General features: G+C 62.0%; 45 protein-coding genes and 1 riboswitch (2 of these 46 cut by a window edge). Of the genes, 31 read left to right on the top strand and 14 right to left on the bottom strand.

Going from position 1 to position 57,671, the window contains the following annotated elements:
* Positions 1-2,445, bottom strand: partial view of a trifunctional transcriptional regulator/proline dehydrogenase/L-glutamate gamma-semialdehyde dehydrogenase gene (gene putA, locus HBO19_RS19490; RefSeq protein ID WP_169952318.1) — the 5' portion only. The gene continues 1,509 nt to the left of window position 1, outside the view; only the first 2,445 of its 3,954 coding nucleotides appear in the window; it begins with the start codon at positions 2,443-2,445; its stop codon lies beyond the left edge, outside the window.
* 29 nt (positions 2,446-2,474) lie between these two features.
* Between putA and HBO19_RS19485 the strand changes: the two genes are divergently transcribed.
* Positions 2,475-2,729: a hypothetical protein gene (locus HBO19_RS19485; RefSeq protein ID WP_169951992.1), complete on the top strand. Its 255-nt coding sequence runs from the start codon at positions 2,475-2,477 to the stop codon at positions 2,727-2,729.
* A gap of 157 nt (positions 2,730-2,886) precedes the next feature.
* A complete protein-coding gene (putP, locus tag HBO19_RS19480) occupies positions 2,887-4,371 on the top strand; it encodes a sodium/proline symporter PutP (protein WP_170058113.1) in 1,485 nt (494 codons plus the stop codon).
* Between the two features lie 146 nt (positions 4,372-4,517).
* Here putP and HBO19_RS19475 read toward each other — a convergent pair whose 3' ends face one another.
* Positions 4,518-5,786, bottom strand: a complete 1,269-nt coding sequence (locus HBO19_RS19475) for an aminotransferase class V-fold PLP-dependent enzyme (protein ID WP_170058112.1) — start codon at positions 5,784-5,786, stop codon at positions 4,518-4,520.
* A gap of 251 nt (positions 5,787-6,037) precedes the next feature.
* Between HBO19_RS19475 and rlmJ the strand changes: the two genes are divergently transcribed.
* Positions 6,038-6,874, top strand: coding sequence for a 23S rRNA (adenine(2030)-N(6))-methyltransferase RlmJ (gene rlmJ / locus HBO19_RS19470; protein ID WP_170058111.1), 837 nt, complete (start codon positions 6,038-6,040; stop codon positions 6,872-6,874).
* Between the two features lie 96 nt (positions 6,875-6,970).
* Here the strand turns inward: rlmJ and msrA are convergent, their stop codons facing one another.
* From msrA to aceE, 4 genes are all read right to left on the bottom strand, one after another.
* Positions 6,971-7,618, bottom strand: coding sequence for a peptide-methionine (S)-S-oxide reductase MsrA (msrA, locus tag HBO19_RS19465; protein ID WP_169952312.1), 648 nt, complete (start codon positions 7,616-7,618; stop codon positions 6,971-6,973).
* 67 nt (positions 7,619-7,685) lie between these two features.
* Positions 7,686-10,376, bottom strand: coding sequence for a GGDEF and EAL domain-containing protein (locus HBO19_RS19460; RefSeq protein WP_170058110.1), 2,691 nt, complete (start codon positions 10,374-10,376; stop codon positions 7,686-7,688).
* A gap of 311 nt (positions 10,377-10,687) precedes the next feature.
* Positions 10,688-12,331, bottom strand: coding sequence for a dihydrolipoyllysine-residue acetyltransferase (aceF, locus tag HBO19_RS19455; protein ID WP_170058109.1), 1,644 nt, complete (start codon positions 12,329-12,331; stop codon positions 10,688-10,690).
* Positions 12,332-12,342: 11 nt separating this feature from the next.
* Positions 12,343-14,988, bottom strand: a complete 2,646-nt coding sequence (aceE, locus tag HBO19_RS19450) for a pyruvate dehydrogenase (acetyl-transferring), homodimeric type (RefSeq protein WP_169952306.1) — start codon at positions 14,986-14,988, stop codon at positions 12,343-12,345.
* 383 nt (positions 14,989-15,371) lie between these two features.
* Here aceE and glnE point away from each other — a divergent pair, with 383 nt between their 5' ends.
* From glnE to HBO19_RS19405, 9 genes are all read left to right on the top strand, one after another.
* Positions 15,372-18,311 carry a bifunctional [glutamate--ammonia ligase]-adenylyl-L-tyrosine phosphorylase/[glutamate--ammonia-ligase] adenylyltransferase gene (gene glnE / locus HBO19_RS19445; protein ID WP_170058108.1) on the top strand — a complete coding sequence of 980 codons (2,940 nt, stop codon included), beginning with the start codon at positions 15,372-15,374 and terminating at the stop codon, positions 18,309-18,311.
* Between the two features lie 198 nt (positions 18,312-18,509).
* Positions 18,510-19,544: a lipopolysaccharide heptosyltransferase II gene (waaF, locus tag HBO19_RS19440; RefSeq protein WP_169952302.1), complete on the top strand. Its 1,035-nt coding sequence runs from the start codon at positions 18,510-18,512 to the stop codon at positions 19,542-19,544.
* A gap of 1 nt (position 19,545) precedes the next feature.
* Positions 19,546-20,607, top strand: a complete 1,062-nt coding sequence (waaC, locus tag HBO19_RS19435; RefSeq protein ID WP_170058107.1) for a lipopolysaccharide heptosyltransferase I — start codon at positions 19,546-19,548, stop codon at positions 20,605-20,607.
* A complete protein-coding gene (locus tag HBO19_RS19430) occupies positions 20,607-21,728 on the top strand; it encodes a glycosyltransferase family 4 protein (RefSeq protein WP_170058106.1) in 1,122 nt (373 codons plus the stop codon). The genes waaC and HBO19_RS19430 overlap by 1 nt, the downstream gene beginning before the upstream one ends.
* Positions 21,728-22,534 carry a lipopolysaccharide core heptose(I) kinase RfaP gene (gene rfaP / locus HBO19_RS19425; RefSeq protein ID WP_169952297.1) on the top strand — a complete coding sequence of 269 codons (807 nt, stop codon included), beginning with the start codon at positions 21,728-21,730 and terminating at the stop codon, positions 22,532-22,534. The genes HBO19_RS19430 and rfaP overlap by 1 nt, the downstream gene beginning before the upstream one ends.
* Positions 22,534-23,268: a lipopolysaccharide kinase InaA family protein gene (locus HBO19_RS19420; RefSeq protein WP_170042419.1), complete on the top strand. Its 735-nt coding sequence runs from the start codon at positions 22,534-22,536 to the stop codon at positions 23,266-23,268. The genes rfaP and HBO19_RS19420 overlap by 1 nt, the downstream gene beginning before the upstream one ends.
* Entirely contained in the window at positions 23,265-24,017 is a 753-nt protein-coding gene (locus HBO19_RS19415; protein ID WP_169952293.1) for a lipopolysaccharide kinase InaA family protein, read from the top strand. Before HBO19_RS19420 ends, HBO19_RS19415 begins: the two co-directional genes overlap by 4 nt.
* Entirely contained in the window at positions 24,017-25,468 is a 1,452-nt protein-coding gene (locus tag HBO19_RS19410; protein WP_170042421.1) for a lipopolysaccharide kinase InaA family protein, read from the top strand. The genes HBO19_RS19415 and HBO19_RS19410 overlap by 1 nt, the downstream gene beginning before the upstream one ends.
* 209 nt (positions 25,469-25,677) lie before the next feature.
* Positions 25,678-25,989, top strand: coding sequence for a hypothetical protein (locus HBO19_RS19405; protein ID WP_170058105.1), 312 nt, complete (start codon positions 25,678-25,680; stop codon positions 25,987-25,989).
* A gap of 151 nt (positions 25,990-26,140) precedes the next feature.
* On the opposite strand, the gene HBO19_RS19400 is transcribed toward HBO19_RS19405, so the two are convergent.
* A complete protein-coding gene (locus HBO19_RS19400) occupies positions 26,141-28,237 on the bottom strand; it encodes a TonB-dependent receptor (protein WP_170058104.1) in 2,097 nt (698 codons plus the stop codon).
* A 163-nt stretch (positions 28,238-28,400) separates the two neighbouring features.
* On the opposite strand from HBO19_RS19400, the gene HBO19_RS19395 reads away from it, so the two are divergent.
* From HBO19_RS19395 to HBO19_RS19380, 4 genes are all read left to right on the top strand, one after another.
* Complete coding sequence (locus HBO19_RS19395; RefSeq protein ID WP_346266505.1) at positions 28,401-28,742, top strand: YceK/YidQ family lipoprotein; 342 nt, start codon at positions 28,401-28,403, stop codon at positions 28,740-28,742.
* Positions 28,743-28,893: 151 nt separating this feature from the next.
* Positions 28,894-30,648 (top strand): carbamoyltransferase, encoded by a 1,755-nt coding sequence (locus HBO19_RS19390; protein WP_169952285.1) that lies wholly within the window; start codon positions 28,894-28,896, stop codon positions 30,646-30,648.
* Positions 30,641-31,546 carry a glycosyltransferase family A protein gene (locus tag HBO19_RS19385; protein WP_169952283.1) on the top strand — a complete coding sequence of 302 codons (906 nt, stop codon included), beginning with the start codon at positions 30,641-30,643 and terminating at the stop codon, positions 31,544-31,546. Before HBO19_RS19390 ends, HBO19_RS19385 begins: the two co-directional genes overlap by 8 nt.
* A 161-nt stretch (positions 31,547-31,707) precedes the next feature.
* Entirely contained in the window at positions 31,708-33,180 is a 1,473-nt protein-coding gene (locus HBO19_RS19380) for a hypothetical protein (RefSeq protein WP_169952281.1), read from the top strand.
* 2 nt (positions 33,181-33,182) lie between these two features.
* On the opposite strand, the gene HBO19_RS19375 is transcribed toward HBO19_RS19380, so the two are convergent.
* Complete coding sequence (locus HBO19_RS19375) at positions 33,183-33,839, bottom strand: phosphotransferase (RefSeq protein WP_169952279.1); 657 nt, start codon at positions 33,837-33,839, stop codon at positions 33,183-33,185.
* 124 nt (positions 33,840-33,963) lie between these two features.
* Here HBO19_RS19375 and msbA point away from each other — a divergent pair, with 124 nt between their 5' ends.
* From msbA to HBO19_RS19360, 3 genes are all read left to right on the top strand, one after another.
* Positions 33,964-35,784 carry a lipid A export permease/ATP-binding protein MsbA gene (msbA, locus tag HBO19_RS19370; RefSeq protein WP_169992172.1) on the top strand — a complete coding sequence of 607 codons (1,821 nt, stop codon included), beginning with the start codon at positions 33,964-33,966 and terminating at the stop codon, positions 35,782-35,784.
* A gap of 105 nt (positions 35,785-35,889) precedes the next feature.
* Positions 35,890-37,326: a bifunctional D-glycero-beta-D-manno-heptose-7-phosphate kinase/D-glycero-beta-D-manno-heptose 1-phosphate adenylyltransferase HldE gene (hldE, locus tag HBO19_RS19365; protein WP_169952276.1), complete on the top strand. Its 1,437-nt coding sequence runs from the start codon at positions 35,890-35,892 to the stop codon at positions 37,324-37,326.
* Positions 37,327-37,337: 11 nt separating this feature from the next.
* A complete protein-coding gene (locus HBO19_RS19360) occupies positions 37,338-38,267 on the top strand; it encodes an NAD-dependent epimerase/dehydratase family protein (RefSeq protein ID WP_170058103.1) in 930 nt (309 codons plus the stop codon).
* A gap of 27 nt (positions 38,268-38,294) precedes the next feature.
* Here the strand turns inward: HBO19_RS19360 and HBO19_RS19355 are convergent, their stop codons facing one another.
* The 4 genes from HBO19_RS19355 to HBO19_RS19340 form a co-directional block, all read right to left on the bottom strand.
* The gene (locus HBO19_RS19355; RefSeq protein ID WP_169952272.1) at positions 38,295-39,260 is read right to left on the bottom strand and encodes a metal ABC transporter ATPase; all 966 of its coding nucleotides are present in this window, start codon (positions 39,258-39,260) and stop codon (positions 38,295-38,297) included.
* Positions 39,261-39,301: 41 nt separating this feature from the next.
* Entirely contained in the window at positions 39,302-40,114 is an 813-nt protein-coding gene (locus HBO19_RS19350) for an aldo/keto reductase (RefSeq protein WP_169952270.1), read from the bottom strand.
* Positions 40,111-41,286, bottom strand: a complete 1,176-nt coding sequence (locus HBO19_RS19345; RefSeq protein WP_170058102.1) for an FAD-dependent oxidoreductase — start codon at positions 41,284-41,286, stop codon at positions 40,111-40,113. Before HBO19_RS19345 ends, HBO19_RS19350 begins: the two co-directional genes overlap by 4 nt.
* An 85-nt stretch (positions 41,287-41,371) precedes the next feature.
* The gene (locus tag HBO19_RS19340; RefSeq protein ID WP_099170110.1) at positions 41,372-41,707 is read right to left on the bottom strand and encodes a multidrug efflux SMR transporter; all 336 of its coding nucleotides are present in this window, start codon (positions 41,705-41,707) and stop codon (positions 41,372-41,374) included.
* Between the two features lie 105 nt (positions 41,708-41,812).
* Between HBO19_RS19340 and HBO19_RS19335 the strand changes: the two genes are divergently transcribed.
* Positions 41,813-42,703, top strand: coding sequence for a LysR family transcriptional regulator (locus tag HBO19_RS19335; protein WP_169952266.1), 891 nt, complete (start codon positions 41,813-41,815; stop codon positions 42,701-42,703).
* A 23-nt stretch (positions 42,704-42,726) separates the two neighbouring features.
* Positions 42,727-44,004, top strand: a complete 1,278-nt coding sequence (waaA, locus tag HBO19_RS19330) for a lipid IV(A) 3-deoxy-D-manno-octulosonic acid transferase (protein ID WP_170058101.1) — start codon at positions 42,727-42,729, stop codon at positions 44,002-44,004.
* Between the two features lie 569 nt (positions 44,005-44,573).
* Here the strand turns inward: waaA and HBO19_RS19325 are convergent.
* Complete coding sequence (locus tag HBO19_RS19325) at positions 44,574-46,013, bottom strand: TolC family outer membrane protein (RefSeq protein WP_170058100.1); 1,440 nt, start codon at positions 46,011-46,013, stop codon at positions 44,574-44,576.
* Positions 46,014-46,209: 196 nt separating this feature from the next.
* Positions 46,210-46,315, top strand: a riboswitch (TPP riboswitch).
* Positions 46,316-46,465: 150 nt separating this feature from the next.
* Between HBO19_RS19325 and thiC the strand changes: the two genes are divergently transcribed.
* Together thiC and cytX are read left to right on the top strand one after the other, a co-directional pair.
* On the top strand, positions 46,466-48,355 hold the full coding sequence (gene thiC / locus HBO19_RS19320) for a phosphomethylpyrimidine synthase ThiC (protein ID WP_170058099.1): 1,890 nt from the start codon (positions 46,466-46,468) through the stop codon (positions 48,353-48,355).
* A 130-nt stretch (positions 48,356-48,485) separates the two neighbouring features.
* Positions 48,486-49,775, top strand: a complete 1,290-nt coding sequence (gene cytX / locus HBO19_RS19315; RefSeq protein WP_170042438.1) for a putative hydroxymethylpyrimidine transporter CytX — start codon at positions 48,486-48,488, stop codon at positions 49,773-49,775.
* Here the strand turns inward: cytX and HBO19_RS19310 are convergent.
* Positions 49,744-50,490, bottom strand: a complete 747-nt coding sequence (locus HBO19_RS19310; RefSeq protein ID WP_169952256.1) for an RsiV family protein — start codon at positions 50,488-50,490, stop codon at positions 49,744-49,746. The genes cytX and HBO19_RS19310 overlap by 32 nt on opposite strands.
* A gap of 202 nt (positions 50,491-50,692) precedes the next feature.
* Here HBO19_RS19310 and HBO19_RS19305 point away from each other — a divergent pair, with 202 nt between their 5' ends.
* The 8 genes from HBO19_RS19305 to parC form a co-directional block, all read left to right on the top strand.
* On the top strand, positions 50,693-51,310 hold the full coding sequence (locus HBO19_RS19305; protein ID WP_169952254.1) for an NUDIX domain-containing protein: 618 nt from the start codon (positions 50,693-50,695) through the stop codon (positions 51,308-51,310).
* Complete coding sequence (locus HBO19_RS19300; RefSeq protein ID WP_169952252.1) at positions 51,301-51,750, top strand: DUF1249 domain-containing protein; 450 nt, start codon at positions 51,301-51,303, stop codon at positions 51,748-51,750. The genes HBO19_RS19305 and HBO19_RS19300 overlap by 10 nt, the downstream gene beginning before the upstream one ends.
* 97 nt (positions 51,751-51,847) lie before the next feature.
* Positions 51,848-52,663 (top strand): 3',5'-cyclic-AMP phosphodiesterase, encoded by an 816-nt coding sequence (gene cpdA, locus HBO19_RS19295; protein ID WP_170058098.1) that lies wholly within the window; start codon positions 51,848-51,850, stop codon positions 52,661-52,663.
* A 205-nt stretch (positions 52,664-52,868) separates the two neighbouring features.
* Positions 52,869-53,477: a YqiA/YcfP family alpha/beta fold hydrolase gene (locus HBO19_RS19290; protein ID WP_170058097.1), complete on the top strand. Its 609-nt coding sequence runs from the start codon at positions 52,869-52,871 to the stop codon at positions 53,475-53,477.
* Between the two features lie 44 nt (positions 53,478-53,521).
* Entirely contained in the window at positions 53,522-55,426 is a 1,905-nt protein-coding gene (gene parE / locus HBO19_RS19285; RefSeq protein WP_169952246.1) for a DNA topoisomerase IV subunit B, read from the top strand.
* Complete coding sequence (locus tag HBO19_RS19280) at positions 55,426-56,421, top strand: esterase-like activity of phytase family protein (RefSeq protein ID WP_169952244.1); 996 nt, start codon at positions 55,426-55,428, stop codon at positions 56,419-56,421. The genes parE and HBO19_RS19280 overlap by 1 nt, the downstream gene beginning before the upstream one ends.
* Positions 56,418-56,939, top strand: a complete 522-nt coding sequence (locus HBO19_RS19275) for a TIGR02281 family clan AA aspartic protease (protein WP_169952241.1) — start codon at positions 56,418-56,420, stop codon at positions 56,937-56,939. The genes HBO19_RS19280 and HBO19_RS19275 overlap by 4 nt, the downstream gene beginning before the upstream one ends.
* Before the next feature lie 10 nt (positions 56,940-56,949).
* Positions 56,950-57,671, top strand: partial view of a DNA topoisomerase IV subunit A gene (gene parC / locus HBO19_RS19270; RefSeq protein ID WP_169952239.1) — the start only. Its footprint extends 1,543 nt past the window's final position; the window shows 722 of its 2,265 coding nt (coding positions 1-722); it begins with the start codon at positions 56,950-56,952; its stop codon lies beyond the right edge, outside the window.

Genomic DNA, 57,671 nt, shown 5'->3' with positions numbered 1-57,671 from the left:
CAGGCGCACGGCTTGCGCGGCAACCAGCGGGGTTTGTTCGGCCGGCTTGGCCAGTACCGGGTTGCCGGCGGCGAGTGCGGCGGCGACTTGGCCGCTGAAGATCGCCAGCGGGAAGTTCCACGGGCTGATGCAGACTACCGGGCCCAGTGGGCGGTGGGCGTCGTTGGTGAAGTCGTTACGCGCCTGCACTGCGTAGTAGCGCAGGAAGTCCACGGCTTCACGCACTTCGGCGATGGCGTTGGCGAAGGTCTTGCCGGCTTCGCGGGCCAACAGGCCCATCAGCGGCTGGATCTCGCCTTCCATCAAGTCGGCGGCACGTTCCAGGATCGCGGCGCGTTCGGCCGGCGGGGTGGCCTGCCAGATCGGTGCGGCGTTGAGGGCGCACTGGATCGCGTTGTCCACGTCTTCGACCGTGGCTTCCTGGACATGGCCGACTACATCCCGCAGGTCGGACGGGTTCAGTACCGGCACAGCGGCTTCATTGCTCGAAGCACAGCCGAGCATCGGCGCGGCTTTCCAGTTGTTGTGCGCGGTGGCCAGCAAGGCGCAGGACAGCGACGCCAGGCGGTGTTCGTTGGCCAGGTCGATACCGGCCGAGTTGGCGCGCTCGCTGCCATACAGGTCGCGCGGCAGTGGGATACGCGGGTGCGGCAGGCCGAAGCCGCCTTCCAGCGTAGCCATCTGCTCGATGCTGGCCACTGGATCGGCCACCAGCTCCTGGATCGAGATGGATTGGTCGGCGATCCGGTTGACGAACGAGGTGTTGGCGCCGTTTTCCAGCAGGCGACGCACCAGGTAGGCCAGCAGTGTTTCGTGGGTGCCGACCGGAGCGTACACGCGGCACGGACGGTTCAGCTTTCCTTCGGAAACCTTGCCTACAACCTGTTCGTACAGCGGTTCACCCATGCCGTGCAGGCACTGGAACTCGTACTGGCCGGGGTAATAGTTCTGGCCGGCAATATGGTAGATGGCCGACAGGGTGTGGGCGTTGTGCGTGGCGAACTGCGGGTAGATGACTTCCGGTACCGACAGCAGCTTGCGTGCGCAGGCGATGTAGGAAACGTCGGTGTACACCTTGCGGGTGTAGACCGGGTAGCCTTCCAGGCCTTCGACCTGGGCGCGCTTGATCTCGCTGTCCCAGTACGCACCTTTTACCAGGCGGATCATCAGGCGGTGACGGCTGCGGCGTGCCAGGTCGATCACGTAGTCGATCACGTACGGGCAGCGCTTCTGGTAGGCCTGGATCACGAAACCGATACCGTTCCAGCCGGTCAGTTGCGGCTCGAAGCACAGGCGCTCGAGCAGGTCCAGGGACAGCTCCAGGCGGTCGGCTTCTTCGGCATCGATGTTCAGGCCGATGTCGTATTGCTTGGCCAGCAGGGTCAGGGACAGCAGGCGCGGGTACAGCTCGTCCATCACGCGCTCGTACTGGGCACGGCTGTAGCGCGGGTGCAGGGCCGACAGCTTGATGGAGATGCCCGGGCCTTCATAAATCCCACGGCCGTGAGAGGCTTTGCCGATGGAGTGAATGGCTTGTTCGTACGAGGCCAGGTACTTCTGTGCATCGTGTTCGGTCAGTGCAGCTTCACCGAGCATGTCGTAGGAATAGCGGAAGCCCTTGGCTTCGAACTTGCTCGCGTTGGCCAGGGCTTCGGCGATGGTTTCGCCGGTGACGAACTGCTCGCCCATCAGGCGCATGGCCATGTCGACGCCCTTGCGGATCATCGGCTCGCCGCTCTTGCCGATGATGCGGCTCAGGGAGGAGGTCAGGCCGGCCTCGTTGTGGGTGGCGACCAGTTTGCCGGTCAGCAGCAGGCCCCAGGTGGCGGCGTTGACGAACAGCGACGGGCTGTTGCCCAGGTGCGGCTGCCAGTTGCCGGTGCTGATCTTGTCGCGGATCAGCGCGTCACGGGTGCCTTTGTCAGGGATACGCAGCAGCGCTTCGGCCAGGCACATCAGCGCCACGCCTTCCTGGGACGACAGGGAAAATTCCTGCAGCAGGCCCTGGACGATACCGGCACGGCCGCCGGCGCTCTTCTGGTTACGCAGTTTTTCGGCAATCGAGGCGGCCAGCTTGTTGGTGGCTTCGGCCATCTGGGCCGGCAGGCGGGCCTGCTCGATCAGCATCGGCACCACTTCCGGCTCAGGGCGGCGGTAGGCGGCAGTGATCGAGGCGCGCAGCACCGATTGCGGCAGGATGCTTTCGGCAAATTCGAGGAAGCACTGGTGGGCGTGGTCGTTCTGCACCTCACCGGCGTCGTCCGCGTCCTTGAGGCCCGAACCGTTGAGTTCGGTCAGGGTTGCACCACCCTCCAGTTTCTCCAGGTAATTGAAAATTGCCTGCTTGATCAGCCAGTGCGGCGTGCGATCAATGGAGGTCGCGGCGGCCTTCAGGCGTTCGCGGGTCGGGTCATCGAGTTTGACCCCAAGGGTGGTCGTAGCCATATTTTTATCCTCATGGGTGCCACTACTGCGTGGCATCAGCTGGCCGCAAGATTAGCTTTGCGCCGTACGAGGTGCAACCGGGTGCAACCCATTTTCTTCAGGAAATCCGCACTGCTCGTCAGAATTCATTTTCACTCGACGGAATCGGCTTGTTGTTGGTGCATTTACTTCTGGATTTGGCTGTTCTTGCTCCGAAAAGGAGCAAAAAACTGCCATTTGCCGAAAAACGCCTACAGGTGCAACTAATTCTCAAGAAACTGGTTGCACCTTATTTGCTTTGTTGAATAGCATTCGCGGCCAAGGTGCAACCAATTGTAAAGTTCGGTTCATCGGCTGATGGCTTTCCTGGGGAAACGTCAGTCATAAATGCGCGGCATGCAGCTTCGTCTACAAGAGCTGACAGACCGCCGCTACATAAAAACAAAGCCAGGGCGTAACTCAATGAGCGTAAGTAATCCAACCCTGATCACATTTGTGATCTACATCGCCGCAATGGTGCTGATCGGTCTCATGGCCTATCGCTCCACCAATAACCTTTCCGATTACATCCTCGGTGGTCGCAGCCTCGGCAGCGTCGTTACCGCACTCTCGGCTGGCGCCTCGGATATGAGCGGCTGGTTGTTGATGGGCCTGCCGGGCGCCATCTACATGTCGGGCCTATCGGAAAGCTGGATCGCCATCGGCCTGATCGTCGGTGCTTACCTGAACTGGCTGTTTGTGGCCGGTCGCCTGCGCGTGCAGACCGAACACAACGGCGACGCCCTGACCCTGCCGGACTACTTCTCCAGCCGCTTTGAAGACAAAAGCGGCCTGCTGCGGATTATCTCGGCGGTAGTGATCCTGGTGTTCTTCACCATCTACTGCGCCTCCGGCATCGTCGCGGGTGCGCGTCTGTTCGAAAGCACCTTTGGCATGTCCTACGGGACTGCGCTGTGGGCCGGTGCTGCGGCGACGATTGCCTACACCTTCATCGGTGGTTTCCTGGCAGTGAGCTGGACAGATACCGTACAAGCTACGCTGATGATCTTCGCGTTGATTCTCACGCCAATCATCGTGCTGTTGGCCACCGGCGGTGTCGATACCACGTTCCTGGCTATCGAAGCGAACGATCCAACCAACTTCGACATGCTCAAAAACACCACCTTCATCGGCATCATCTCGCTGATGGGCTGGGGCCTGGGCTACTTCGGCCAGCCGCACATCCTCGCGCGGTTCATGGCGGCGGATTCGGTCAAGTCGATTGCCAATGCCCGTCGTATCTCCATGACCTGGATGATCCTGTGCCTGGCCGGCACCGTGGCGGTAGGCTTCTTCGGTATTGCCTACTTCTCGGCACACCCTGAAGTCGCCAGTCCCGTGACCGAAAACCCTGAGCGTGTGTTCATCGAACTGGCCAAGCTGCTGTTCAACCCGTGGATTGCTGGCGTGCTGCTGTCGGCCATCCTGGCTGCCGTGATGAGCACCCTGAGCTGCCAACTGCTGGTGTGCTCCAGCGCCCTGACCGAAGACTTCTACAAGGCGTTCCTGCGCAAGGGCGCGTCCCAGCTTGAGCTGGTATGGGTCGGCCGGATCATGGTGCTGGTGGTGGCGTTGATCGCGATCGCAATGGCCGCCAACCCGGAAAACCGCGTACTGGGCCTGGTGAGCTACGCTTGGGCCGGCTTCGGCGCTGCGTTCGGTCCTGTGGTGCTGATCTCGGTCCTGTGGAAAGGCATGACCCGCAACGGCGCACTGGCCGGGATCCTGGTCGGCGCGATCACCGTGATCGTGTGGAAACACTTCGAACTGCTGGGTCTGTACGAAATCATCCCAGGCTTCCTGTTCGCCAGCCTGGCGATCTACTTCGTGAGCAAGATGGGCGCCCCGACTGCCGGTATGGTTGAGCGCTTCACTGCTGCCGAGAAAGACTACAACCTCAACAAATGAGGCGTTCGTATTGGCCTTGATGGCCAGGTGAACTGAAAAAGGCCCGCATTCTTGGATGGCGGGCCTTTTTTTGTGTCGGGATTTACTGAAATTGCCTGTAGCGCACGCAGCCACGCCAGCCTTGCCTGGCTGCGTGCGCGGGTGAGTCAGGCGTCCAGTGACTGTTGCAGGTCATCGAGCAGGTCTTCAACCGCCTCGATACCCACCGATAGGCGGATCATCTCCGGGCGTACCCCGGCCTTGGCTTGCTCGTCTTCGTTCATCTGCCGGTGGGTGGTGGACGCCGGATGGCAGGCCAGGGATTTGGCATCGCCGATATTCACCAGGCGCTTGAAGATTTGCAGCGCATCGTAGAAACGCACACCGGCCGCATAGCCGCCCTTGAGGCCGAAGGACAGGATCGCCGAGGGTTTGCCCTGCATGTACTTTTGCGCCAGGTGATGGTGCGGGTGATCCGGCAGGCCGGCGTAGCTGACCCATTCCACCTGCTCGTGGGCTTGCAGGAACTGCGCGACTTTCAGCGCGTTCTCGGTATGGCGCTCCATGCGCAGGGCCAGGGTTTCCAGGCCTTGCAGCAGCAGGAAGGCGTTCATTGGCGCCAAGGCTGCGCCGGTGTTGCGCAGCGGTACGGTGCGGGCACGGGCGATAAAGGCCGCCGGGCCGAATTTTTCGCTGTACACAACACCGTGGTAGGCCGGCTCCGGCTGGTTGAGGCCGGGGAATTTGTGCGGGTAGTCGGTCCAGGGGAAGGTGCCGCTGTCGACGATCACTCCGCCCAGGGAGTTGCCGTGGCCGCCGACATACTTGGTCAGGGAATGCACGACGATATCCGCGCCAAACTGGATCGGCTTGCACAGGATCGGCGTGGCGACGGTGTTATCCACCATCAGCGGTACGCCACGGGCATGGGCGACGTCGGCCAGGGCCTGCAGGTCGACGATATTGCCGGCCGGGTTGCCGATGCTTTCGCAGTACACCAGCTTGGTGTTGTCGTCGATCAGCTCGGCGATGGCCTCGGCCGAGTCATCACGGGCGAAGCGCACGTCCACGCCGAAGCTCGGCAGCAGGTGGGCGAATAGGGTGTAGGTGCCGCCGTACAACTGCGGGGTGGAGACGATATTGTCGCCGGCGCGGGTCAGGGCCTGGATGGCATAGTGGATCGCCGCGCTGCCCGCCGACACGGCCAGGGCCGCGATCCCGCCTTCCAGCGCCGCCATGCGCTGCTCCAGCACATCGTTGGTGGGGTTCATGATCCGTGTGTAGATGTTGCCGGGCACGTCGAGGTTGAACAGGTCGGCGCCGTGCTGGGCGTTATCGAACTCGAACGCGACGTTCTGGTAGATCGGCACGGCGACGGCCTTGGTGGTCGGGTCCGACTTGAAGCCGTGATGCAATGCGATTGTGGCGTCTTTCATGGTGGATACTGACCTCCCTGGATTGCATGGGCAGCCCCGGATAAGGTAGGAGCTGGCTTGCCTGCGATGGCATCAGCGCAGAGTACGGGTAATACCGCGTCGCCTGCATCGCGGGCAAGCCCGCTCGCACATAACTCGCTAGAACGTTTTCGCTGCTGTTCCTACATTTGCGACCTAAGCACCGCCCAGCATGCAGCCCTGCACCTTTGCCCGCGTAAAAGGTAAACTTCGCCCCCTGCGCAGGAGCAACCATGAATTATCGTCACGCCTTTCACGCCGGCAACCATGCCGATGTCTTCAAACACCTGACCTTGACCCGCCTCATCGCCCTGATGTCGCGCAAGGAGCAGCCGTTTGCCTATCTCGACACCCACGCCGGGATTGGTCTGTACGACCTGCAAGGCGACCAGGCCAACCGCACCGGTGAATACCTGGAAGGCATCGCCCGCCTGTGGGGCGAGGCGGACCTGCCGGCGCTGACCGCCGACTACATGCGGGTGCTGCACGAGATGAACCCGGATGGCCAATTGCACTATTACCCGGGTTCGCCAGAGCTGGCGCGGCGCCTGACCCGGCCCCAGGACCGGGTACTGCTCAACGAAAAACACCCCGAAGACGGTGTGTTGCTCAAGGACAACATGAAGGGCGATCGGCGTGTGAAGGTCCATCTGGGCGAAGGTTGGCACGTGCCACGGGCCTTGCTGCCGGTGCCGGAAAAGCGCGCGTTGATGCTGATCGACCCACCCTTCGAGCAACTCGACGAGATGCAGCGCTGCGCCGCCTCCCTCAAGGAAGCCGTGGGTCGCATGCGCCAGACGGTCGCCGCGATCTGGTACCCGGTGAAGGATCAGCGCATGTTGCGCCGCTTCTACCAGGACCTGGCGGGCACCGGCGCGCCGAAGCTGCTGCGTGTGGAATTGCTGGTGCATCCGCTGGACACGCCCAACACCCTGACCGGCTCGGGCCTGGCGATTGCCAACCCGCCGTGGGGGCTGGAGGAGGAACTGCGTGAGCTGCTGCCGTGGCTGTCAAAGAAACTGGGGCAGACCCAGGGTGGCTGGCAGATGGATTGGTTGATCGCCGAATAACGGCATCGCTCTTTAGATTGCTATCGCGGGCAAGCCCGCTCCCACATGGTTATGCGATCCCATGTGGGAGCGGGCTTGCCCGCGATGCTTTTGAGGTCAGATCGGGCAGGTCACGCCAGTACCGCCGATCCCGCAGTAACCCTGCGGGTTCTTCGCCAGGTACTGCTGGTGGTAGGCCTCGGCGAAGTACACTGTTGGCGCCTGGTCGATTTGCGTGGTGATCTCGCCCAGGCCAGCCTTGGTCAGTTCTTCCTGATAAGCCTGTGCACTGGCCTGCGCCGCGTCCAGTTGCTCAGGCGTGGTGGCATAGATCACCGAGCGATACTGGCTGCCGATATCATTGCCCTGGCGCATGCCCTGGGTCGGGTTGTGCAGTTCCCAGAACATCTTCAACAGGTCTTCGTACTTGAGCTTGGCCTGGTCATACACCACCAGCACCACTTCGCTATGGCCGGTCAGGCCCGAGCAGACTTCTTCATAGGTCGGGTTTGGCGTGAAGCCGCCGGCGTAGCCGACCACCGTGCTGACCACGCCGTCGCGCTGCCAGAACTTGCGCTCGGCGCCCCAGAAACAACCGAGGCCAAAGATCGCAAAGCCCACATCGTCCATAAACGGGCCCAGCAGCGGGTTACCGTTGACGAAGTGCGTCTCGGGCAGGTTCATCGGGGTTTCACGGCCAGGCAAGGCTTGTTCGGCAGTAGGCAGCACGTTTTTATTCACCAGGATTTCCGAGCGCAAGACCATGATCAGTCCTCTCGTCAGGTTGAGTTAACAGTTCAGACCACCAGTGTGCCCGAGTGTTACAGCGCTGTCAGGCGATTGGCCCGCGCGGATAGCGTTTGAGCTTCTCTAGCAACTCGGAGCCGGGAATTGGCCGGTCGAACAGGTAGCCCTGGCCGACGTCGCACCGATGGCGGCGCAGGAACGCCAGTTGTTCGGCGGTCTCGATGCCTTCGGCGACCACCTTGAGCTTGAGGTTGTGCGCCATGGCGATCACTGCTGAGGTGATTTCCATGTCGTCCTGGTTGTCCGGGATCTCATGGATAAAGCTGCGGTCGATCTTGATGATGTCGATGGGGAATTTCTTCAGGTAACTGAGGGACGAGTAACCGGTGCCGAAATCATCCATGGCCAGGGTCAGGCCAAAGCTCTTCAACTGGTCCAGTTGCAGGCGCGTGTCTTCGGTGGCTTCCAGCAGCAGGCCCTCGGTCAGCTCCAGCTCCAGCAGGTTGGCCGGCAGCTGTTCTTCCTTGAGGATGCTGGCGATGGAGGCCACCAGGTCCGGGTCGGAAAACTGCTTGGGCGACAGGTTGATCGCCACCTGCAGGTTGCCCAGGCCGGCGGCGCTCAACTGCTTGCTCATGCGGCAGGCCTGGCGCGCGATCCATTTGCCGATGGGGATGATCAGGCCGGTCTCTTCGGCGACGCTGATGAACTGGTCCGGGCGGATCATGCCCTTTTCCGGGTGGTTCCAGCGCAGCAGCGCCTCCATACCCAGCAGGCGCCCGCTGCGCAGGCACAGCTTGGGCTGATAGAACACGTCCAGCTCGTTCTGGGTCAGGGCGCGGCGCAGGTTGTTTTCGACGAACAGTTTGTAACTGGCCTCGGCATTCAGGGCCTCGGTAAACACCTGTACCTGGTGCTTGCCGTTGGCCTTGGCCTTGTGCAGCGCCAGGCCGGCGTTGCGCATCAGGGTCTGCGGGTCGCGGCCATGCAGCGGCGCGCAGGCCAGGCCCACGGAGCCGGTGACGCTGATCAACTGGTTGTCGACGAACATCGGTTTGTCGAGGGTCATCAGCAACTGGCAGGCCATTTGCTGGCCGGCCTCAAGGTCGGCGTTGTCGAGCAGCACCGCAAATTCGTTACTGGCAAAGCGTGCCAGGCTGCCACCGGCATTGAGGCTGTTGCGCAGGCGTCGGGCCAGGCTGATCAGCAGCTTGTCGCCGGTCTGGTGGCCGAGGCTGTCGTTGATCCGCTTGAAGTTGTCGATATCCACCAGCAGCAGGCTGATGGGCGCGTCGCTGTCGCGGGCGAAGCGTTCGTCGAGGTTGCGGATAAACGCCGGGCGGTTACCCAGGTTGGTCAGGTTGTCGGTGTAGGCCAGGCGCTCGATACGCTGCTGGGCCAGCTTGGTCTGGGTGATGTCTTCGTAGATGCCGATGTAGTGGGTCAGTTCGCGGTTGTCGCCATACACCTTGGAGATCGACAGCTGGCCCCAGTACGGTTCGAGGTTTTTGCGCCGGCTCTTGAACTCGCCCTGCCAACTGTTGCTCTTGGCAAGGCTGGAGGGTGCGTCGAACAGCAGTTCGCTGAGGTTTTCCAGGGCCGGCAACTGGGCCAGGCGATGGCCGTGGACTTCCTCGGTGCTGTACTGGGTGATCGCGGTGAAACTGGGGTTGACGTACTCCACCACGCCGTCGCAATTGACCAGCAGGAAGGCATTGGCACTTTGCTCCACGGCGCGCTGGAACAGGTGCAGGGCGCTGGTGGCGGTGCGCCGGTTATGGTTGTTGATGACCTGGGCGAACTGGTCGGCCAATTCGCCGGCAAAGGCGATTTCATCGGACAACCAGTCCCGGGTGCCAGCGCTTTGTTCCAGGCACAGTACGCCCACCACCTGGCCATCGACGCGGATACTGGCGTCGAGCATGGCGTGGATGTCCATGGGCCGCAGGCTTTCGACCATGTCCCGGGTGCGCGGGTCGCGCATCGCATTGCCGGCATCGATGGCGCGGCTGCTCTGCAGGGCTTCGAGGTAGTCCGGGAAGCCACTGGCATCAATCGGCGCCGGCATATGGTGTTGCTGGTCGGCGCGATGAAACGCAGAGATCGGCACCAACTGCTGGCCTTCGAGGTTCCAGATGCTGGCGCAGTCGATCTGGTAGATGTCACAGGCACTGCGGGTGATCAGTTCGGCGGCTTCTTGCAGGGAGTTGTTGGTGCTGTAGCGCTGGCGGGCCAGCAGCAGGATCAGTTCCTGCTGGGCGCGCACCCGCTCCAGGTGCTGCAACTGCTCCTGTTGGGCGCGCTGGTTGAGCTCCAGGGCGATCTGCAGGCGGCTGTTCTGGTCTTCCAGGTCGGCGGCGGGCAGCGGCGCCAGGTTGCTGAATAAACCGTCCACCACCATCAGGTAGCCGCGCAGCAGGTGGCGATTGTGTTGCTTGTAGGCCTCGCCGACCTCCAGCAGGCTCAGCGGGCCGTCGTTGGTGTGCAGGGTGTAGCGCACCAGGTAATGGGGGCTGGTGGTCAGTTGCTGCTGGATCGTGTCGTGCAACTGATAGCGCGCCTGGGGTTCCATCAGGCTGGCGTAGGGCGAGCCGATCAGCGAGCACAGCTCTACTGCGGGCAAGCCGAATTGGCGTTCACAATTGGGGTCGAGGTATAGCAGCGCCCAGCTAGCCTCATTCAGCCGCTCGAAACGCAGCATACCGAGGCGCGAAGGCACCGGTAATTGCGTCACGACCTCGGCCGCCGTTCGGGCGACATCGGGTTGGCTTTTCATGGGGGAACTCGCTTGGAAAAATGCGCATCGCGCCGGGCTATCGCCCTCTTTGCTGCTGTCTGCGGCAAGGTTGCATCATGCAGCGCGGACTGACAAGAGAGGATGAAGGCTAAGTGCTATAAGTGGGTTATCGGCCGCAGGGCGGTTTTCTACAGTCGGCCTGATAGATGGTCTGTCGATTCCCTGTAGGAGCCGGCTCCTGCAAACCACAGGCAAAAAAAGCCCCGCCAAATTGGCGGGGTTGAGGTACGAGCGTGGCGCTCGGAAATCGTTGCAACCAGCCTCCCCGGTGAAGGGGAGGCTGCTGCGGCTTACAGCAGGATGGTGCGGATGTCGTTGAGCAACTGGCTCAGGCGCTGGGTGAAGCGTGCAGCGGCCGCGCCATTGATCACACGGTGATCGTAGGACAGCGACAGTGGCAGCATCAGCTTCGGCTGGAAGGCCTTGCCGTCCCACACAGGCTGGATGGTGGCCTTGGAAACACCAAGGATCGCCACTTCCGGCGCGTTGACGATTGGCGTGAAGCCAGTACCGCCAATGTGCCCGAGGCTGGAGATGGTGAAGCAGGCGCCTTGCATGTCGTCCGGAGTCAGCTTCTTGTCGCGGGCCTTGGCAGCCAGTGCAGCCGCTTCGCCAGCCAGTTGCAGCAGGCTCTTCTGGTCGACGTTCTTGATGACCGGTACCAGCAGGCCATCCGGGGTGTCGACCGCGAAGCCGATGTGCACGTATTTCTTACGAATGATCGCCTTGCCGCTTGGTGCCAGCGAACTGTTGAAGTCCGGCAGTTCCTTGAGCAGGTGCGCGCAGGCCTTGAGCAGCAGTGGCAGCACGGTCAGTTTCACGCCGGCCTTTTCGGCCACGGCTTTCTGCGCAACGCGGAAAGCTTCCAGGTCGGTAATGTCGGCCTGGTCGAACTGGGTCACGTGCGGAATGTTCAGCCAGCTGGCGTGCAGACCGGCTGCGCCGATTTGCATCAGGCGCGTCATCGGCACTTCTTCGATTTCGCCGAAGCGGCTGAAGTCTACGGTGCGGATCGGCGGAATGCCCGAGCCACCGGTAGCAGCGCCGGCAGCCGGAGCTTCCTTGGCCTTCTGCATCATGGATTTGACGTAGACCTGCACGTCTTCCTTGAGCACACGACCGTGTGGGCCGGTAGGGCTGACAGCGCTCAGTTCGACGCCGAACTCACGGGCCAGTTGACGCACGGCAGGGCCGGCGTGAGCCTTGGCACCACTTGGCGCTGGGGCAGCCGCCGGGGCCGGTGCGGCCTCGGCTTTTGCCGCAGGAGCCGGGGCGGCGGCAGCCGGTGCAGCTTCAGCCTTGGCAGCAGGAGCAGCGGCCGGCGCCGGGGCAGCAGCAGGCGCAGCGCCTTGTACTTTCAGCTTGAGGATGAAGTCGCCAGTGCCGACTTCGTCTTCGAGCTTGACCGCGATGCTTTCCACGACGCCGGCAGCCGGCGATGGGATTTCCATGGAGGCCTTGTCGGACTCCAGGGTGATCAGCGACTGGTCGGCTTCGACAGTGTCGCCGACCTTGACCAGCAGCTCGATGATCTTGGCCTTGCCCGACGAACCGATGTCCGGGACGTGAATGTCCTGGACAGTCGCCGCCGCCGGTGCAGCGGCCGGGGCCGCAGGGGCCTCGGCAGCCGCCGCTGGCTTTTCAGCCTGCACCGGTGCAGCAGCGGCAGCAGGCGCCGCCGCCGGGGCCGCATCAGCGGCACCTTCGATTTCCAGCTCCAGCAGTTCGTCGCCTTCTTTCAGGCGGTCGCCCAGCTTCACTTTCAGGCTCTTGACCACGCCAGCCTTGGGAGCAGGGATTTCCATGCTCGCCTTGTCCGACTCCAGGGTCAGGATGCTCTGGTCGGCTTCGACGGTGTCGCCGACCTTTACAAACAGCTCGATTACTTCACCTTCACCGCTGCCGATGTCAGGTACGCGAATGAGTTCGCTCACAAAAAATCTCCTCAGCAGTCCAGTGGGTTGCGTTTTTCCGGGTTGATCCCGAACTTGACGATAGCGTCTGCTACCACCTTGGGTTCGATTTCACCACGGTCAGCCAAGGCTTCCAGGGCTGCCAACACCACGAAGTGACGGTCGACCTCGAAGAAGTGACGCAGCTTCTTGCGGCTGTCACTGCGGCCGAAACCGTCGGTGCCCAGGACTTTGAATTCCTTGGACGGGACCCACTGGCGAATTTGTTCAGCAAACAGTTTCATGTAGTCGGTAGAGGCGATGACTGGACCTTTACGGCCGGTCAGGCACTCTTCGACGTAGCTGCGCGCAGGCTTCTGGCCTGGGTGCAGGCGGTTGCTGCGTTCCACGGCCAGGCCGTCGCGACGCAGTTCGTTGAAGCTGGTAACGCTCCATACGTCAGCACCGACGTTGAACTCTTCACGCAGGATCTTCGCCGCTTCACGCACTTCGCGCAGGATGGTGCCGGAGCCCATCAGCTGGACGTGGTGTGCCGCTTCCTTGGTGTCTTCTTCGAGCAGGTACATGCCCTTGATGATGCCTTCTTCAACACCGGCCGGCATGGCTGGTTGCTGGTAGGACTCGTTCATCACGGTGATGTAGTAGAAAACGTCCTGCTGCTCTTCGGTCATCTTCTTCATGCCGTCCTGGATGATCACCGCCAGCTCGTAGCCGTAGGTTGGATCAAAGGTGCGGCAGTTCGGGATGGTGGCAGCCAGGATGTGGCTGTGACCGTCTTCGTGTTGCAGGCCTTCGCCGTTCAGCGTGGTCCGCCCGGCAGTACCGCCGATCAGGAAACCACGGGTACGGCTGTCGCCTGCTGCCCAGGCCAGGTCGCCAATACGCTGGAAGCCGAACATCGAGTAGAAGATGTAGAACGGCAGCATCGGCTGGTTGTGGCTGGAGTACGAAGTACCGGCAGCGATGAAGGAGCTCATTGCGCCCGCTTCGTTGATGCCTTCTTCGAGGATCTGGCCCTTCTTGTCTTCCTTGTAGAACATCACCTGGTCTTTATCGACTGGCTCGTAGAGCTGGCCGACGGAGGAGTAGATGCCCAACTGGCGGAACATGCCTTCCATACCGAAGGTACGGGCTTCGTCCGGGATGATCGGGACGATGCGCGGGCCGATTTCCTTGTCCTTGACCAGCTGCGCGAGGATCCGCACGAAGGCCATGGTGGTGGAGATCTCACGGTCGCCCGAGCCGTCCAGGATAGCCTTGAGGGTATCGAGTGGTGGCGTCGGTACGCTGAAGCTCTGGGCGCGGCGCTGTGGCACGAAACCGCCCAGTGCAGTGCGACGCTCGCTGAGGTAGCGGGCTTCGGCGCTGTTTGGCTCGGGCTTGAAGAACGGCAGGTTCTCCAGCTCTTCGTCCTTGACCGGGATGTCGAAGCGGTCGCGGAACAACTTCAGGCTGTCGACGTCGACTTTCTTGGTGTTGTGCGCAGTGTTCTTCGCTTCGCCGGCACCGGTGCCATAACCCTTGATGGTCTTGGCCAGGATGACGGTCGGTTGTTCTTTGTGGTTGACCGCTTCGTGGTATGCCGCGTAGACCTTGTACGGGTCGTGGCCGCCACGGTTGAGTTTCCAGATCTCGTCGTCGGACAGGTCGGCAACCATCGCCTTGAGTTCAGGCGTGTTGAAGAAGTGTTCACGTACGAACGCGCCGTCTTTGGCCTTGTAGTTCTGGTACTCGCCGTCGATGACTTCGTCCATGCGGCGTTGCAGGATGCCGTCGACGTCCTTGGCCAGCAGTGGGTCCCAGAAACGGCCCCAGATGACTTTGGTCACGTTCCATTGGGCACCGCGGAACACGCCTTCGAGTTCCTGGATGATCTTGCCGTTGCCGCGAACCGGGCCGTCGAGGCGCTGCAGGTTGCAGTTGATGACGAAGATCAGGTTGTCCAGCTTCTCGCGGCCGGCCAGGGAGATGGCGCCCAGGGATTCCGGCTCGTCGCACTCGCCGTCGCCCAGGAAGCACCAGACTTTCTGCTTGCCTTCGGGGATGAAGCCACGGGCTTCCAGGTACTTCATGAAGCGTGCCTGGTAGATCGCCTGGATCGGGCCCAGGCCCATGGATACAGTCGGGAACTGCCAGAAGTCAGGCATCAGCCAAGGGTGCGGGTACGACGACAGGCCGCCACCGTCGACTTCCTGGCGGAAGTTGTTCATCTGGTCTTCGGTGATGCGACCTTCCATGAACGCACGGGCGTAGACGCCTGGCGAGGTGTGGCCCTGGAAGTAGATCAGGTCGCCGCCGTGTTCTTCGGTCGGGGCCTGGAAGAAGTAGTTGAAGCCGATGTCATACAGGGTTGCGCTGGAAGCGAAGCTGGAGATGTGACCGCCCAGGTCAGAATCTTTCAAGTTCGTGCGCATAACCATCGCCATCGCGTTCCAGCGTACCAGCGAGCGAATGCGGCGTTCCATGAACAGGTCGCCAGGCATGCGTGCTTCGTGGGTAACGGGGATGGTGTTGCGGTATGGCGTGGTGATGGCGTAGGGCAGTTGCGAGCCGCTGCGGGTCGCGAGTTCGCCCATACGGGTCATCAGGTAATGCGCACGGTCTTCGCCTTCTTTGTCGAGAACCGATTCCAGGGCGTCCAGCCATTCCTGGGTTTCGACGGGATCGAGGTCTTGCATGGCTTGCTCCAGGGCGGAAAGGCTACCAGAATCGGTTGCCTGAAGTTTGCGACTGGCCTTGTGGGCAGACGACATAAATTCTTGGATGGCCGAAGGTTGCTTCGGCGTCCTGTAGTTTTACTACAAATCGTCGGCCATTTCAGCCTTTCGAATGTATATACGAGTAGTAAAACTACACAAGACTGAGCGTATGGCTCGGTCTGGCTGGTGAGCATAATCGTTATTGTTGATCTTTTGCGAACAAGAAAAGGTAGAAGTTTAATGTTGCCTGCCAAAATTAAAGAATTTTCAGCTATTTCTAACCTTTGTTCGACAGTCCTTCATCGAGCGTGGTTCTTGCGTTCACAGCTACAAGTCATTTACGCGCCGATCAAGGATAGACCATGAGCCTTCCAATGCTGGTTGAACTCCCAGCCATTCTGTTGCCATTTGCCAGCCGGGCCGAGCAGTCATTTCGTGACGCGGTGGCCATGCTGGATGCCGATCATGGCCTGTCCGCGTGGACGCCGCAACGTTGGGCCGACTTCGCCCGGGTGTGCGCCGCCAGTGACTTTGTGATTGAACAGAGTGTTCGTGACCCTTTGATGTTGCTTGAGCTGGTGGCCTGGGGCGAGCTGGATCGGGGCTTTGCGCCCGATGAGCTGTGTGGGCAGATTGCCGCAGCCGTGCAACAGGCGCAAACAGAAGACGAACTGGGTCGCGTGCTGCGCCGCCAGCGCACCCGCCAGCAAGTGCGCATCATCTGGCGCGACCTGACCCGACAGGCGGACCTGGTGCAGACCTGCCGCGACCTGTCGGACATGGCCGACGCCAGCATCGACCAGGCTTACCAGTGGCTGTACCAGCGCCACTGCGCGCAATTCGGCACGCCCACCGGCGGGCGTAGCGGCGAGCCGCAGCAGATGGTCATCCTCGGCATGGGCAAGCTGGGCGCGGTGGAGTTGAACCTGTCGTCGGACATCGACTTGATCTTTGCCTACCCCGAGGGCGGCGAGACCGTGGGGGCCAAGCGTGCCCTGGACAACCAGGAATTCTTCATCCGCCTGGGCCAGAAATTGATCAAGGCCCTGGACCCGATGACCGTCGACGGCTTTGTGTTCCGGGTCGACATGCGCCTGCGGCCCTACGGTTCCGCCGGGGCGCTGGTGCTGAGTTTCAATGCCTTGGAGCAGTACTACCAGGATCAGGGCCGCGACTGGGAACGCTACGCGATGATCAAGGCGCGGGTGGTGGCCGGCGACCAGGTGGCCGGCGCGCAATTGCTCGACCTGTTGCGCCCGTTCGTCTATCGACGCTACCTGGACTTTTCTGCGATCGAAGCGCTGCGCACCATGAAGCAGTTGATCCAGCAGGAAGTGCGGCGCAAGGGCATGGCCGACAACATCAAGCTGGGCGCGGGCGGCATCCGTGAGGTGGAATTTATCGCCCAGGCGTTCCAGCTGATTCACGGCGGCCGCGACCTGAGCCTGCAACAGCGGCCTTTGCTGAAGGTGCTGGGCACCCTGGAAGGCCAGGGCTACCTGCCGCCGGCGGTGATTGCCGAGTTGCGCAGCGGCTATGAGTTCCTGCGCTACACCGAACATGCGATCCAGGCCATCGCCGACCGCCAGACCCAGATGTTGCCCCACAGTGATGAAGACCAGGCGCGGATCGCGTTCATGCTGGGCTTTGCCGACTGGACCGCGTTCCACGGGCAGTTGATGTACTGGCGTGGCCGGGTGGATTGGCATTTCCGCCAGGTGATCGCTGATCCGGACGAAGAGGAGGGGGTGGAAAGCGAATTGGTGGTCGGCGGCGAGTGGCTGCCCTTGTGGGAAGAATCCCAAAATGAGGAGGCCGCCTGTCGCCAATTGGCCGAAGGCGGCTTTGCCGATGCGCCCAAGGCCCTGAAAGCCCTGGCCAGCCTGCGCGGCAGCCCGCAACTGCGGGCGATGCAGCGCCTGGGACGTGAGCGCCTGGATGCGTTTATCCCGCGCCTGCTGGCCCAGGCCGTCGAACACGCCAACCCGGACCTGGTGCTGGAGCGCGTACTGCCGCTGGTAGAAGCTGTCGCGCGGCGTTCTGCGTATCTGGTGCTGTTGACGGAAAACCCTGACGCCCTGCGTCGGCTGTTGACCCTGTGCGCCGCCAGCCCGTGGATTGCCGAGCAGATCACCCGCTTCCCGCTGCTGCTGGACGAATTGCTCAACGAAGGCCGCCTGTTCAAGCCGCCCTTGGCGCCGGAACTGGCCGCCGAACTGCGCGAGCGCCTCACGCGCATCCCCGAAGATGACCTTGAGCAGCAGATGGAAGCCCTGCGCCACTTCAAGTTGGCGCACCGCCTGCGGGTCGCCGCTTCGGAAATCGCCGGCAGCCTGCCGCTGATGAAGGTCAGCGATTACCTGACCTGGCTCGCCGAGGCCATTCTGGAGCAGGTGCTGGCCCTGGCCTGGCGCCAGACCGTGGCGCGCCACGGCACGCCGCAACGCCTGGACGGCACCCTGTGCGACCCCGGATTTATCATCGTCGGCTATGGCAAGGTCGGCGGGATCGAGCTGGGGCATGGCTCGGACCTGGACCTGGTGTTTATCCACGATGGTGACCCGCAGGCCGAAACCGACGGCGCCAAGCCGATCGATGGCGCGCAGTTCTTTACTCGCCTGGGCCAGCGCATCATTCACCTGCTGACCACCCAGACCAACTCCGGGCAATTGTACGAAGTGGACATGCGCCTGCGACCTTCTGGCGCATCCGGGCTGCTGGTCAGCTCCCTGGGGGCTTTTGCCCGTTATCAGGAAAACGAGGCCTGGACCTGGGAACATCAAGCCCTGGTGCGGGCGCGGGTGCTGGTCGGCAGCCAGGACGTGGGCCGCGCGTTTGAAGACGTGCGCGCGCAGGTATTGGGCCGCACGCAGGACCTGGCGAAGCTGCGCCAGGAGGTCAGCGAGATGCGTGCCAAGATGCGCGATAACCTGGGCACCAAGTCGACCGGGGCCGGCACGGCGGCGAACGCCTTCGAGCCCACGGCGCTGTTCGATCTCAAGCAGGACGCCGGAGGTATCGTCGATATTGAATTTATGGTGCAATACGCCGCTTTGGCGTGGTCTGCGCAGCATCCATCGTTACTGCGCTACACCGACAATATCCGCATCCTGGAAGGCCTGGAGCAGGTCGGGCTGATGCCCGCCGCCGATGCCCACCTGTTGCGTGAGGTGTATAAGGCCTACCGCTCGGCGGCTCATCGCCAGGCCTTGCAGAACGAGGCGGGGGTGGTTGCCGGGGATCAGTTTGCTGACGAACGGCGCCAGGTGAAACGGATCTGGCAAGAACTGGGGTTAAGCTAAAACACTACAGCGACCCCAATTGAATGTGGAGACCGGCTTTATGTGGGAGCGGGCTTGCCCGCGATGCAGGCGCTGCGGTCTGGCTGACAGCACGCGGTGATGCTATCGCGGGCAAGCACGCTCCCCCACACACCGTGACCTACAGTAATTATCGAGGCGGGGAGGCATGAGCCTCCCCGAATCGTTTGTGGAAACTACATGAATATTCTGATCGTTGGGCCCAGTTGGGTCGGTGACATGGTGATGGCGCAGACACTGTTCCAGTGCCTGAAACAGCGTCATCCCGACTGCCAAATCGACGTGCTCGCCCCCGAGTGGAGCCGGCCGATCCTGGAGCGCATGCCCGAAGTACGGCAGGCCTTGAGCTTCCCGCTCGGCCATGGCGCGCTGGAACTGGCGACCCGGCGGCGGATCGGCAAGTCCCTGGCCGGCCAGTACGACCAGGCGATCCTGCTGCCCAACTCGATGAAGTCGGCCCTGGTGCCGTTCTTCGCCGGCATCCCCAAGCGTACCGGCTGGCGCGGCGAGTTCCGTTATGGCCTGCTCAACGACGTGCGCAAGCTCGACAAGGCCCGCTACCCGCTGATGATCGAGCGCTTCATGGCCCTGGCCTATGCGGCCAATGCCGAGCTGCCGACACCGTATCCACGGCCGAGCCTGCAAATCGACCCGGTCACCCGCGATGCAGCCCTGGCCAAGTTCGGCCTGAGCCTCGACCGCCCGGTGCTGGCACTGTGCCCAGGCGCCGAGTTTGGCGAGTCCAAGCGCTGGCCGTCGGAGCATTATGCGAAGGTTGCCGAGCTGAAAATCCGCGAAGGCTGGCAAGTCTGGCTGTTTGGCTCGAAAAACGATCATTCGGTGGGCGAGGACATCCGCCAGCGCCTGATCCCCGGCCTGCGCGAAGAAGCGGTCAACCTCAGTGGCGATACGTCCCTGGCCGAGGCGATCGACCTGCTGTCCTGTGCCGACTCGGTGGTGTCCAACGACTCTGGCCTGATGCACGTGGCCGCCGCGCTGAATCGCCCGCTGGTGGCGGTGTACGGTTCCACCTCGCCAGGCTTCACGCCGCCGTTGGCCGACAAGGTCGAGGTGGTGCGCCTGGGCCTGGAGTGCAGCCCGTGCTTTGACCGCACCTGCCGTTTCGGCCACTACAACTGCCTGCGCCAGTTGCTGCCCGACTCGGTAGCCCAAGCCTTGCAGCGCTTGCAGGGCAACGTGGTCGAGGTTCACTGAGTTGCGGGTACTGGTAATCAAGACCTCATCCCTGGGCGATGTGATCCACGCCTTGCCGGCATTGACCGACGCGGCCCGGGCGATCCCGGGGATCCGTTTCGACTGGGTGGTGGAAGAAGGCTTCGCCGAAATCCCCACCTGGCATCCGGCGGTGGACAAGGTGATCCCAGTGGCGATTCGCCGCTGGCGCAAGAACCTCTGGCAGACCTTCAAGAGCGGCGAATGGCGCCGCTTCAAGAAGCAGATCCAATCGACCAAGTACGACCTGGTGATCGACGCCCAGGGCCTGCTGAAAAGCGCCTGGCTGACCCGCTATGTGCGGGCGCCGGTGGCGGGCTTTGACAAAAATTCAGCCCGCGAACCCATCGCCGCGCGCTTCTATTCCCGGCGCCTGGCGGTTGCGCGTGGGCAGCATGCAGTGGAGCGCCTGCGCCAGTTGTTCGCCGTAGCCCTGGGCTATGACCTGCCCAAAGGCTTGGGGGATTACGGCCTGAGCACCGAAAAACTGCTGGGCCTGCCGCCGAAGAAGCCCTTTGTGCTGCTGCTGCACGGCACCACCTGGGACACCAAGCACTGGCCCGAAGCCTATTGGCGTGACCTGGCCGAACGCATGGGCAGCCTGGGGGTGGACGTGAAGTTGCCATGGGGCAATGCCGCCGAAAAAGCCCGCGCCGAGCGCCTGGCCCAAGGCCTGGCCAACGCCGAGGTGCTGCCCAAGCTGAACCTGGCCGGTGTGGCGCGGGTACTGGCCGGCGCCAGGGCCTGTGTGGCGGTGGATACCGGCCTCGGGCACCTGGCCGCCGCGCTGGATGTGCCGACAATTTCCCTGTTCGGCCCGACCAATCCGGGCCTGACCGGTGCATACGGCAAGGCGCAGATCCATCTGGGCAGCGATTTCCCCTGCGCGCCCTGCCTGCAAAAGAAATGCACCTACCAACCGACCGCTGAAGACCAGCGCCGGTTTGATCTCAAGCGCGAGTGGCCGTTGTGCTTCACTCGCCTGAACCCTGAGCGTGTGGCCAGCCGACTGAGCACGTTGTTATTGGCTGAGGAGCTGCACTGATGCAACTGGCATTTGTACTGTACAAATATTTCCCCTTTGGTGGCTTGCAGCGCGATTTCATGCGCATCGCCCTGGAGTGCCAGCAGCGCGGCCACCAGATCCGTGTCTACACCCTGATCTGGGAAGGCGACGTGCCCCAAGGTTTTGAAGTGCTGGTGGCGCCGGTCAAGGCGTTCTTCAACCATCGGCGCAACGAGAAGTTGACCGCCTGGATGCAGGCCGACCTGGCCAAGCGCCCGGTGGACCGCTTGATCGGCTTCAACAAAATGCCTGGCCTGGATGTGTACTACGCGGCAGACGGCTGTTTTGAAGACAAGGCGCAGAACCTGCGGCACTCGCTGTATCGCAGCTTCGGCCGCTACCGGCACTTTGCCGAGTACGAGCGGGCGGTGTTTGCCAAGGACGCCAAGACCCAAGTGCTGATGATCTCCGAGGTCCAGCAGCCGCTGTTTATCAAGCACTACGACACGCCGCTGGCGCGCTTCCACCTGCTGCCGCCGGGTATCGCCCAGGACCGTCGGGCGCCGCCGAATGCGGACGAGATCCGCGCAGGCTTTCGCGCCGAATTCAACCTTGCGCACGATGACTTGCTGCTGGTGCAGATCGGCTCGGGTTTCAAGACCAAGGGCGTGGATCGCAGCCTCAAGGCACTGGCCGCACTGCCGCCAGACCTGAAAAAGCGCACCCGTCTGTTTGTAATTGGCCAGGACGACCCCAAAGTATTCCAATTGCAGAGTGCTACCCTTGGCCTGGGCGACAATGTGCAGTTCCTCAAGGGGCGCAGCGATATCCCGCGTTTTTTGCTGGGCGCCGACCTGTTGATTCACCCGGCGTACAACGAAAACACCGGGACCGTGCTGCTCGAAGCCCTGGTGGCCGGGTTGCCGGTATTGGTCACGGCGGTGTGTGGTTATGCCCATTACATCAGCGAGGCCGATTGCGGGCGTGTGCTTGACGAGCCTTTCGAGCAGGCCCAGCTCAACCAGTACCTGGCCGGGATGCTCAGTGATCAGCAGCAACGTGCGGCCTGGAGCCGCAATGGTCTGGCCTTCGCCGAGACGGCCGACCTCTATAGCATGCCGCAGCACGCTGCGGATGTAATTCTGGCGGAGCAACACTGATGAAGTTGATTCTTGCCGAACCGTTCAAGAGCCTTTGGGCCGGGCGCGATGCGTTCGCCGAAGTCGAGCTGTTGGAGGGTGAGGTTTACCGTGAACTGGAAGCCCGTCGCACCTTGCGCACCGAGGTGGATGGACGCGGCTACTTTGTGAAAATCCACCGTGGCATCGGCTGGGGTGAAATCTTCAAGAACCTGTTCACCGCCAAATTGCCGGTGCTGGGCGCCGGGCAGGAGTGGCAGGCGATCCAGCGCCTGCACGAAGTGGGCGTCCCGACCATGACCGCCGTGGCCTACGGCGAACGTGGCGCCAACCCGGCCGACCAGCATTCCTTTATTGTCACCCAAGAGCTGGCGCCGACCATCAGCCTGGAAGACTTGAGCATGGACTGGCTCAAGCAGCCGCCCGAGCCGCGTCTCAAGCGCGCGCTGATTGCCGAAGTGGCGCGCATGACCGGGATGATGCATCGCGCCGGCGTCAACCATCGTGACTGCTACATCTGCCACTTCCTGCTGCACACCGACAAGCCGGTGACGGCCGATGACTTCAAGCTGTCGGTGATCGACCTGCACCGCGCCCAGGTGCGGCCGCGCATCAGTCAGCGCTGGCGCAACAAGGACCTGGCGGCCCTGTATTTTTCGATCCTGGATATCGGCCTGACCCGCCGCGACAAATTGCGCTTCCTCAAGGGCTACTTCCAGCAGCCCCTGCGCCAGATCCTGGCCGAGGAAGGCGCGTTGCTGCAGTGGCTGGAGCGCAAGGCCAGCAAACTCTATGACCGTAAAATCCGCTACGGAGGCGCGCTCTGATGGCGGGTTGGAACCTGGAACCTGCTTACTCGGAGCTTGTGGACGATTTTGGTAGCCTCGACGCGGTGTTCGCCCTGCAAGGCGAGCGGCTGACCCGAGACCCACTGTCCGAAGTGATTCGCGTGGAGCGCGGTGGGGTCAACTACTACGTCAAGCGCTACACCGGCGCCGGCAAAGGCTTGCGGCGTTACCTGGGCAAGCCACGGGTCAAGTCCGAATGGCAGAACCTCAAGCGCTTCGCCAAGTGGGGCATCCCCACGGCCGAAGTCGTGGCCTGGGGCCTGGAGCGCAAGGGCCTGGCCTATGACCGTGGGGCGATGATCACCCGCGAGTTGCCGCGCACTGAAGACCTGGCGGCCCTGGCCGAACGCAAGGACCCGCAATTGTCCGACCCGGCGTGGGTCGACAAGGTCAGCCGCCAGCTCGCCGAATACACCCGGACCATGCACGACCACCGGTTTACCCACAACGATTTGAAGTGGCGCAACCTGTTGATCGACGACCAGCAAACCCTGTACCTGATCGACTGCCCCAACGGCGACTTTTGGCGCGGCTTCTGGCTCAAATACCGGATCACCAAGGACTTGGCGTGCCTGGACAAGGTCGCCAAATACCACTTGTCGGCCACCCAGCGCCTACGCTTCTACATGCAATATCGTCGGCGCAAGCACCTGAACACATCGGATAAACAGCGGATCCGCCATGTGCTGAAGTTTTTCGAGGGACGCGAATGAACGACTTCCTGGCAACTGAAGACCGGGCCTTGCTGGAGCGCAATGGCCTGGCTGACTTCGATGCCCTGTGGGCCAGGCAACTGGATGCAGTGGACGAGCCCAACACCAGTCGCGGCGGCTGGAGCAGTGTGTTCCGCCTGGAGCTGGAGGGCCGTGGCTTCTACCTCAAGCGCCAGAGCAACTACCTGACGCGCACCCTGCATCGGCCGTTTGGCGAGCCAACCTTTGCCCGCGAGTTTCGCAATATCAGCCGCTATCGGCAGAAGGCGATCCCAGCCTTGCAGGCCGCCTTTTATGGCGAGCGCAAAGTTGCCGGCGAATACCGCGCCTTGCTGCTGACCCGCGCGCTGGATGGCTGGAATGACCTGGATTCACTCCTGGAGCAGTGGCCGGCCCTGAGCGAAGCCCAGCACCACGCAATCCTCGTGGCCTGCGGCCAATTGGCGCGCAAGCTCCATGGTGTCGGCCAGGTGCATGGCTGTTTTTACCCCAAGCACATCTTCCTGCAGGCCACCGGCGACGGTTACGCGGCGCAGTTGATCGACCTGGAAAAAACCCGGCCGCTGTTGCTGGGCCGGCGTGATCGGGTCAAGGATCTGGAGCCGCTGCTGCGCCGTGCCGGGGCATGGACCGCAGAGCAGGTGCGGCAATTTCTGGCGGCTTACCTCGACCAGCCGGTCGACAGTTCGCTGGTGGATACCTGGGCAACTTACCTGGCGGGGCGCCGCAGTCACAAGGAGGCCCGCTGATGCGGCTGTCTGAACTCAAAAACGCCGGGCGCACCCCCGCGCTGCCGTTGAGTATTGAGTTGGCGGATGCAGCGGGCCCTGGGCAGTTGCAGCTGCTGAGCCTGTTGCGGGTGTTGCCCGGCCAGCGTTATGTGGGCGCGGCCATCTGGCGCGGCCGGCCGGTGCTGGCCAAGTTGCTGGTGGGTAGCAACGCCGCGCGACATTTCCAGCGCGAACTCCAGGGCGTGCGCCTGCTCGCCGAGCAAGGCCTCACTACCCCGCTGTTGCTCGCCGACGGCCTGCAAGACGGTGAGGGTGGCTGGCTGCTGTTCGAGTTTCTGGAAGGGGCCCAAAGCCTGGCCGACGCCTGGGCAGCAGTCGAAGCCTTGCCGCTCTTGGCCGATGAGCAACAGGCAGTACTGGCCCAAGCGCTGGGTGCGATTGCCCAGATGCACGCCAAGGGTTTGTGGCAGGAAGATCTGCACCTGGACAACCTGATGCGTCAGGCTGACAAGCTGTATTTGATCGACGGGGGGGGCATCTGCGTCGAGCAGGCGGGTAAACCCCTGTCACGCAACCGGGTGCTGGAAAACCTCGGGGTGTTTTTTGCCCAGTTACCGAGCGACCTCGAACCGTTTACCGAAGAATTACTGGTGCACTACCTGTTAAGCAACGGCGAGCACGCGTTGCCTCTGGAAGCCTTGCAAAAACAGGTGCGCAAAGTGCGCGCATGGCGCCTGAAAGACTTCATGGGCAAGATCGGCCGTGAGTGCACCTTGTTCAGCGTAGTGCGCGGGGCCTTTGGGCTGCGGGCGATCCGGCGTGAAGAAGAAGCCACCCTGCTGCCAGTACTGGCACAGGTCGATGGGCTGATCGACCAGGGCCAGATGTACAAGGCCGGCGCCTCGGCCACGGTGGCCAGGGTGGATGTCGCGGGGCGGCCGCTGGTGATCAAACGCTACAACATCAAGGGTTTTACACACTGGCTCAGGCGCTTCTGGAGGCCCAGCCGCGCCTGGCACGCCTGGAGCGAAGGCAACCGCCTGACATTCCTGGGGATTGCCACGCCCAAGCCCCTGGCGCTTCTGGAACGACGCTTTTTCTGGCTGCGCGGCCGGGCTTATCTGGTCACCGAGCACCTGTCCGGGCCCGACCTGATCGAGCACCTGGCCCCTTACGTGGACAGCGGCGAGGTGCCCGAGCCTGAACTGCTGGCCCTGGAGCGCCTGTTTGGCGAACTGATTCGCGAGCGGATCAGCCATGGCGACTTCAAGGGGCGCAACCTGTTCTGGCAGGGAGGGCGTTGGGTGCTGATTGATCTGGATTCGATGTGTCAGCATGGCTCGCTGAGCAGCTTCGCGCCGGCGTTTGCCAAGGACCGTGCGCGGTTTATGCGCAACTGGCCGGCTGATAGTGCTTTGTATCGCGTGATTGATCAGCGCTTGCCCAAGGTGAGCGCGTTAGCTAGGTGATCCGCGTGAGGCCGTCATAAGTCGTAGCGATTTTTTCAGGTCTGGGAAGTCACAGTGTTTTCGAAGGCAAGGGGCATTACTTAATATTTTGATTAAGTAGTGCTCTGGACATTGTTCGTTGGGGTTAATAGGTTGTATCGACGCTTGATAAAAATATCTTATATAGATGTTTGTTGAGTGATCGAAATGTTAATTCCGGGAGTGTGCAAATGACTTCGATAACAGGTTTTCAACCGTTTTCTTTTTACAGTGATCTGGCCGGTAAAAATAAGCCGATAGATCCGGTGAATCCAACAAGTCCGATAGATAAAGTGCAGTCGGGTGTCCGCAATCCAAAGGACACAACCGCTGGTGATGACGCCGAATTTTTTAACGCCGATACCCAGGAATGGCAGCCAACCGCCTCTAATGGCAAAGGTGATGGCGGTTATGTGAACTTTGGTGATCCCTATCGAGAGCCCATAGATCATGAACTGGTTTACGGGGCTAATGGAGAGTGGCAATTAAAGGCTGATGGGTGATTGCTCAAAAGTTGAGTAGGTGTTTGCGTTTATAGTTCTTTATGATTTTGGTGGGTGCTTTTCCAAAGTGTGGCGGCTGGGTTATAGGAAGTGTCTGTTATTAATGTGGGAGCCAAATGGGCAATGTTATTTGCCCATTGGTTTTTATCACTCAAAAACTGTACTGGGCTCCTGCGCCCGCATACCACGACCTGCCGGGCGCGGCTTCGTAATAACGATCGTTGCCATCGCCAACAATCACCGAACCGACGTACTGGCGATCCAGCAGGTTGTCCAGGCGCAGGGTCTGGTGAAAGGTCCAGTGTTCGACCTTCTGCTCAAAGCGTGCACGCCAGTTGAAAACGCTGTAACCCGGAGCAGCATGCTTCTGGTTGGTGTCTTCGACATAGATCTTGCTGCGGTACATACCTTCGACGGCGGTACTCACCCAGTCCCTTGGTTTCCAGTTCAGTTCGGCAAAGAGCGTGGTCTGTGGGACGCCGGGTAGGTAGTTGCCCTTGTCCACGGTTTTGCCGCTATTGCTGAAGTTGCTGTCGTAGGTGGCTTGCAGGCGGGTGTAGGCGAGGTTGGCGCTCCACTGTTCGCTCAGTTGGCTTTCGATGCCCAGCTCAAAGCCACGGCGTAGGGTGCGGCCGGCGTTTTGGTAGCTGGTGCGTCCATCCTTCGATGCATTGACCACCAACTCATCTTCCGTAGCTATTTGGAATACGGCAGCGTTGACCCGCGTGCTGTTGTTCACCTGCGCCTTCAAGCCCACTTCATATTGAGTGCTTTCTGACGGCTTCAGGCCGAAGTTGAAACCTTCGATGTCACCAGGGGCGTAAGCCAGCTCTGCCTGGGTCGGCGTTTCGAAGCCCTTGCCGGCGCTGACGTAGCCGTGCAGGTCTGGGGTGAAGGCGTACATCACGCTCATCGAGGGCGTGTTCTTCTGGTAGGTCTTATTGCCGCTGGCATCGCCGTTGCTCAGGAACTGGTCATCCACGTCCATTTCCATCGTGCTGTGGCGCAGCCCGGCTTGCAGGGTCCAGCGCTCGATGGCCCAGTTGGCTTGGATGTACGGGTCGAGGCTGCGGGCGGTGTCGATTTCATTGCGGCGTAATTCGCCTTTCACGCCGAAGGTGATGCCGTTGTAGTTCTTGTAGCCGTGACGGCTGTCTTCGCTCTGGTCGAAGTCCAGGCCGGTGATGATCATCAATTCGCCCGGCACGCTGTCGATGGGCTGCATCCAGCGCACGCCACCGCCGTAGAACTTGCGGTCGAATTGCACCACGCCGCCGCCGCCAAGCTCATTTGTGGGTGTGCCCTTGGGAATCGACAAATACTGAATCACACTCCGCCGCCCGGTATAGGCATTCACCTGCAACGTCGCATCGCCAATGTACCGCTCGTAATTCATCCCCAGTTGCTGATGATCAATGCTCTTGCGCGTGTTGTACGCCAGGGCATTGCTGTTTACCGAGCGCGGGTCGGCCTTGTAGCCTGCCCAGGTTTGCCCCAGCGGATCTTGGGTGCCGTTTTGCTCCAGGCTGCTATAGATCAGGGCCAGCTTGCTGTCGTCATCGGGTTCGAGGTTGAGCTTGGCGAATGTCTGGTCACGGCGGGCGCTGCTGTGGTCGCGGTAGCCGTCGGTGTCCATGCGCGAGGCATCGAGGACAAACCCGGCGCCCTGCACCGCGCCTTCGGCGCTGAGGTGGTTCTTGTTCAGGCCGTCGCTGCCAAACAGGGTTTCGGCGCCGATACGGGGCGGGCCTTCGCCATTGCGCGAAAACATCTGGATCACCCCGCCGGCGTTGCTGCCATACAGGGTGGCGGCCGGGCCGCGCAGTACTTCGATGCGGTCCGCTGTGTCGAGGTTGAAGGTGGCGGCCTGGCCCTGGCCATCCGGGGTGCTGGCGGGGATGCCATCGGCAATCAGCTTGATCCCGCGCACGCCAAACGCCGAGCGCGCGCCAAAGCCGCGGGAGGAAATCTGCAGGTCCTGGGCGTAGTTCTGGCGGTTCTGCACCACCAGCCCCGGCACGCGGGACAGGGCCTCCGAGGCATTGATACCCAACTGGCCGTCGCTGATCTGCTCACGGCTGATGCTGTCCACCGAGTAGGGCAGGTCGAAGCTGCGACTGGCGCTGCGCGAACCTGTCACCACGCTGGGGTCGAGGATCAGCAGGGCATCTTCGGCCAGGGCAGTTTGCTGCAGGCCCGGCAGGCTCTGGAGCAACATCGCAAAACACGTGGGAGCAACAACTTTCATGAGCAAACCAACTTCCATGACGCGCAGCGCGGGCGCGGAAAAAGGGCGCGAGTTTAACGATTCTGCGCGGCGTTTTTTGAAGAATATTCCCGCAAAATGCCGGCATATTCGTCTTACACAGTCTTGGGTTAGGCTGTGCGCCCCATACCAAAGAGGGTTACCCGTGAATCCTACAAACATTCTGCTGCTCGCCGCCATTGTCCTTTCGACCACGGCCTGCGGCACCCTGAATACGGTGTTTCGCGAAGACGCGGTGGCCAGCCAGAAGCTCAAGGACCTGCGCAGCCACTGCGAGAGCGTGCCCCGTATCTACAGCGGGGTGGTGTATGACTTCTGCTCCCTCAATGGCGAACCCAACAGCAAAAAAAGCCTGGAAGACCAGCAGATCGCCTCGGTGCCGTGGATAGCCATTGATTTCGTGCTATCGGGCGTTCTCGATACTTTGGTACTGCCCTACACCGTCTACCGGCAAAATCGAGACGGCAGTATCGAGATTTTCCGATGATGCCTCTTGTTTCTCCGTGCCATTTGCGGCTAGAGGCGTTTTGCCGCTTTTAAGCTATAATCCCGCCCTTTAGCTTTTCTCGCCGAGGCGAGGGGCTCACATTTTTTCAGGCGCCAGCGCCTGCATGCAGACTAAAAGAGGCTAGACCCCAGTGGCATTGACGATTCTTGGCCTGTCCGGCGCCCTTAGCCATGATCCTTCCGCAGCGTTGTATATCGACGGCAAGCTGATCGCGGCCGCCGAAGAAGAGCGCTTCGTACGCGATAAACATGCAAAGAACCGCATGCCCTACGAGTCGGCGAAGTTCTGCCTGGAACAGGCTGGCATCAAACCCTCCGACGTTGATGTGGTGGCGATCCCGTTTGCCCCGATCAGCTTGTTCGGCGAGGCTCGCTGGCACTATGCCAAGCGTTACTGGTATGCCCCGGACCGCGCCCTTGACGCGATCCTGATGGGCAACCGGCGCTACAAGCGCTACCGCAACAAGATTGTCTGGTGCCTGGAACAACTGGGCTTCGATCCGAAGAAGATCAAGATCGAGCCGGTTGAACACCACCTGGCCCACGCTTCCAGCGCCTATCACTGCTCGGGTTTCCAGGAGAAGACCGCGATCCTCGGGATCGACGGCAAGGGCGAGTACGCCACCACCTTCTTCGGCTACGGCGAAAACGGCAAGATCCACAAGATCAAGGAATTCTACGATCCGGACTCCCTGGGCGGCCTGTACGGCGCGATCACCGAGTTCCTCGGCTTTGAAATGCTCGACGGCGAGTTCAAGGTCATGGGCATGGCACCCTATGGCGATGCCAGCAAGTACGATTTCTCGCGCCTGGCTTCCTTTGAAAATGGCGAGCTGGTGATCAACACCGACTACGCCAACGTCATCGGCCTGCGCCGCTATAAAGAGAAGGGCAAGGGCTTCTACTTCTCGCCAAAACTGATTGAGTGGCTGGGTCCCAAGCGTGAAGGCGACATCGCCGACGAGCCGTACATCCACTACGCAGCCAGCATGCAGGCGCTGTTCGAGAAACTGGCCTTGCAGATGATTGACCATTACCTGGGCGATATCCTCAAGGAAACCGGCAAGCTGGCCTTCGCCGGCGGCTGCGCGCTGAACGTCAAGTTGAACCAGAAGATCATTGCCCGCGACGACGTCAAGGAGCTGTTCGTGCAGCCGGCGTCCGGCGATGCCGGCACTGCCGTGGGCGCGGCGGCCTATGTGTCCCATGCCCGTGGGGTACCGGTAGAGAAGATGGAACACGTCTATCTCGGCCCGTCCTACAGCAATGAAGAAGTGATTGCCGCGTGCGCCAAGCACCCGAGCAAGCCGAAGTGGCGCCAGATCGACGACATGCCCAAGCGCATCGCCCAGATCATGGTCGACGGCAACCCGGTGGCCTGGTTCCAGGGCCGCATGGAGTTCGGCCCGCGCGCCCTGGGCGGGCGTTCGATCATTGGTTGCCCGAGCGCCGTGGGCGTGGCTGATCGGATCAACCACCAGATCAAGTTCCGCGAGCGCTGGAGGCCTTTCTGCCCGTCGATGCTCGACACCGTGGCCCCGCAGATGATCAAGGTCGATCACCCGGCCCCGTTCATGACCTTCACCTTTGAAGTGGCCGAAGAGTGGAAAACCCGCGTGCCGGAAGTGGTCCATGAAGATGGCACCTCCCGCGCCCAGGTGCTCAAGCGCGAGTACAACCCGCGCTACTACGACATGATGAAAGAGCTGGAAGTGCTGACCGGCAACGGTGTGTCCCTGAACACCTCGCTCAACCGCCGCGGCGAAGCGATGATCTGCTCGCCGACCGACGCCCTGAACATGTTCTTCGGCTCCGACCTGCAGTACCTGATCATGGAAGACATCCTGGTCGTCAAAGACGGTGTGGAAGGGCAAGCCGTTGACTGAAGCACTGATTGGCGTCGTCATCCCGGCCTACAACTACGCGCGCACCCTGGGGCGCGCGGTTGAGTCGGTGCTGGCGCAACTCGACGAAGCCGATGCGCAGCTGTTGGTGATTGATGACGGCTCTACCGATGAGACGCCGCAGGTGCTGGAAGCTCTGCTGGCCAAGCACCCCGGGCGTTTCCAGGCCCTGCGCAAGCCCAATGGCGGCCTGGCCTCGGTGCGCAATCGCGGGATTGAGGAGTCTGCGGGCCAGTACCTGATGTTCCTCGACGCCGATGATGAAATGGCCCCAGGCGCCCTGGCCCTGGTTGCGCAGCATATTGCTGCTCACCCGGATAGCCGCCTGATCATCGGTGGCCACTGGTCGGTATTTGAAGATGGCAAGCGCCGCCTGCATGCCGTCAAGCCGCTGCCTGCCACCCCATACCAGCGGGTGCGCGGGTACTTGCTGGACAAGACCATCGCGATCTCCAATGGCGCTTGCGCCATGCACCGCGACATCTTCGCGGTGGGCAACTACCCGGAGCGCATGCGTAATGCCGAGGATATCCCGGTGTTTGCCCAGGCCCTGGCGCGCGTGCCTTGCACGGTCATCGACCAGCCACTGGCGCTGATCTACAAGCATGCGGACAGCTTGCGACATGACATCAACCACAGTGTCGCCGCTGGCGTGAGCCTGGTAGACGAGGTGTTTTCGCCGGTGCGTATGCCAGCAGAGTTGCAAGGCCTGCGCAGTGCGTTTCTCGCGCAGCGCTGCCTGTCGTTGTTTCGCAATTGCTTCAGTGCTGGGGAATACACGCTCGCCAGGCAGTTTTACTGCCAGGCGGTACGTACCGACTGGCGCGCCCTGACGCGCTGGTCGTACACACGCAAGGCGCTTCAGCTGATGTTCAAGTAAGCGCTTTATAGCCTGTTACGCTACGCCGGGAATTACCTATGCAGCGCCAGAGTTGATTGCAATGACTGGGCGCTGGGTTTTCGTGGTGCAGTGGTTTTTCTGAAATGTATGTTTTCAAATCTTGTGCACGCGATGTGACGCCAGGTTTTAAGGGGGGGTGTGTGGTTGGAATAGGCAGCAAGTTGTGGGCCCGGGTGTTGAGTATTGTCGTCGAGCATCCCGTTCGAGTGGCATTTTTTGGGAGCCTGCTGCTGTCCCTGATCGCTGTGCTGGGCGCAGCGACTGTCGGACGTGATGCTGCTTTCTACCTGACCATTGCCCAGGACGCTCACGTCCATGGCCCGAAAGCCGCCTTTGCCGTATTCAACTGGCCCTGGTTCTCCCTGCTCCTGGCGGGCACCCATTCGGTTTCAGCCCTGCCCATAGAACTTAGTGCGTACTTGTGGTGTTCGCTGTTTGCTGCCGGTACCTGTGCGCTACTGGTTGACTGCGTGCGCCAGCGCTCGGTGCAGGTGGCGCCTTGGGCTTGCCTGGTGGTGTTGGCGATGCCTGCGTTCAACCAGTTTCGTGGCGAGATCCTGCGTGAGTTCGGCTTCTGGTTCTTCTGCATCCTGACGCTTTGGCTGGCCATGCGCTGGCAGGCCCGCGGTGGATGGCTGCGGGCGGCAATCATCCACCTGGCGATTGTCGCGGCGGCAGCCTTCCGGCTGGAAGCGTTGTTGCTGTTGCCGGCGTTGGGCTTATGGCAGTTGCCTGGCCTGTGGGTGCGCGAGCGGCGCCTGGCGCTCCTGCAGTTTGTGGCGCTGCCGCTGTTGGGTGTCGTGGCGGGGATAGTGCTGGTCTCGGCCACGGATGGTTTTACATCGGCTCGTGTTGACTACTATCTGGGCTTGATCAACCCCAACCAGGTGCTGGCGTCGTTTGACTTGCTGCGCGATCAGTTCGCCAACTCGCTGATCAACAAGTACTCCCAGGATGAAGCCGGACGCATCATCTTTTTTGGCATCCTGGCGGCCATGGCCATCGGCTTTGTGAATATTTGCGGTCCGTTTGCCGTGCCGTTTTTGCGCGGACGCAATTGGCAGGCGATCAAGCGCTACTGGCACGAATACCGGCCTTTTGCCTGGGCGGCGCTGTTGTACCTGTTGGTATTGCTGCTGTTCTTTATCCAGCAGCAGTTCATGAACTTGCGCTACATGAGCTTCCTGAACCTACTGTTTGTGCCGGCGCTGGCCTTGGCGATGCAGATGTTTGCCCAACAGTTCCCGCGCCTGGGCAAGGCCCTGGTGGCGGTCTGCCTTTTGGTGATGTTGTCCAATGTGGTGTCCACCGGGCCGGGCAAGGTCCAGTACGTTGACGCGGGGCGCTGGATGGCGGCGAATGTCGAGCCGGATGTCCCAGCGTATTTCGATGACGGCCGGATCGGTTATTACGCCGGGCGTGGTTATCTGCTCAAGCAATTGACCCGGGAAGCGGCCATGTCGCCGGCCTATGCGGATCAATTCCGCTATTTCCTGATCGAAGCCCGCGGTAACGAGCCCTGGCTCATCAGTTGGCTGGCCGAGCGCAACATGCGCATCGTCGAGCGCTTCGCCAATCGCCGAGGCGCCACGGTGCTGATCATCACCCGGTGAAGTCAGTCCAGTAATTGCCGCAGGCGCTCAATCAGCGGCGCCTGCTGACTGCCGGCCGGCAAGCCCTGGCGATAGCCATCGAAGAAGGCTTGCCCGGCATCATCGCCCAGCAGCCATTGGCGATCCTCGGGATAGCGCCGCAGATGGCTGAAGTTACGCAGGCGCTTGCTCTGGCTCAGGGCGGCGGCCTGGCAACTCAGGTCGGCAATGTCGATCAGCCCCAGGGTGTTTTCCGGAGTCAGGACCACGTTGCCAAAGTGCAGCGAGCGAAAGTACACGCCCTTCTCATGCAGTTGCGCAATGAAACAGCCCAGGCGCACACGCAAGGCGTCGGCCTCGGCCTTGGCGAGTTTCAACTGGCGGATGGTTTCCCCGGCCAGCGGGCTGTAATACACCGCGTCCCGCGCAATGCTGGGAATGCGATACACCGCAATGATGCGCGGGCAGGGGATATCCCGTTGCTGCAGTGCGCGGGTGTTGTTGGCGAAGCGCTGGGCATACGGGTAGAACAGCGCCGAACTGAGCAGGCGCTTGCGCCGGAACAGTTTGAGCATGCAACCATCGGTCAACCGGAGCACCTTGTCGCCAGAACCATCGGCTTCCAGCACCTGCGCGCCGGCGCGCAATGCCTCATAGGTGTTGTGATCGATTACTTGCATGCCTGACTCCCATCAATAGCCGGTTATCTTAACCGACTTGATGCAAGGCTGGCCCCTGCTCATGTTTTTTGGGGCGAAGAGGCCTGTGATATGATCCGCGCCTTACTGATTTGCGCGGATTCCCATGAGCAGTCCTGAACCGAAAACCCAGTCGACGCTGGCGATTTACTTCCGCCTCCTGACTTACGTACGGCCTTATGTGGGTCTGTTCATCCTGAGTATCGTCGGGTTCCTGATCTTCGCATCGACCCAGCCGATGCTCGCTTATATCCTCAAGTATTTCGTCGATGGCCTGGCGAATCCCGAGGCCAGCCTGTTCCCCGGCAACCCTTATCTGGGCAAGTTGCAGTTACTGGAAACCGTGCCGCTGATGATCGTGCTGATCGCGGCCTGGCAGGGCGTGGGTTCGTTCCTCGGCAACTTCTTCCTGGCACGGGTTTCCCTGGGCCTGGTCCACGACCTGCGCGTGGTGCTGTTCAACAAACTGTTGGAGTTGCCCAACCGCTTTTTTGACAAGAACAACTCCGGCCACCTGATTTCGCGCATTACCTTCAACGTGACCATGGTCACCGGTGCAGCCACCGATGCGATCAAGGTGGTTATCCGCGAAGGCATGACCGTGATTTTCCTGTTCTGCACCCTGGTGTGGATGAACTGGAAGCTGACCCTGGTGATGCTGGCGATCCTGCCGGTGATCGGCATGATGGTGAACAGCACCAGCCGTAAATTCCGCAAGCAAAGCAAGAAAATCCAGGTGTCCATGGGCGACGTGACCCATGTGGCCTCCGAGACGATCCACGGCTACCGTGTGGTCCGCAGCTTTGGCGGCGAGCAATATGAAAAGGTGCGCTTCGAGCAGGCGAGCCTGAGCAATACCGAGAAACAACTGGCGATGACCAAGACCGGCGCGGTATACACGCCGATGCTGCAGTTGGTGACCTACAGTGCGATGGCCGTGGTCATGTTCCTGGTCCTGTATTTGCGTGGCGATGCCTCGCCCGGCGACCTGGTGGCCTACATCACCATGGCCGGCCTGTTGCCCAAGCCGATTCGCCAGCTGTCCGAAGTCAGCTCGACCATCCAAAAGGGCGTGGCGGGTGCCGAGAGTATTTTCGAGCAGTTGGATGAGCCGGTCGAAGTCGACCAGGGCGTGATCGAGCATGAACGTCTGGCTGGGCGTATTGAAGTGCGCAACCTCAGCTTCCAATACCCGGAAAGCGACAAGAAGGTGCTCAACGACATCAGCTTTATCGTCGAGCCTGGGCAAATGGTCGCGCTGGTGGGGCGTTCGGGCAGCGGCAAGTCGACCCTGGCGGGCTTGATTCCGCGCTTCTATCAGCACGAACAGGGGCAGATTCTGCTCGACGGCGTACGCGTGCAGGATTTCACCCTGCGCAACCTGCGCCGGCAAATTGCCCTGGTGACCCAGCAAGTCACCTTGTTCAACGACACCGTGACCAACAACATCGCCTATGGCGACCTGGCTGGCGCGCCCGCCGACGCGGTGCACCATGCCGCTCGCGAAGCCTATGCCGACGAGTTCATCGTGAAGATGCCCCAGGGCTACGAAACCCTGGTGGGCGAGAATGGCGTGCTGCTGTCTGGCGGCCAGCGCCAGCGCATTGCGATTGCCCGGGCCTTGCTCAAGGATGCGCCGCTGCTGATTCTCGACGAGGCGACTTCGGCCCTGGACACCGAGTCCGAGCGTCATATCCAGGCGGCCCTGGACCATGTGGTGAAGAACCGCACGACCCTGGTGATTGCCCACCGCCTGAGCACCATCGAGAAAGCCGACCTGATCCTGGTGATGGACGACGGCCAGATTGTCGAGCGCGGCACCCATGTCGAGCTGCTGGCGAAGAACGGTTACTACGCCCGTTTGCACGCCAAGGAGTTCGAAGAAGGTGACCCTGTGGCGCCCTCCCACGTGACTGATGCCTATTGAGGCGCTATTGCAGCCAGGCTGGGATCGACCGCCAGGATTGAATCGGTCGATGCTTTTCCCTGTGCTAATATCGCGCCCCTGTTCATTTTGTATGTGGGTTGCTCCATGAAGTTGTCCATGCCGCGATTCGATCAAGCCCCTGTCTTGGTGGTCGGCGATGTCATGCTCGACCGTTACTGGCATGGCGGTACCTCACGGATTTCCCCTGAGGCACCGGTACCGGTAGTCAAGGTCGAGCAAATCGAAGACCGTCCAGGCGGCGCTGCCAACGTCGCCCTTAACATCGCTGCACTCGGCGCCCCGGCCTCCCTGGTCGGCGTGACCGGTGACGACGAAGCCGCCGACAGCCTGACCAACAGCCTGCGCGGCGCTGGCGTGCGTGCCCTGTTCCAGCGCATTGCCCACCAGCCGACCATCGTCAAGCTGCGGGTCATGAGCCGTCACCAGCAATTGCTGCGTATCGATTTTGAAGAACCCTTCGCCACCGACGCCCTGGCCCTCAGTGACCAGGTCGACACGTTGCTCGAAGGCATCAAGGTGCTGGTGCTGTCGGACTACGGCAAAGGCGCGTTGAAAAACCACCAGGTGCTGATCCAGGCCGCCAAGGCCCGGGGCATCCCGGTGCTGGCCGATCCCAAGGGCAAGGACTTCTCGGTCTACCGGGGCGCCAGCCTGATCACGCCGAACCTCAGCGAATTTGAAACCATCGTCGGCGGTTGTGTCGATGAGCACGACTTGGTGAGCAAAGGCGCACGCCTGATGGCCGACCTCGACCTCGGCGCCTTGCTGGTGACCCGTGGCGAACACGGCATGACCCTGCTGCGCCCCGGCCACCCGGCCATGCACTTGCCGGCGCGAGCGCGGGAAGTGTTCGACGTCACCGGCGCCGGCGACACCGTTATTTCCACCCTGGCGGCGGCGATCGCAGCCGGTGAGGAATTGCCCCACGCGGTGGCCCTGGCCAACCTGGCGGCGAGCATCGTGGTGGGCAAACTGGGTACGGCATCCATCAGCGCCCCGGAACTGCGCCGTGCGATCCAGCGCGAGGAAGGCTCGGAGCGTGGCGTGTTGAGCCTTGAGCAGTTGCTGCTGGCGATTGACGATGCCCGTGCCCATAACGAAAGCATCGTTTTCACCAACGGTTGCTTCGACATCCTGCACGCCGGCCATGTGACTTACCTGGAGCAGGCCCGCGCCCAGGGTGATCGCCTGATCGTGGCGATCAACGACGACGCTTCGGTCAGCCGCCTCAAAGGCCCTGGCCGGCCGATCAACAGTGTGGATCGGCGCATGGCGGTCCTGGCTGGGTTGGGCGCGGTGGACTGGGTGATCAGTTTCTCCGAGGGCACCCCGGAAAACCTGCTGGCCCAGGTCAAGCCGGACGTGTTGGTCAAGGGCGGCGACTACTCGGTCGACCAGGTCGTCGGCGCCGATATCGTCAACGCCTATGGCGGCAAGGTCAAAGTCCTGGGGTTGGTGGAAAACAGCTCGACCACCGCGATTGTCGAAAAAATTCGCCAAACCAACGATGCCGCTCAATAGGGTTTGCCGCTATGTCTGATGCTCTCGTACTGATTACCGGTGGTGCTGGCTTTATCGGTTCCAATCTGGTCGATGCACTGCTGGCCAAGGGCTACGCGGTGCGCGTGCTGGATAACCTGTCCACCGGCAAGCGCAGCAACCTGCCGCTGGACAACCCACGCCTGCAACTGCTCGAAGGCGATGTGGCCGATGCCGCACTGGTCGCTCGTGCAGCGGTAGGGGTTACGGCGGTAGTGCACCTGGCGGCAGTCGCTTCGGTGCAGGCGTCGGTGGATGACCCGGTCAGTACGCACCAGAGCAACTTCGCGGGTAGCCTCAATGTCTGCGAAGCCATGCGCCAGGCTGGGGTCAAGCGTGTGGTGTTTGCTTCCAGTGCGGCGGTGTATGGCAACAACGGCGAAGGCGACTCCATCGATGAGCAAACCGCCAAGGCACCGTTGACGCCATACGCTTCGGACAAGCTGGCCAGCGAGCACTACTTTGACTTCTACCGTCGTCAGCATGGCCTGGAGCCGGTGATTTTCCGCTTCTTCAACATCTTTGGGCCGCGCCAGGATCCTTCATCGCCGTATTCCGGGGTGATCAGCATCTTCAGCGAGCGCGCGCAAAAAGGCCTGCCGATTGCCGTGTTCGGCGACGGTGAGCAAACCCGTGACTTCATGTACGTCGGGGATCTGGTGGCCGTGCTGGTGCAAGCCGTGGAAATGGCCGATGCGCCGCTGGGCGCGATCAATGTCGGCTGGAACCGCACCACCACCCTCAAGCAGTTGCTGCAGGCGCTGTCGCAAATCGTCGGGTCGTTGCCGGCTGTCAGCTACACCGCGCCGCGCTCGGGGGATATCCGGCATTCCAGGGCCAACAACCAGCGCTTGGCGGCGAGCTTCACATTGCCTGAGCCGACGCCGCTGACGGTTGGGCTGGAAAAACTACTCAACCAGTAGAAACCGCTCGCCACAGGCGGGGCTGCTTCAGCGACCCGCCTTCTTCGGCACCATCTTGCGCAAGATCTGCCTGGCCCGCCCGGTCAACTGGCTCAACTTCGATTCCTTCTCTGGTGCGCTCAGGCCCTGTTGCCTGAGCCAGTCCTTCCAGCGGATCCGCTCATCGCGCACCAGCCAGCCTTCCTGCTGGGCAAAACTCTCGGCCAGGTACAAGCCGCGCGTGCTCGCCGGGATCAGTTGATCCTTCTTCAGGGTATACAGCTCGGCGCACGGCTGGCCGTCCTTCAGGGGCATCAGGTACAGGTCCGGGCGCTGGCGGTCCAGGCGCGCCACCAGTTGATCACCCTCCAGGCGTTCGTCCACATGGAACAGGCTCAAGGACTTGGCTTCCTTGGGCACTTCCAGGCGCAGGTCATAGATCAATTGCAGGGAGGCCGTGGGCAGGTGCACATAGGCCCGGGGGCGTTCGATCAGTTGCATGCTGGCGCAGCGCACCGGGCGGGCGGCGCCGGACAGCGGTGACAGGCGAAACGGCAAGGCCTCACGGTAATGCAGCGCGCTGGAGTAGGGCGCCGGCAGCCAGGTGTCGTTGAAACGCCCGCCGAGCCAGCCTTCCGGGGTTTCCAGCAGGCATTCCTCGGCGATTTCCTGGATGGCCGTGTGCAACGGCAGGTTCAGTTCATGGGCCGGCACGTAGCCGGAAATCAGCTTGAGCACCACATCGCCACGGTCCTGCCGGCGCTGGCGCACCAACACCCAGTAATCGCGGTTTTGCCAGTGCAGTGTCAGGCGCACCGATACGCCGAGGTTGGCCAGTTCCAGGGCGAAGCGTTCGGCATCCGCCACCTCCACCGGCTTGCGCCGTTGCAGAGTCTGGGCAAAGTTGAGCGGCATGCCCACGCTCTGGTAGCTCAGGCCTTCGGGGGTGGCTTCGACGTACAGCGGCAGTGTTTTAAAGTTACTGGGGTTTTTTCTTATGAGCGTTCGCGGCATGTCGGCTCCTTCTTGCGTCGGGGTCGGCCGCGTCGGCGGCATCAGGATTGGCGAATGATCTTGGCAGCGGTTGCCACGTTATGGGCAAGGTGCAGCGGGTTGATGGTCCCGACAATAGCACTGGCCACGCCCGTTTGCGCAAACAACAAGACGAAACTGGCATGAATTGGATCCACTCCAGGCTCAAGGCATGCATGGCCGCTGGCCAGGGCCTTTTTCACCAGGATGCCTTTGCCATGGGCGGCGGCGTAATCGATCACGGCTTTTTCGTTTTGCTCGTTCAGATTGTAGGTGACCATGGCGCAATCGCCTTGTTCCAGAGCCTTCACGCCGCCTTCGACGGTTTTGCCGGAGAAGCCGAAGCCGCGAATTTTGCCCTCGGCCTTGAGCTGCGCCAGGGTCTGGTAGACCTCGCAGTCATTAAGGATATGCAAGTCATTGCCGTCGGAATGCACCAGCACCAGGTCGATGAAATCCGTTTCCAGGCGTTTCAGGCTGCGCTCCACGGAGAGCCGGGTATGGGCCGCGCTGAAGTCATGGTGGGACACGCCGTCGGCAAACTCTTCGCCGACCTTGCTGACAATCACCCAGTCCTGGCGCTGGCCGCGCAACAGCGGCCCCAGGCGCTCTTCGCTATGGCCGTAGGCCGGTGCGGTGTCGATCAGGTTGATCCCCAGCTCGCGCGCCTGGCGCAGCAACATCCGCGCTTCTTCATCATTGGGGATCTGAAAACCATTGGGGTACTTCACCCCCTGGTCGCGGCCCAGCTTCACGGTGCCCAGGCCCAGCGGCGATACCAGCAGGCCGGTGCTGCCCAGGGGGCGATGAAGGTCATGCAGGGTCGGCAGGCTCATGGCAACAATTGCTCCCAGGCGGGTTGGGCGATGGCTGGGCGTGGCAGTTCAGGCAGCGGCGTGCTTGGGGTTGGCTGGATGCCGTCACGTTCCAGGGCGCTGAGCACGCGGTCGGCGAAGTCCGGCGCCAGGGCCAGCTTGGTTGGCCAGCCCACCAACAGGCGGCCCTGTTCGGCGAGGAACGCGTTGTCTGGCCGGGTCAGGCCCGTTTGCAGGGGTTCGGCGCGATCCACCCGCAGGGTTGCCCACTGGGTCTGGCTCATGTCGATCCACGGCAGCAGGTGCGCCAGCTCCTTTTGCGCAGTGGCGATTTGCTCGGCGGGCGTGCGGTGAACGCCTTCGGTCTCGGCAATATCACCGCCCATGTACCACACCCAATTGCCATCGGCGGCCGGGTGCGTGGTGATGGTGATCCGTGGCTTGGTGCCGCCGCCCAGGCAGTGCGCGTACAGGGGTTTGAGGCCGGGGCCCTTGGCGATGATCATATGCAGCGGGCGCTTTTGCATGGCCGGCTGGCTCAGGCCCAGGGCGCTCAACAGCTCGGCGGTGCCGCCGCCGGCACTCAGCACGATGCGCTGGGCGCGGATCGCCCGGCCATCGACTTTCAGGCCGACCAGGATGCCGCCTTCCAGCAGCGGCTCGATCTGTTGCCCGGCGAGCAGGCCGTCGCCGGCCAGTTGCGCCAGGCGTTCGATCAGGCTCGGCACGTCCACCACCAGTTCGGCCAGGCGATAGACCTTGCCCTTGAAGCGGCGGTCTTGCAGGGCCGGCGGCAAATCGTCGCCCTTGACCTGGTCGACGCGGCCACGCACCGCCTTGCTGGCGAAGAAACTGGTGAGGTTGCCGGCCAGGGTGCCGGGCGACCACAGGTAATGGGCCTGGGACAGCAGGCGCACGCCCGTCAGGTCCAGCTCGCCGGTGCCCGCCAGCGCTTCACGCCAGCGTCGCGGCATGTCGGCAATGGCTTCGGAAGCGCCGGTCAGGGCACCGTGCAAGGCGTATTTCGCACCACCGTGAATGATCCCCTGGGACTTCACGCTCTGCCCGCCACCCAGGGTCGCGTTCTCCACCACAATCGTGGAAAACCCCTGGCTGCGCAGGCGCGCGTTGAGCCAGAGGCCGGCAACCCCGGCGCCGACAATCAGGACGTCGGTGGAAATAACGGATGGCATGGGGCGACCTCAGTGTTCAGAACAAGAGGCCAAGTATACAGACTCGACAGCGGGATCTTTGCCCAGGATCAACAACTGTAGAAGGTCAGTGGCCGGCTGTTTTCGAAAACAACTGAATCACCACCACGCCCAGCACGATCAAGCCCATCCCCAGCATCGCCGGCAGATCGAGCTTCTGCCCATAGATAAACAGCGCTGCGATGCTGACCATGACGATCCCCAGCCCCGCCCACACCGCGTAGGCCACGCCCACCGGTACGGTGCGCACCACCAGCGTGAGCATCCAGAACGCCACGCCGTAGCCGACGATAACCAGCAGCAGCGGGATTGGCGTGCTCCAGCCCTTGATCGCTTTCATGGAAACGGTGGCGATCACTTCCGAGCAAATGGCAATGGCCAGGTAGTAGTAGGCGGCGTTCATGGGGGTGTTCCTCGGAAATAGGGGCGCATAACAAGGCCGGCATTCTAGAGAATCCGTAGATGGGGTAAAGTCATTACCTATCCGAATTTAAGATGGGTTTAGCCAATGAGCGTGCAATGGAACCTGGAGCAGATGCGCCTGTTTGTCAGCGTCGCCGAGCAGCGCTCGTTTTCGGCGGTGGCACGGCACCAGCGCAAGGCGCAGTCGGCGGTGAGCAATGGCATTGCCTTGCTGGAGGCCGACCTGGGCGTGAGCCTGTTTGAGCGTAGTAGCGGTCGCCAGCCACGCCTGACCGAGGCCGGCACTGTGCTGCTGGAGGAGGCCCGGGAAGTGCTGCGCCAGTGTGAGCGCCTCAATGGCCGCGCCCTGTCGTTGATGCGCGGCGAAGAAGCGCGGCTGCGCCTGGCCCAGGACGAAGCCATGCTCTATCAGCCGGTACTCGACAGCCTAGAGGCGCTGGCGGGGAAATTTCCCAGCCTGGAGGTGCAGTTGTCCAGCACAGCCCAGGGCGATGTCGCGCGCAAGCTGGTGGAGCGTAAGGCTGACCTGGGGTTGCTGTTTTATCACGACCAGATCCCCGAAGCCCTTGAGCGGCGGGTGGTTGGCAGTGTGGAGATGGTCACGGTGTGTGGCGTCGGGCATCCGTTGGCCAGGGAAGGTTTTGTCGATTGCCAGCGCCTGGCGCAGTTTCGCCAATTGCTGATGTCGACCCAGACCAGCGTTTACCCCGGCAGCGAGGCGGCCAGCCCCCAGGTATGGCGCGCCGACAGCTTCTACGTGCTGGCCGAATGGCTGGCCCGTGGCCTGGGCTGGGCCTGGTTGCCCCGGCATGTGGTGCAATACCCGACCTATCACGGGCAGATGGTCGAGTTGGACAGCGAATGGACGCCACCGGCCCTGGTGGTGGAACTGGTGTGGCGGCGCGATGAGCCCCTGGGCCCGGCCGCGCGCTTTCTGGCCGAACGTTTTACCGCGTGTTTGCAGGCGATCGGCTGAAAAAGCCGATAAACTCCGCCGCCATGAATAGAACTCTCTACAGCTGTCTGTTTTACCTGGCGCTGCCGTTGGTGGCCTTACGACTATGGCTACGTGCCCGCAAGGCGCCGGCCTACGCCAAGCGCGTCAGCGAGCGCTTTTCCTACGGTTTGCCGGTACTCAAACCCGGTGGGATCTGGGTGCACGCGGTGTCGGTGGGCGAGAGCATCGCCGCCGCACCGATGATCCGCGGCTTGCTGGAGCGTCATCCACAGCTGCCGATCACCGTCACCTGCATGACGCCCACCGGTTCCGAGCGGATCCAGGCACTGTTTGCCAACGAGCCGCGCATCCAGCATTGCTACTTGCCCTACGATTTGCCGTGTGCCGCCAAGCGTTTCCTGGACCGGGTCCAGCCCAGGCTTGCGGTCATCATGGAAACCGAGCTGTGGCCCAACCATATTCACCAATGCGCCAAGCGCGGGATACCCGTGGCCCTGGCCAATGCGCGGCTGTCGGCACGTTCGGCCAAGGGTTACGGGCGTTTCGCCAAGCTGACCGCGCCGATGCTGGCAGACATGAGCCTGTTCGCGGTGCAGACCGCCACCGAGGCCGAGCGCTTTCGCAGCCTGGGCGCGCGCCCGGAAACGGTCGAAGTCACCGGCTCGATCAAGTTCGACCTGACCATCGACCCAGCGCTTTTGGCACGCGCCGCCGCGTTGCGTGAGCAATGGCTGGCCAGCGAGCGCCCGGTATGGATCGCCGCCAGTACCCACGAGGGCGAAGATGAAGTGGTGCTGGCAGCCCACCGGCAGTTGCTCGCCAGCTACCCCAACGCGCTGTTGATCCTGGTGCCCCGTCATCCGGAGCGGTTCAACACGGTGCTGGAGCTGTGCCAACAGCAGGGTTTTGCCACGGTGCAGCGCTCCAGTGGGGCGCCGGTCGATGCCGACACCTCGGTATTGCTTGGCGACACCATGGGCGAGCTGCTGTTTCTCTACGCCTTGGCCGACAGCGCCTTTGTCGGCGGCAGCCTGGTGCCCAACGGCGGGCACAACCTGCTGGAGCCTGCGGCGCTGGCCAAGCCGGTGATCAGCGGCCCGCACCTGTTCAACTTCCTCGAAATCGCCGCAATGATGCGCGACGCCGGGGCGTTGCAAGAAGTGGATGATGCCCAGGGGTTGGCCGAGGTAGTGCGGCAACTGTTCGAACTGCCACAGGATGCGCACAAGCGGGCGCTGGCGGGGCTCAAAGTGATGCAGGCCAATCAGGGCGCGTTGAAGCGTTTGCTCGATGGCTTGGACAGACTGCTCAAAGCCTGACCCAGCTCGGTCAAAAATGTAGGAGCTGGCTTGTCGGGTCGCCGCATCGCTGCGATAGCGGTAGGCCAGTCAACACATCCTTACATGACCCACCGCCTTCGCGGGCAAGCCCGCTCCCACAGGGATCTCGGTTGGGCACAGGACTTTGCACATACCACACACCAACTGTGGGAGCTGGCTTGTCGGGTCGCCGCATCGCTGCGATAGCGGTAGGCCAGTCAGCACATGCTTACATGACCCACCGCCATCGCGGGCAAGCCCGCTCCCACAGGGGATCTCGGTTGGGCACAGGACTTTGCACACACCACACACCAACTGTGGGAGCTGGCTTGTCGGGTCGCCGCATCGCTGCGATAGCGGTAGGCCAGTCAACACATCCTTACATGACCCACCGCCATCGCGGGCAAGCCCGCTCCCACAGGGATCTCGGTTGGGCACAGGACTTTGCACACACCACACACCAACTGTAGGAGCTGGCTTGCCTGCGATAGCATCACCTCGGTGTTGCAGATAACCCGAGGCGCCTGTATCGCGGGCAAGCCCGTTCCCACATTTGTCATGTGGTGGGTTTAGTTGCTGGGGCGGGCCTTCAGTTGTTCGGCCGCGGCCTTGGCCAGGTCTGGCGGCAGGAAATCCTTGTCCGGGTTGTAGTCAGCCTTCAGGTAGCGCGCCAGGTCCTGCAGATCCCCCGGGTTCAACGTTCCCGCCGCCTGTTTCAAGCGCAGGTTGTCGAGGATGTAGTCATAACGGCTGTTGTTGTAGTTGCGCACCGAGGTGTATAGCTGGCGCTGGGCGTCGAGCACGTCGACGATATTGCGTGTGCCCACCTGGTAACCGATTTCCGTGGCTTCCACTGCGCTCTGGTTGGAGATGATCGACTGGCGGCGTGCCTGCACCTGTTCTACATCGGTATTCACCGCGCGGTGCAGGTTACGGGTGTTTTCCACCACCTGGCGGCGCAGGCCTTCGCGTTGCTGTTCGGTCTGGCCCAGGCGCGAATAGGATTCGCGTACCTGGGAGCTGGTGAGGCCGCCGCTGTACAGCGGGATATTCAGGCGCAGGCCGATGGTGCGTTGCTCGACATCGCCACTATAGGGCTGGCCGAACGCATTGGGGTTGCTGAAACCGAGGGCGTCGTTGTCGCCTTTTTCGTATTGCGCCACCGCGTCCAGGGTCGGCGCGTGGCCGGCCTTGCGTTGCTTGAGGGTTTCTTCGGCGGCGGTGACCGCATAGTTGCTGGCCAGCAGGTTCAGGTTCTGGCGCCCGGCGGTGTCGACCCAGGCCTTGGCGTCGTTGGGTGCTGGCGGCAAAACGGGCAGGGTATGGACAATGCCCTGGATCGCGTTGTACTGGCGGTTGGTCAGGGTGATCAGCGCTTCAAACGCGTCATCCACCTGGCGCTGGGCGAGGATCCGGTTGGCCCGCGCCGTGTCGTAGCTGGCCTGGGATTGCAGCACGTCGGTCTTGTCCGACAGGCCCACGTCAAAACGCTCGTTGGACTGGTCCAGTTGGCGCTTGAAGGCGGCCTCTTCGGCCTTGGTCGAGGCCAGGTTGTCCTGGGCGCGCAGTACGGCGAAGTAGTTTTCCGCGCTTTGCAGGATCAGTTCCTGCTCGGTGGCCGACAGCTGCAGGGCAGCTTGTTCATTGACCGCTTCGGCAGCTTGCAACTGGAACCAGCGGTCGGCGCGGAACAGCGGCTGGCTCAGGGTTGCGCGCCAGGTATGGGCGTCGCGATTGGCGGTAGCCGACGGTGTGTCGATCTGGGTGCGCACGTTGTTCACGTCGGCACCGGCCGAGAGGTTGGGCAGCAGGCCGGCGCGGGCCTGGGGCACCACTTCTTTCTGCGCGCCGTACTGGGCGCGGGCGGCGGCCAGGTCGGCGTTGTTGTCCACCGCTTCCTGGTAGACGCTGACCAAGTCGGTTTTGGTCGACAAGGGCGCTTCTGCTGCCCAGACCATTCCATTGGTCGCACAAGACACGGCAAGAGCCAGTGAAAGTTTGCGCAGCATGAGGCGATCCCTAGATAAATATTACGGCGATAATTTAGCGCCCAAGGCTACGACGAGCAATCCATAGCGTCAAGGCGTTGAGACAGTAGGCGAGTGTAGTGGCCACACCCCCGCACAACAATCCTGTAATTGCGCCATTCATCACGCTGAATGCACCGCTATTGGCAATTTGCCTGCTCCATGGTCTAGACTGGCCGCGTTCTTGTCGGGGTGCCTTGCTATGAGGCTGAGATCGGTAAATACCGGATCCCGTTGAACCTGATCAGGTTAGCGCCTGCGTAGGGAACAAGATTTCTCGTCACCCGGCGAGTCCTCTTGTGCTTCGTCCGGGATGTTGTTCGACAATCGAACAGCCCTCGTGCGCCAAGCACAGCACTGCTTCCAGCGCGTCCGTCCGTCACAGGTTCGCTCCGACAAAAATCCACTGCCTGGATGTGTCTGGAGAGCCCGTGATGAGTACAAAACTAAAAAACACCGTGCATTTGAGTGAGTCGGCCAAGGTTGACTCAGGATCCGTGCAGCCGTTTACCCGCTCGCAAAAAGTCTATGTGCAGGGCACTCGCCCGGATATCCGCGTGCCGATGCGCGAAGTCAGCCTGGACGTGACCCCCACCGATTTTGGCGGCGAGATCAATGCGCCCGTGGTGGTCTACGACACCTCCGGCCCGTACACCGACCCCAACGTGATCATTGACGTGCGCAAAGGCCTGGGCGATGTGCGCTCGCCGTGGATCGAATCCCGTGGCGACACCGAGCGCCTGCCGGGCCTGAGTTCGCACTTCGGCCAACAGCGCCTGAGCGACGCCGAGCTGACCGCCCTGCGTTTTGCCCATGTGAAAAACCCGCGCCGGGCCAAGGCCGGGGCCAACGTCACGCAGATGCACTACGCACGCCAGGGCATCATTACCGCCGAGATGGAATACGTCGCCATCCGCGAAAACATGAAGCTTGAAGAAGCCCGTGCCAGTGGCCTGCTCGACCAGCAACACGCCGGGCACAGCTTCGGGGCCAGCGTGCCGAAAATCATCACCCCGGAATTTGTACGCGAAGAAATCGCCCGCGGCCGCGCCATCATCCCGGCCAACATCAACCACACCGAACTGGAACCGATGATCATCGGCCGTAACTTCCTGGTGAAGATCAACGGCAACATCGGCAACAGCGCCCTGGGTTCGTCCATCGAAGAAGAAGTGGCGAAACTGACCTGGGGCATTCGCTGGGGCTCGGACACGGTGATGGACCTGTCCACCGGCAAGCACATCCACGAAACCCGCGAGTGGATCATCCGCAACTCGCCGGTACCGATCGGTACCGTGCCGATCTACCAGGCCTTGGAAAAAGTCGGCGGTGCCGCTGAAGACCTGACCTGGGAACTGTTCCGCGACACCTTGATCGAGCAGGCCGAGCAGGGCGTCGATTACTTCACCATCCACGCCGGTGTGTTGCTGCGCTATGTACCGCTGACCGCCAAGCGCGTCACCGGCATCGTGTCCCGTGGCGGCTCGATCATGGCCAAGTGGTGCCTGGCACACCACAAAGAGAACTTTACCTACACCCATTTCGACGAAATCTGCGAAATCATGAAGGCCTATGACGTCAGCTTCTCCCTCGGCGATGGCCTGCGCCCGGGCTCGATTGCCGACGCCAACGATGCGGCGCAGTTCGGTGAGTTGGAAACCCTCGGCGAGCTGACCAAAATCGCCTGGAAGCACGACGTGCAAACCATGATCGAAGGCCCCGGCCACGTGCCGATGCAGTTGATCAAGGAGAACATGGACAAGCAGCTGGAGTGCTGCGACGAAGCGCCGTTCTACACCCTGGGCCCGCTGACCACCGATATCGCGCCCGGCTACGACCACATCACCTCGGGCATCGGCGCGGCGATGATCGGCTGGTTCGGTTGCGCCATGCTTTGCTACGTCACGCCCAAGGAGCACCTGGGCTTGCCGAACAAGGATGACGTGAAGACCGGGATCATTACCTACAAGATTGCGGCCCACGCGGCGGATTTGGCCAAGGGCCATCCCGGTGCGCAGATCCGCGATAACGCGTTGAGCAAGGCACGGTTCGAGTTCCGTTGGGAAGACCAGTTCAACCTCGGCCTGGACCCGGACACCGCGCGCTCCTATCACGACGAAACCCTGCCCAAGGATTCGGCCAAGGTCGCGCATTTCTGCTCGATGTGCGGGCCGAAATTCTGCTCGATGAAAATCACCCAGGAAGTGCGCGAATACGCGGCCAACCAGCGCATCGAGGCGGTGGACGTGGATGTGGCCAAGGGCCTGGCCGAGCAGGCGCAGCGGTTCAAGCAGGAAGGCAGTCAGCTCTACAAAAAGGTCTGACTTGGGATTGGAGGTGCTTCTACTGGCCTCATCGCGGGCAAGCCCGTTCCCACATCTTTGAATGTGTGGGAGCGGGCTTGCCCGCGATAGCAATCTCCCCAACAACAAATGTCCCTCTGAGATGACCCCCTTGAGCATTCAACCGAGTACCTACTCTCCCGACATTGCAGTCCCAATAGACAAACGTGTCTTCGGCGCCCGCGATCTGTTTTCCCTGTGGTTTTCCCTCGGCATCGGCCTGATGGTCCTGCAAACCGGTGCACTGTTGGCGCCGGGGCTTGGCCTGTCGGGGGCGTTGCTGGCCATCTTCCTCGGGACCCTGGTGGGCGTGCTGTTACTGGCCGCCGTCGGGGTGATCGGCAGTGACACCGGCCTGTCGTCCATGGCCGCCCTCAAGCTCAGCCTGGGTGCCAAAGGCGCCAGCCTGCCGGCGCTGTTGAACTTGTTGCAACTGATCGGTTGGGGTTCGTTCGAGATCATCGTCATGCGCGATGCCGCTAGCCTGCTGGGCACCCGCGCTTTCAGTGCAGGCAGCCTGTTGGCCAGCCCGTTGCTCTGGACCGTGTTCTTCGGCGGTCTCGCCACTTTGCTTGCAATCAGCGGCCCGTTGACCTTTGTGCGAAAGATCCTGCGCAAATGGGGAATCTGGCTGCTGCTGGCGGCGTGCCTGTGGCTGACTTGGAACCTGTTCGCCAAGGCTGACCTGGCCGCGCTGTGGGCCCAGGCTGGCGACGGTTCGCTGCCGTTTGCCGTCGGGTTTGATATCGCCATTGCCATGCCGTTGTCCTGGCTGCCGCTGATTGCCGATTACTCACGTTTCGGCCAGCGCGCCACCCGTGTGTTCGGCGGCACGGCCCTGGGCTTTTTTATCGGCAATTTCTGGCTGATGAGCCTGGGCGTGGCCTACACCCTGGCGTTTGCGCCCAGTGGTGAAGTCAATGCGCTGTTGTTGGCGTTGGCCGGGGCTGGCCTGGGGATTCCGCTGCTGCTGATTGTGTTGGATGAGTCAGAAAACGCCTTCGCCGACATCCACTCGGCGGCGGTGTCCAGCGGCATGCTGTTGCGCCTGAAAGTCGAGCACCTGGCGCTGGCGATTGGGCTGGTGTGCACGCTGATCGCCTGCTTTGCGCCCTTGGCCCAGTATCAGAACTTCCTGCTGTTGATCGGCTCGGTATTCGCGCCGCTGTTTGGCGTGGTGCTGGTAGACCACTTCATCCTGCGCCGGCGTGGCCAGGCGCTGGTTGCAAGCCTGCGTTGGCCGGCGCTGCTGGCTTGGTTGGGGGGCATCAGTACCTATCACCTGCTGGCCAATCTGTACCCGGATGTTGGCGCGACCCTGCCGGCACTGGTGCTGGCAGGGCTGTTGCAATTTATCCTCGGGCGCGCCTTCAGCGGCGCACGGGCACCAGCTCAGGCTTGATGATGCCGTCGAGGCGAGCGTAAGGAATCTGCAACTCGACGTGGCCCATGGCGTAGGGCGCGATGGTGGCGGTAGGGTACTTGAGCACTACCGCGCCGTAGGTCAGCGCCACGTTCGGGGTTTTCTGGAAGGGCCAGCTTTTCACGTAGTCCGGCTCCAGGCTCAGGCGGGTGCTGATCAGCCAGCTGTTGTGGGCCACCTGGGCGGCTTTCCAGAACGCGTCTTCCTTGCCGGGGCGCAGCATGTCCGCCAGGGTCAGGTTTTTTTGCTGCTGGCGCGAGTAGTTGATGAAGCCGCGGCCAGGTTCGCCATGGGCGCCGCCGGTGTCCAGGTAGCTGGACAGTTCGATGATCACCAAGCCGTCATGCTGCTCCCGTACCTTGGCCTGCAAGTACATGCTGTTGCGCGGGCCGGACTCGCGCAGGAATTTTTCCCGATAGGCGTTCAGTGTCGCTGGCAATGGGGCGCCGGGCGTGGTGCGGGTCATTTCCAGCAGGCGTTGCTCGATCAGCGCATCGAGCTTGGGCTCGTTGGCGAAATGCACGGTATCGATGTTCACCAGTGGGCAGTCGGCGGTGGTGCAGCCGGGTTGCACCACCTCGGATGCATCGCGGGTGGCTTCCAGTGGTGCACGGTAGCTGGATTGGAACAGGCTCTGGCAAGCGCCGAGCGTCAAGGCAATACAGGCCACGGAGGCGACTTTTAACAGCGACATGGGCGTCCTTCATAAAGCGGAGAAGAGCGAAAGAGATGGGGCTTGGACTATCGGCATCCCAGTCAGTTCGCCACTAAGCTGATTACAGTGAGTTTGACCGCCGCCGCCCGTCCCGGCAACTGCAAAGGGGCTGCACCGAGGCACGCGGGCGCTGTAGGATGGCGCGATGCTCAGACACACACCGTATTAAACGAGGGTTGATATGACCGACAGTGCGAAATCGACGCCGAACAAAATTGAAATCGTTCAGCGCGACAATGCCTACCAGGGCTTCTACAAGCTCGATCGTGTACAGCTGCGCCACGAGCTGTTCGATGGTGGCATGAGCCCGGTGATCAATCGTGAAGTCTTTGTGCGCCACGATGCCGTGTGTGTACTGCCCTACGACCCGCAGCGCGATGAAGTGGTGTTGATCGAACAGTTTCGCGTGGGCGCCATGGGGCGCACCGACAACCCCTGGCTGGTGGAGATGGTTGCCGGCCTGATCGACAAGGACGAGCAACCGGAGGAGGTTGCGCACCGCGAAGCCGAGGAGGAAGCTGGGCTGACCTTCTCGGCGCTGTGGCCGATTACCAAATATTTCCCCTCGCCGGGTGGCAGCACCGAATTCGTCCACCTGTTCCTGGGGCGTTGCGACAGTACCGGTGCCGGCGGTATCCACGGCCTGGCCGAAGAAGCAGAAGATATCCGCGTCACCACCTGGGCATTTGAAGATGCCCTGCAAGCGGTGCGCGACGGTAAGATTTCCAACGCAGCCAGCATTATCGCCCTGCAATGGCTTGCGCTTAATCGCGCGGAAGTGAGGGGGCTATGGCAGTAAAGACACGGGAACGCTACCGGGTCGACCTGATCGGCTTGCAAGCCGCTTGCGAGGCTAACTATGCGCGGCTGATGCGCCTGCTGCCAGACATGCGCCGCACGCCGCAAGCGCGGCGCATTGCCGTGACCCACGGCGACCAGATGCTCGGCGTACTGAACCTGGAAGTCATCCTCACCTGCCCGTACACCAGCACCCTGCGCGTGCGCCAGGAGCACAGCCTGCCATGGCTGCCGGTGCCGCAGCTGGAAGTGCAGGTGTATCACGATGCGCGGATGGCCGAAGTGGTCAGCGCCGAACATGCGCGGCGCTTTCGCAGCATTTATCCTTACCCCAATGTGTTCATGCACCAGCCCGATGAGAAAGCACAGCTCAATGTGTTCCTCGGTGAATGGTTGAGTCATTGCCTGGCCTTGGGCCATGAGTTTGAAGTCGTGCGCTAGAGGTGAACTGCGTACGCTTCACGGGTTTCCTCTTTGTGTCCTGCCCCAGCATAATTGCGCCCATTGTCCATTTTTGTGATCGCCCTGGGAGAACGCCTTGCCGAGCGTATCCACCGTGAACCCTGATGCGCCGGCGTTGCTGGTGCAACTGTCCGACAGCCACCTGTTTGCCGAGGCCGACGGCACGCTGCTGGGCATGAACACCCGCGACAGCCTGCAACGGGTGATCGAGCTGGTTCGGGCCCAGCAACCGCAGATTGATTTGCTGCTGGCCACCGGTGACTTGTCCCAGGACGGTACGCTTGCGTCGTACCAGCAGTTTCGCGACCTGAGCCAGCAGCTTGGCGTCCCGGCGCGCTGGATTCCGGGCAACCACGATGAGCCGCAGGTCATGGCCCAGGCGACCATGGGCAGCGCAGTGCTGGAACCGGTGGTGGATGTGGGCAACTGGCGGGTGATTTTGCTGGACTCCGCGGTGCCGGGCTCGGTGCCGGGTTATCTGGCCGAGCCGCAACTGCAATTGCTGGCGCAAGCCTTGAGCGAAGCGCCGGGCCGTCATCATCTGGTGTGCTTCCATCATCACCCGGTGCCCATTGGTTGCGCGTGGATGGAGCCGATTGGCCTGCGCAACCCCGAGGCGCTGTTCGCCGTGCTCGATCGCTTCCCCCAGGTGCGGGCGGTGCTGTGGGGGCATGTGCACCAGGAAATCGACCGGGAACGCCATGGCGTGCGCTTGCTGGCGTCGCCGTCGACCTGCATCCAGTTCGCCCCCGGCAGTGAGGATTTCAAGGTCAGTGAAGAGGCGCCAGGCTATCGTTGGCTGCGTCTGCATCCGGATGGACGGCTGGACACTGGGGTAGAGCGGGTCAAAGACTTCACCTTTACCGTGGATTACGGCAGTAACGGCTACTAAACCTGCAAACACACACCAAAATGTAGGAGCGGGCTTGCCCGCGATTGCGGTGGGTCAGCCAACAAATCTATCACTGATATAGCGCCATCGCGGGCAAGCCCGCTCCCACACCCCTGGCAGACCGCGTTCGGCAGTAACCCTGCTCACACTGCGTCATTCCCTGTAAACTGCGCCCCTTTGGCCGATAACGCACGGAGAGCCCGGCATGTCCGCTTCGATCTTGTATATCCACGGTTTCAACAGCGCGCCAGCCTCGACCAAGGCCAGCTTGCTGATGGGCGTGATGGACAGTCTCGGTCTGGCCGACCAACTGCGGGTGCCGGCCTTGCATCACCACCCACGCCAGGCGATTGCCCAGCTGGAGCAGGCGATCGGCGAGCTGGGGCGGCCGCTGCTGGTCGGCAGCTCACTCGGCGGCTACTATGCAACCCATCTTGCCGAACGCCATGGCCTCAAGGCGCTGCTGGTCAACCCGGCGGTCAGCCCCCATCGCATGTTCGACGGTTACCTGGGCACCCAGAAGAACCTCTATACCGATGAAACCTGGGAACTGACCCACGATCACGTCGCGGCCCTGGCTGAGCTTGAGGTTGCAGCGCCCCAGGATGCCCAGCGCTATCAGGTGTGGTTGCAGACCGGGGACGAAACACTGGATTATCGCCTCGCCGAGCAGTATTACCGGGCCTGTGCCTTGCGTATCCAGGCTGGCGGCGACCACGGTTACCAGGGTTTTGGCCGACAGTTGCCGGCGTTGTTGAGTTTTGCCGGCGTTGGCGCAGATCAGTACCAATCCTTCGATTTCACCGCATTGTGAAACCGCAGGTTACTTTTTAATCGAACGACTCACGACGAGACCCCATGGCCACTCCCAGCGCTAGCTCTTATAACGCCGACGCCATCGAAGTCCTCTCGGGCCTCGACCCGGTGCGCAAACGCCCCGGCATGTACACCGACACCAGTCGGCCGAACCACCTTGCCCAGGAAGTCATCGACAACAGCGTCGACGAAGCCTTGGCCGGGCACGCCAAGTCGGTCCAGGTCATTTTGCACGCCGACCACTCCCTGGAAGTGTCCGACGACGGGCGCGGCATGCCGGTGGACATTCACCCCGAGGAAGGGGTTTCGGGTGTCGAGCTGATCCTCACCAAGCTCCATGCCGGCGGCAAGTTCTCCAACAAGAACTACCAGTTCTCCGGTGGCTTGCACGGTGTGGGTATTTCCGTGGTCAACGCCTTGTCCACGCAGGTGCGGGTCAAGGTCAAGCGCGACGGCAACGAATACCAGATGACCTTCGCCGATGGCTACAAGGCCACCGAGCTGGAAGTGGTCGGCACCGTCGGCAAGCGCAACACCGGGACCAGCGTGTACTTTGCGCCGGATCCGAAATACTTCGATTCCCCGAAATTCTCCATCAGCCGCCTCAAGCACGTACTCAAGGCCAAGGCCGTGTTGTGCCCGGGCTTGCTGGTCAGTTTTGAAGACAAAGGCACCGGCGAAAAGGTCGAGTGGCACTACGAAGACGGCCTGCGCTCCTACCTCGAAGACTCGGTCAGCGACTTCGAACGCCTGCCCAACGAGCCGTTCTGCGGCAGCCTGGCCGGTAACAAGGAGGCGGTGGACTGGGCCTTGCTGTGGTTGCCCGAGGGTGGCGACAGCGTTCAGGAAAGCTACGTCAACCTGATCCCCACCGCCCAGGGCGGTACCCACGTCAACGGTCTGCGCCAGGGCCTGCTGGATGCGATGCGTGAATTCTGCGAATACCGCAGCCTGCTGCCGCGCGGCGTGAAGCTGGCGCCGGAAGACGTCTGGGAGCGCATCGCCTTTGTGCTGTCGATGAAGATGCAGGAGCCGCAATTCTCCGGCCAGACCAAGGAACGCCTGTCGTCCCGCGAGGCCGCGGCGTTTGTCTCGGGTGTGGTCAAGGACGCGTTCAGCCTGTGGCTCAACGAACATCCGGAGCTGGGCCTGGCCCTGGCGGAACTGGCGATCAACAACGCCGGCCGTCGCCTCAAGGCCAGCAAAAAGGTCGAGCGCAAGCGCATCACCCAGGGCCCGGCATTGCCCGGCAAGCTGGCGGACTGCGCCGGCCAGGACCCGATGCGCTCCGAACTGTTCCTGGTGGAGGGTGATTCCGCCGGCGGTTCGGCCAAGCAGGCACGGGATAAGGAGTTCCAGGCGATCCTGCCGCTGCGCGGCAAGATCCTCAATACCTGGGAAGTCGATGGCAGCGAAGTGCTGGCCAGCCAGGAAGTGCACAACATCGCCGTGGCCATTGGCGTCGATCCAGGCGCCGAGGACATGAGCCAGCTGCGCTACGGCAAAATCTGCATCCTCGCCGACGCCGACTCCGACGGCTTGCACATCGCAACCTTGCTCTGTGCCTTGTTCGTCCAGCATTTCCGCCCGCTGGTGGATGCCGGTCACGTCTATGTGGCGATGCCGCCGCTGTACCGCATCGACCTGGGCAAAGAGATTTTCTACGCCCTGGACGAAGCCGAGCGCGACGGCATCCTCGACCGCCTGGTAGCCGAGAAGAAGCGCGGCAAGCCACAAGTCACCCGATTCAAGGGCCTGGGTGAAATGAACCCGCCGCAACTGCGCGAAACCACCATGGACCCGAACACCCGGCGCCTGGTGCAGTTGACCCTGGAAGACTACGCCGCCACCTCGGAAATGATGGACATGTTGCTGGCCAAGAAACGCGCCGGCGACCGCAAGGCCTGGCTGGAGTCCAAAGGCAACCTGGCCGAGGTATTGGGCTGATGCGCAGCGGTTTCGCCCTGGCGATACTGTTGTTGAGCGGGTTGGCAGCTACCCAGGCAGTTGCCCAGCCTGCGGTCGAGCTCAAGTTGCTGTCCGAACACCCGGTAGACGGCATGCGCGGCGGCAACCTGTCGGGCCTGGCGTTGTGTGGCAAGGAGTTGTGGACGGTCTCTGACCGCGACGACGACCAGATCTACCGCCTCGACACCCGCGCCGACACCTGGCAGGCCGAGACGGTAAAGCTCGACGTGCCACCAGTGCCCGAGTCGGGCCTGCCGTGGGGCTTGCGCGCGCGCACCACGGCAGCGTCGGTGATACGCGGCGGCGACCTGGATTTTGAAGGCATCAGCTGTGACGCCGCAGGTAATCGCTACATCGTCAGCGAAGCCCATGCGGCAGTGCTGCAGGTGCCGGCAAGCGGTGATCCAGAGTGGCTGAAAATTGCCCCTGGCATGGTTCGCGAAGCGCGGGCCAGTGGTTTGCTGCTGCACTTCAATGCGTTGTTTGAAGGCCTGGCGATCAACCCCGAGGGCAATCAGATCTGGCTGGCGGCCGAGCGCGAGCGGCGTGGGCTGATCTCGATCAAGCGCGGGCAAAGCGTTTGGGATTGCGATGGCCCATGCGTACTGTTGAGCGAAGCCGGCCAGGAAATGCAGCCGGCGCAGTTTCCGGGGGCCAGGGCGGTGTCCAAGGATTTTGCCGACCTGGCGCTGTTCAACGGCAAGCTGTTTACCCTGGAGCGCAACGCGTTCCAGATCTGCCGGCGCGACAGCGTGACGGCCAAGGTCGAGTTGTGCTGGTCGTACGCCGATGAGGCCCTGCTGCCAAATCGGCGCTACCCCCAGAGTTACGGGCTGGCGGAAGCGCTGCTGATTGACGCTGACGGTGCCTGGGTTGGCATCGACAATAATTTCGGCGCCCGGGCCGATGGTGAAAAACGCCCGATGGTCTATCGTTTTGCCGCCCCGGCCGGTGGCTGGAGCGCCCAGCCGTGAGCACGCAACCGCCCGGCAAGCGCGCTGGACGCCTATTGATGTTCGTGGCCTGGGGCGCGGGGCTGTTTTTGGCAACACGGTTTTTTGGGCAATGGGAGGCGCGGCAGGAAAACCCCAACGCCGTGGTCACCTCGCAGCAACACGCGGGTTATATAGAAGTGAAACTGGTCGGCAACGGCCAGGGGCATTTTGTCGCCACTGGCCAGATCAACGGCCAGCCGGTGGATTTCATGCTCGACACCGGTGCCACCGATGTGGCGGTGCCGGCCGAGTTGGCCGAGCGCCTGGGGCTCAAGCGCGGTTTGCCGGTGACCTTGAGCACCGCCAACGGCCGTAGCCAGGGCTATCGCACCCACCTCGACCGCCTGCAGTTGGGCGATATCGTCCTGCAGGACGTACGCGCCCTGGTGGCGCCGGGCCTGGGTGGCGAGCAAGTGCTGTTGGGCATGAGCGCATTGAAACAACTTGAATTTACCCAGCGTGGCGGCACCTTGCTGCTGCGCCAGACCAGACAATGATGAGGCCCGCATGAGTGACATCCTTGCAGACAGCTTAGACGGCGTAGAACGCCGGTCGCTGGCTGACTTCACCGAAAATGCCTACCTCAACTACTCCATGTACGTGATCATGGACCGTGCCTTGCCGCATATCGGCGACGGCCTGAAACCGGTACAGCGGCGCATTATCTACGCCATGAGTGAGTTGGGCCTGGACGCGGACTCCAAGCACAAGAAGTCGGCGCGTACCGTCGGTGACGTGCTCGGCAAGTTCCACCCCCACGGCGACTCGGCGTGCTATGAAGCCATGGTGCTGATGGCCCAGCCGTTCAGCTACCGCTACACCCTGGTCGATGGCCAGGGCAACTGGGGTGCGCCGGATGATCCCAAGTCGTTCGCCGCCATGCGTTACACCGAGGCGCGGCTGTCGCGTTACTCCGAAGTGCTGCTCAGCGAGCTGGGCCAGGGCACGGCAGACTGGGGCCCGAACTTCGACGGCACCCTCGACGAGCCTCTGGTCTTGCCGGCGCGCCTGCCCAATATCCTGCTTAACGGTACCACCGGCATCGCCGTGGGCATGGCCACCGACGTACCGCCACACAACCTGCGTGAAGTCGCCACCGCCTGCGTTCGCCTGCTCGATGAGCCCAAGGCCACGGTCGAGCAGCTGTGCGAGCATATCCAGGGTCCGGACTACCCGACCGAAGCGGAAATCATCACGCCGCGTGCCGACCTGCTGAAAATGTACGAGAC

The sequence above is a fragment of the Pseudomonas sp. WS 5021 genome, assembly GCF_012985535.1.
In the GTDB taxonomy this organism is placed as follows: Bacteria; Pseudomonadota; Gammaproteobacteria; order Pseudomonadales; family Pseudomonadaceae; genus Aquipseudomonas.
Note: the sequence above shows the minus strand (reverse complement) of the source record. Positions and strands in the feature narration are given on the sequence as shown.

What these genes read in the sequence shown, in the direction of transcription:
- HBO19_RS19280 (WP_169952244.1), top strand. Translation starts at nt 55,426, where the DNA reads ATGCGCAGCGGTTTCGCCCTGGCGATACTGTTGTTGAGCGGGTTGGCA.
- HBO19_RS19420 (WP_170042419.1), top strand. Translation starts at nt 22,534, where the DNA reads ATGGCGGGTTGGAACCTGGAACCTGCTTACTCGGAGCTTGTGGACGAT.
- hldE (WP_169952276.1), top strand. Translation starts at nt 35,890, where the DNA reads ATGAAGTTGTCCATGCCGCGATTCGATCAAGCCCCTGTCTTGGTGGTC.
- msrA (WP_169952312.1), bottom strand. Translation starts at nt 7,618, where the DNA reads ATGGTCTTGCGCTCGGAAATCCTGGTGAATAAAAACGTGCTGCCTACT.
- HBO19_RS19430 (WP_170058106.1), top strand. Translation starts at nt 20,607, where the DNA reads ATGCAACTGGCATTTGTACTGTACAAATATTTCCCCTTTGGTGGCTTG.
- rlmJ (WP_170058111.1), top strand. Translation starts at nt 6,038, where the DNA reads ATGAATTATCGTCACGCCTTTCACGCCGGCAACCATGCCGATGTCTTC.
- HBO19_RS19290 (WP_170058097.1), top strand. Translation starts at nt 52,869, where the DNA reads ATGTCCGCTTCGATCTTGTATATCCACGGTTTCAACAGCGCGCCAGCC.
- HBO19_RS19405 (WP_170058105.1), top strand. Translation starts at nt 25,678, where the DNA reads ATGACTTCGATAACAGGTTTTCAACCGTTTTCTTTTTACAGTGATCTG.
- HBO19_RS19350 (WP_169952270.1), bottom strand. Translation starts at nt 40,114, where the DNA reads ATGAGCCTGCCGACCCTGCATGACCTTCATCGCCCCCTGGGCAGCACC.
- HBO19_RS19355 (WP_169952272.1), bottom strand. Translation starts at nt 39,260, where the DNA reads ATGCCGCGAACGCTCATAAGAAAAAACCCCAGTAACTTTAAAACACTG.
- aceE (WP_169952306.1), bottom strand. Translation starts at nt 14,988, where the DNA reads ATGCAAGACCTCGATCCCGTCGAAACCCAGGAATGGCTGGACGCCCTG.
- HBO19_RS19305 (WP_169952254.1), top strand. Translation starts at nt 50,693, where the DNA reads ATGACCGACAGTGCGAAATCGACGCCGAACAAAATTGAAATCGTTCAG.
- parE (WP_169952246.1), top strand. Translation starts at nt 53,522, where the DNA reads ATGGCCACTCCCAGCGCTAGCTCTTATAACGCCGACGCCATCGAAGTC.
- HBO19_RS19415 (WP_169952293.1), top strand. Translation starts at nt 23,265, where the DNA reads ATGAACGACTTCCTGGCAACTGAAGACCGGGCCTTGCTGGAGCGCAAT.
- HBO19_RS19335 (WP_169952266.1), top strand. Translation starts at nt 41,813, where the DNA reads ATGAGCGTGCAATGGAACCTGGAGCAGATGCGCCTGTTTGTCAGCGTC.
- HBO19_RS19360 (WP_170058103.1), top strand. Translation starts at nt 37,338, where the DNA reads ATGTCTGATGCTCTCGTACTGATTACCGGTGGTGCTGGCTTTATCGGT.
- HBO19_RS19310 (WP_169952256.1), bottom strand. Translation starts at nt 50,490, where the DNA reads ATGTCGCTGTTAAAAGTCGCCTCCGTGGCCTGTATTGCCTTGACGCTC.
- HBO19_RS19375 (WP_169952279.1), bottom strand. Translation starts at nt 33,839, where the DNA reads ATGCAAGTAATCGATCACAACACCTATGAGGCATTGCGCGCCGGCGCG.
- HBO19_RS19475 (WP_170058112.1), bottom strand. Translation starts at nt 5,786, where the DNA reads ATGAAAGACGCCACAATCGCATTGCATCACGGCTTCAAGTCGGACCCG.
- HBO19_RS19325 (WP_170058100.1), bottom strand. Translation starts at nt 46,013, where the DNA reads ATGCTGCGCAAACTTTCACTGGCTCTTGCCGTGTCTTGTGCGACCAAT.
- thiC (WP_170058099.1), top strand. Translation starts at nt 46,466, where the DNA reads ATGAGTACAAAACTAAAAAACACCGTGCATTTGAGTGAGTCGGCCAAG.
- HBO19_RS19460 (WP_170058110.1), bottom strand. Translation starts at nt 10,376, where the DNA reads ATGAAAAGCCAACCCGATGTCGCCCGAACGGCGGCCGAGGTCGTGACG.
- HBO19_RS19340 (WP_099170110.1), bottom strand. Translation starts at nt 41,707, where the DNA reads ATGAACGCCGCCTACTACTACCTGGCCATTGCCATTTGCTCGGAAGTG.
- HBO19_RS19410 (WP_170042421.1), top strand. Translation starts at nt 24,017, where the DNA reads ATGCGGCTGTCTGAACTCAAAAACGCCGGGCGCACCCCCGCGCTGCCG.
- rfaP (WP_169952297.1), top strand. Translation starts at nt 21,728, where the DNA reads ATGAAGTTGATTCTTGCCGAACCGTTCAAGAGCCTTTGGGCCGGGCGC.
- glnE (WP_170058108.1), top strand. Translation starts at nt 15,372, where the DNA reads ATGAGCCTTCCAATGCTGGTTGAACTCCCAGCCATTCTGTTGCCATTT.
- waaA (WP_170058101.1), top strand. Translation starts at nt 42,727, where the DNA reads ATGAATAGAACTCTCTACAGCTGTCTGTTTTACCTGGCGCTGCCGTTG.
- waaF (WP_169952302.1), top strand. Translation starts at nt 18,510, where the DNA reads ATGAATATTCTGATCGTTGGGCCCAGTTGGGTCGGTGACATGGTGATG.
- msbA (WP_169992172.1), top strand. Translation starts at nt 33,964, where the DNA reads ATGAGCAGTCCTGAACCGAAAACCCAGTCGACGCTGGCGATTTACTTC.
- putP (WP_170058113.1), top strand. Translation starts at nt 2,887, where the DNA reads ATGAGCGTAAGTAATCCAACCCTGATCACATTTGTGATCTACATCGCC.
- HBO19_RS19345 (WP_170058102.1), bottom strand. Translation starts at nt 41,286, where the DNA reads ATGCCATCCGTTATTTCCACCGACGTCCTGATTGTCGGCGCCGGGGTT.
- HBO19_RS19400 (WP_170058104.1), bottom strand. Translation starts at nt 28,237, where the DNA reads ATGAAAGTTGTTGCTCCCACGTGTTTTGCGATGTTGCTCCAGAGCCTG.
- HBO19_RS19300 (WP_169952252.1), top strand. Translation starts at nt 51,301, where the DNA reads ATGGCAGTAAAGACACGGGAACGCTACCGGGTCGACCTGATCGGCTTG.